The sequence below is a fragment of the Burkholderia territorii genome (assembly GCF_902833055.1).
GTDB classification, from domain to species: domain Bacteria; phylum Pseudomonadota; class Gammaproteobacteria; order Burkholderiales; family Burkholderiaceae; genus Burkholderia; species Burkholderia territorii.
Window position 1 is genome coordinate 1 of sequence record NZ_CADFEJ010000032.1, and the last position, 45,243, is coordinate 45,243.

Annotated in this window: 49 protein-coding genes, 4 tRNA genes and 1 pseudogene; 52 read left to right on the plus strand and 2 right to left on the minus strand. The window is 61.7% G+C overall.

Annotation, left to right across the window (positions count from 1 at the left end; genetic code table 11):
* The first annotated feature begins 1,563 nt into the window (after positions 1 to 1,563).
* From HW466_RS29595 to dsbD, 49 genes are all read left to right on the plus strand, one after another.
* Positions 1,564 to 1,649: transfer RNA gene (locus tag HW466_RS29595), tRNA-Tyr, on the plus strand.
* Between the two features lie 43 nt (positions 1,650 to 1,692).
* A tRNA-Gly gene (locus HW466_RS29600) sits at positions 1,693 to 1,766 on the plus strand.
* Between the two features lie 25 nt (positions 1,767 to 1,791).
* Positions 1,792 to 1,866: transfer RNA gene (locus tag HW466_RS29605), tRNA-Thr, on the plus strand.
* A 65-nt stretch (positions 1,867 to 1,931) separates the two neighbouring features.
* Positions 1,932 to 3,122 carry an elongation factor Tu gene (gene tuf / locus HW466_RS29610; RefSeq protein WP_034209732.1) on the plus strand — a complete coding sequence of 397 codons (1,191 nt, stop codon included), beginning with the start codon at positions 1,932 to 1,934 and terminating at the stop codon, positions 3,120 to 3,122.
* A 59-nt stretch (positions 3,123 to 3,181) separates the two neighbouring features.
* Positions 3,182 to 3,257 (plus strand) — tRNA-Trp (locus tag HW466_RS29615).
* A 42-nt stretch (positions 3,258 to 3,299) separates the two neighbouring features.
* A complete protein-coding gene (gene secE / locus HW466_RS29620; RefSeq protein ID WP_006482892.1) occupies positions 3,300 to 3,680 on the plus strand; it encodes a preprotein translocase subunit SecE in 381 nt (126 codons plus the stop codon).
* A 1-nt stretch (position 3,681) separates the two neighbouring features.
* Positions 3,682 to 4,239, plus strand: coding sequence for a transcription termination/antitermination protein NusG (gene nusG / locus HW466_RS29625; RefSeq protein ID WP_006400672.1), 558 nt, complete (start codon positions 3,682 to 3,684; stop codon positions 4,237 to 4,239).
* A 140-nt stretch (positions 4,240 to 4,379) separates the two neighbouring features.
* The gene (gene rplK / locus HW466_RS29630; protein WP_006400671.1) at positions 4,380 to 4,811 is read left to right on the plus strand and encodes a 50S ribosomal protein L11; all 432 of its coding nucleotides are present in this window, start codon (positions 4,380 to 4,382) and stop codon (positions 4,809 to 4,811) included.
* A complete protein-coding gene (rplA, locus tag HW466_RS29635) occupies positions 4,812 to 5,510 on the plus strand; it encodes a 50S ribosomal protein L1 (protein ID WP_040143027.1) in 699 nt (232 codons plus the stop codon).
* 308 nt (positions 5,511 to 5,818) lie between these two features.
* Entirely contained in the window at positions 5,819 to 6,316 is a 498-nt protein-coding gene (rplJ, locus tag HW466_RS29640) for a 50S ribosomal protein L10 (protein WP_059448627.1), read from the plus strand.
* Between the two features lie 63 nt (positions 6,317 to 6,379).
* Positions 6,380 to 6,754 carry a 50S ribosomal protein L7/L12 gene (gene rplL / locus HW466_RS29645; RefSeq protein ID WP_021161757.1) on the plus strand — a complete coding sequence of 125 codons (375 nt, stop codon included), beginning with the start codon at positions 6,380 to 6,382 and terminating at the stop codon, positions 6,752 to 6,754.
* 377 nt (positions 6,755 to 7,131) lie between these two features.
* Complete coding sequence (gene rpoB / locus HW466_RS29650) at positions 7,132 to 11,238, plus strand: DNA-directed RNA polymerase subunit beta (protein WP_059448626.1); 4,107 nt, start codon at positions 7,132 to 7,134, stop codon at positions 11,236 to 11,238.
* A gap of 21 nt (positions 11,239 to 11,259) precedes the next feature.
* A complete protein-coding gene (rpoC, locus tag HW466_RS29655; RefSeq protein ID WP_059448625.1) occupies positions 11,260 to 15,501 on the plus strand; it encodes a DNA-directed RNA polymerase subunit beta' in 4,242 nt (1,413 codons plus the stop codon).
* A 244-nt stretch (positions 15,502 to 15,745) separates the two neighbouring features.
* Positions 15,746 to 17,593, plus strand: coding sequence for a DNA helicase RecQ (recQ, locus tag HW466_RS29660; protein WP_174906012.1), 1,848 nt, complete (start codon positions 15,746 to 15,748; stop codon positions 17,591 to 17,593).
* Positions 17,594 to 17,830: 237 nt separating this feature from the next.
* Positions 17,831 to 18,211, plus strand: coding sequence for a 30S ribosomal protein S12 (gene rpsL / locus HW466_RS29665; protein WP_006400662.1), 381 nt, complete (start codon positions 17,831 to 17,833; stop codon positions 18,209 to 18,211).
* Positions 18,212 to 18,383: 172 nt separating this feature from the next.
* Entirely contained in the window at positions 18,384 to 18,854 is a 471-nt protein-coding gene (rpsG, locus tag HW466_RS29670) for a 30S ribosomal protein S7 (RefSeq protein ID WP_034209730.1), read from the plus strand.
* Positions 18,855 to 18,977: 123 nt separating this feature from the next.
* Positions 18,978 to 21,080 (plus strand): elongation factor G, encoded by a 2,103-nt coding sequence (fusA, locus tag HW466_RS29675; RefSeq protein ID WP_059448623.1) that lies wholly within the window; start codon positions 18,978 to 18,980, stop codon positions 21,078 to 21,080.
* Between the two features lie 41 nt (positions 21,081 to 21,121).
* Entirely contained in the window at positions 21,122 to 22,312 is a 1,191-nt protein-coding gene (gene tuf / locus HW466_RS29680; RefSeq protein WP_034209732.1) for an elongation factor Tu, read from the plus strand.
* Positions 22,313 to 22,597: 285 nt separating this feature from the next.
* A complete protein-coding gene (gene rpsJ, locus HW466_RS29685; RefSeq protein WP_004199280.1) occupies positions 22,598 to 22,909 on the plus strand; it encodes a 30S ribosomal protein S10 in 312 nt (103 codons plus the stop codon).
* A gap of 178 nt (positions 22,910 to 23,087) precedes the next feature.
* Positions 23,088 to 23,738 (plus strand): 50S ribosomal protein L3, encoded by a 651-nt coding sequence (gene rplC / locus HW466_RS29690; protein ID WP_006752926.1) that lies wholly within the window; start codon positions 23,088 to 23,090, stop codon positions 23,736 to 23,738.
* Entirely contained in the window at positions 23,738 to 24,358 is a 621-nt protein-coding gene (gene rplD / locus HW466_RS29695; RefSeq protein ID WP_040143046.1) for a 50S ribosomal protein L4, read from the plus strand. Before rplC ends, rplD begins: the two co-directional genes overlap by 1 nt.
* A complete protein-coding gene (gene rplW / locus HW466_RS29700; RefSeq protein ID WP_004199275.1) occupies positions 24,355 to 24,669 on the plus strand; it encodes a 50S ribosomal protein L23 in 315 nt (104 codons plus the stop codon). The genes rplD and rplW overlap by 4 nt, the downstream gene beginning before the upstream one ends.
* Positions 24,670 to 24,671: 2 nt before the next feature.
* Positions 24,672 to 25,499 carry a 50S ribosomal protein L2 gene (gene rplB, locus HW466_RS29705; protein WP_040143048.1) on the plus strand — a complete coding sequence of 276 codons (828 nt, stop codon included), beginning with the start codon at positions 24,672 to 24,674 and terminating at the stop codon, positions 25,497 to 25,499.
* Positions 25,500 to 25,509: 10 nt separating this feature from the next.
* Positions 25,510 to 25,785 carry a 30S ribosomal protein S19 gene (rpsS, locus tag HW466_RS29710; RefSeq protein WP_004199273.1) on the plus strand — a complete coding sequence of 92 codons (276 nt, stop codon included), beginning with the start codon at positions 25,510 to 25,512 and terminating at the stop codon, positions 25,783 to 25,785.
* Positions 25,786 to 25,797: 12 nt separating this feature from the next.
* A complete protein-coding gene (rplV, locus tag HW466_RS29715) occupies positions 25,798 to 26,127 on the plus strand; it encodes a 50S ribosomal protein L22 (protein ID WP_004199272.1) in 330 nt (109 codons plus the stop codon).
* An 11-nt stretch (positions 26,128 to 26,138) separates the two neighbouring features.
* Positions 26,139 to 26,939, plus strand: a complete 801-nt coding sequence (rpsC, locus tag HW466_RS29720; RefSeq protein ID WP_006482899.1) for a 30S ribosomal protein S3 — start codon at positions 26,139 to 26,141, stop codon at positions 26,937 to 26,939.
* Between the two features lie 2 nt (positions 26,940 to 26,941).
* Positions 26,942 to 27,358 (plus strand): 50S ribosomal protein L16, encoded by a 417-nt coding sequence (gene rplP, locus HW466_RS29725; protein ID WP_040143049.1) that lies wholly within the window; start codon positions 26,942 to 26,944, stop codon positions 27,356 to 27,358.
* Between the two features lie 9 nt (positions 27,359 to 27,367).
* A complete protein-coding gene (gene rpmC, locus HW466_RS29730; protein ID WP_006400652.1) occupies positions 27,368 to 27,562 on the plus strand; it encodes a 50S ribosomal protein L29 in 195 nt (64 codons plus the stop codon).
* Complete coding sequence (rpsQ, locus tag HW466_RS29735) at positions 27,559 to 27,831, plus strand: 30S ribosomal protein S17 (RefSeq protein ID WP_006752928.1); 273 nt, start codon at positions 27,559 to 27,561, stop codon at positions 27,829 to 27,831. The genes rpmC and rpsQ overlap by 4 nt, the downstream gene beginning before the upstream one ends.
* Before the next feature lie 309 nt (positions 27,832 to 28,140).
* Complete coding sequence (gene rplN / locus HW466_RS29740) at positions 28,141 to 28,509, plus strand: 50S ribosomal protein L14 (protein WP_006752929.1); 369 nt, start codon at positions 28,141 to 28,143, stop codon at positions 28,507 to 28,509.
* 9 nt (positions 28,510 to 28,518) lie between these two features.
* A complete protein-coding gene (rplX, locus tag HW466_RS29745; protein WP_006477187.1) occupies positions 28,519 to 28,827 on the plus strand; it encodes a 50S ribosomal protein L24 in 309 nt (102 codons plus the stop codon).
* A 16-nt stretch (positions 28,828 to 28,843) separates the two neighbouring features.
* Positions 28,844 to 29,383 carry a 50S ribosomal protein L5 gene (rplE, locus tag HW466_RS29750; RefSeq protein ID WP_006482882.1) on the plus strand — a complete coding sequence of 180 codons (540 nt, stop codon included), beginning with the start codon at positions 28,844 to 28,846 and terminating at the stop codon, positions 29,381 to 29,383.
* A 7-nt stretch (positions 29,384 to 29,390) separates the two neighbouring features.
* Positions 29,391 to 29,696 carry a 30S ribosomal protein S14 gene (gene rpsN / locus HW466_RS29755; protein WP_006482884.1) on the plus strand — a complete coding sequence of 102 codons (306 nt, stop codon included), beginning with the start codon at positions 29,391 to 29,393 and terminating at the stop codon, positions 29,694 to 29,696.
* Positions 29,697 to 29,710: 14 nt separating this feature from the next.
* A complete protein-coding gene (rpsH, locus tag HW466_RS29760) occupies positions 29,711 to 30,106 on the plus strand; it encodes a 30S ribosomal protein S8 (RefSeq protein WP_006477185.1) in 396 nt (131 codons plus the stop codon).
* Between the two features lie 18 nt (positions 30,107 to 30,124).
* A complete protein-coding gene (gene rplF, locus HW466_RS29765; RefSeq protein ID WP_006758786.1) occupies positions 30,125 to 30,655 on the plus strand; it encodes a 50S ribosomal protein L6 in 531 nt (176 codons plus the stop codon).
* Between the two features lie 12 nt (positions 30,656 to 30,667).
* Positions 30,668 to 31,033, plus strand: coding sequence for a 50S ribosomal protein L18 (rplR, locus tag HW466_RS29770; RefSeq protein WP_006477183.1), 366 nt, complete (start codon positions 30,668 to 30,670; stop codon positions 31,031 to 31,033).
* Between the two features lie 14 nt (positions 31,034 to 31,047).
* Positions 31,048 to 31,566 carry a 30S ribosomal protein S5 gene (gene rpsE / locus HW466_RS29775; protein WP_006752931.1) on the plus strand — a complete coding sequence of 173 codons (519 nt, stop codon included), beginning with the start codon at positions 31,048 to 31,050 and terminating at the stop codon, positions 31,564 to 31,566.
* A gap of 15 nt (positions 31,567 to 31,581) precedes the next feature.
* On the plus strand, positions 31,582 to 31,764 hold the full coding sequence (gene rpmD, locus HW466_RS29780; protein WP_006400644.1) for a 50S ribosomal protein L30: 183 nt from the start codon (positions 31,582 to 31,584) through the stop codon (positions 31,762 to 31,764).
* A gap of 26 nt (positions 31,765 to 31,790) precedes the next feature.
* A complete protein-coding gene (gene rplO / locus HW466_RS29785) occupies positions 31,791 to 32,225 on the plus strand; it encodes a 50S ribosomal protein L15 (RefSeq protein WP_006482880.1) in 435 nt (144 codons plus the stop codon).
* A 42-nt stretch (positions 32,226 to 32,267) separates the two neighbouring features.
* A complete protein-coding gene (gene secY, locus HW466_RS29790) occupies positions 32,268 to 33,617 on the plus strand; it encodes a preprotein translocase subunit SecY (protein ID WP_006400642.1) in 1,350 nt (449 codons plus the stop codon).
* Positions 33,618 to 33,626: 9 nt separating this feature from the next.
* Positions 33,627 to 33,845, plus strand: coding sequence for a translation initiation factor IF-1 (gene infA, locus HW466_RS29795; RefSeq protein ID WP_004521905.1), 219 nt, complete (start codon positions 33,627 to 33,629; stop codon positions 33,843 to 33,845).
* A gap of 20 nt (positions 33,846 to 33,865) precedes the next feature.
* On the plus strand, positions 33,866 to 33,982 hold the full coding sequence (gene rpmJ / locus HW466_RS29800; RefSeq protein ID WP_004199844.1) for a 50S ribosomal protein L36: 117 nt from the start codon (positions 33,866 to 33,868) through the stop codon (positions 33,980 to 33,982).
* Between the two features lie 38 nt (positions 33,983 to 34,020).
* Positions 34,021 to 34,386, plus strand: a complete 366-nt coding sequence (gene rpsM / locus HW466_RS29805) for a 30S ribosomal protein S13 (protein ID WP_039323572.1) — start codon at positions 34,021 to 34,023, stop codon at positions 34,384 to 34,386.
* 28 nt (positions 34,387 to 34,414) lie between these two features.
* On the plus strand, positions 34,415 to 34,816 hold the full coding sequence (rpsK, locus tag HW466_RS29810; RefSeq protein ID WP_004197937.1) for a 30S ribosomal protein S11: 402 nt from the start codon (positions 34,415 to 34,417) through the stop codon (positions 34,814 to 34,816).
* A 154-nt stretch (positions 34,817 to 34,970) separates the two neighbouring features.
* Positions 34,971 to 35,594: a 30S ribosomal protein S4 gene (rpsD, locus tag HW466_RS29815; RefSeq protein ID WP_059448622.1), complete on the plus strand. Its 624-nt coding sequence runs from the start codon at positions 34,971 to 34,973 to the stop codon at positions 35,592 to 35,594.
* Between the two features lie 124 nt (positions 35,595 to 35,718).
* Positions 35,719 to 36,696 carry a DNA-directed RNA polymerase subunit alpha gene (locus HW466_RS29820; RefSeq protein WP_006477176.1) on the plus strand — a complete coding sequence of 326 codons (978 nt, stop codon included), beginning with the start codon at positions 35,719 to 35,721 and terminating at the stop codon, positions 36,694 to 36,696.
* Between the two features lie 136 nt (positions 36,697 to 36,832).
* Positions 36,833 to 37,228: a 50S ribosomal protein L17 gene (rplQ, locus tag HW466_RS29825; protein ID WP_006477175.1), complete on the plus strand. Its 396-nt coding sequence runs from the start codon at positions 36,833 to 36,835 to the stop codon at positions 37,226 to 37,228.
* Positions 37,229 to 37,435: 207 nt separating this feature from the next.
* On the plus strand, positions 37,436 to 37,762 hold the full coding sequence (gene cutA, locus HW466_RS29830; RefSeq protein ID WP_060295636.1) for a divalent-cation tolerance protein CutA: 327 nt from the start codon (positions 37,436 to 37,438) through the stop codon (positions 37,760 to 37,762).
* Positions 37,755 to 39,602, plus strand: a complete 1,848-nt coding sequence (dsbD, locus tag HW466_RS29835) for a protein-disulfide reductase DsbD (protein ID WP_151003633.1) — start codon at positions 37,755 to 37,757, stop codon at positions 39,600 to 39,602. Before cutA ends, dsbD begins: the two co-directional genes overlap by 8 nt.
* Positions 39,603 to 39,714: 112 nt before the next feature.
* Here the strand turns inward: dsbD and hemB are convergent, their stop codons facing one another.
* Positions 39,715 to 40,713 (minus strand): porphobilinogen synthase, encoded by a 999-nt coding sequence (gene hemB, locus HW466_RS29840; RefSeq protein ID WP_059505746.1) that lies wholly within the window; start codon positions 40,711 to 40,713, stop codon positions 39,715 to 39,717.
* Between the two features lie 253 nt (positions 40,714 to 40,966).
* Complete coding sequence (yihA, locus tag HW466_RS29845; protein WP_151003631.1) at positions 40,967 to 41,626, minus strand: ribosome biogenesis GTP-binding protein YihA/YsxC; 660 nt, start codon at positions 41,624 to 41,626, stop codon at positions 40,967 to 40,969.
* Positions 41,627 to 41,844: 218 nt separating this feature from the next.
* On the opposite strand from yihA, the gene HW466_RS29850 reads away from it, so the two are divergent.
* The 3 genes and pseudogenes from HW466_RS29850 to HW466_RS29860 all read left to right on the plus strand — a co-directional run.
* Positions 41,845 to 42,498, plus strand: coding sequence for a c-type cytochrome (locus HW466_RS29850; RefSeq protein WP_059505751.1), 654 nt, complete (start codon positions 41,845 to 41,847; stop codon positions 42,496 to 42,498).
* 122 nt (positions 42,499 to 42,620) lie between these two features.
* On the plus strand, positions 42,621 to 44,837 hold the full coding sequence (locus HW466_RS29855) for a cytochrome c biogenesis protein ResB (protein WP_059543989.1): 2,217 nt from the start codon (positions 42,621 to 42,623) through the stop codon (positions 44,835 to 44,837).
* Between the two features lie 4 nt (positions 44,838 to 44,841).
* Positions 44,842 to 45,243: pseudogene (locus HW466_RS29860) on the plus strand (c-type cytochrome biogenesis protein CcsB); the annotation flags it as partial.

The window sequence follows — 45,243 nt, forward strand, 5'->3', positions numbered from 1 at the left end:
CGGGGGTTTTTGCATTTGGCGCGGCGCAAATGTGCGCGGAGGTAACCAAACCTCTCCGCGGGGCGCTCGAGCGGCGCACCCTGATCCCCGCTTCATCATCCCGAACCCATCCCCGCCTTCATCGCTGCAATTTCCGGCCACACAGACCGCTCGTACCGCTTCGACAAAAGCCTTCGTCAGGGCACTTTTTCGTTGAATGCCGGTGACTCTGTTCGAGGCGCCAGTTTGCCGGTGTTGACCGGCTGATCTGATCGGGAAATCCAAGGCGGCTCGACGCCACACGAGCGTGTCCAGTTGGCGCTCGAATGGCTGTCGAAAGTTCCGTAGTACCTTCCGCAGACGCCAGCCGCCGTGGTGTTGGAGGGGGGCGAGTTTGCCTGCTAGTCGCCTCAGAAGACCACTCCGTGGTCTCTATCGACCGCCACCTATCCGTCCTTGAACGCACGGGTATTGTCGGTGACTGAATGCGTTGTGGCCGCCAAACAGCGGCGACCCTTCCTGCCGCACGAAGGCTTGCCGCCGTCCGATCGATGCCGGTCGACCGTGATGCGCATGTGTCGCTGTCCAGTGCGGAATGCTCGCCGATACAAATCGGTGGAGCCAAAACCGGCCTCGGCCTCGATTCAACATGAGTATCACCAGGCCCGAGGGGCCGATGTTGAGGTGCCCGTGTCGAGCGTTAGTCTCGCTGGTGCTTAATCCGCAAGAGGCATCGCGAGGACATCGTTCAATGTCGACACAAGAACCGATCGTCGACGCCCGATGCTTCGCCGCCGCCTACATCGCGACAATGCCAGGGCGCGTTGAGGCTGCGGAAGCGGTCGCCTACGTATTGTGACGAACGCCTATCGACGCACCTCGTGATGCCAGCTGGCGAGACGATGAGGCCATCCGGGCCGGAGACCAAAGCTCGGCTCGCCTCGACGTCCCGGCGGCCACATCGCGTGCGCATCGCTGTCGCGGCGAACGTTCAGCGATGCAGCACCTATTGCGCCGACTCGTTGTGCAAGGCGATCAACACAAGAGTCTGGCCAGGCTCCTGCTGAGGATCCGCACCACGCATCTGATACCCGCGTTGTTCCTCGGACATTCAGCCCGTTCAGCGCGGATTCACGCTCGCTGTGGAGGAGGTGAGCGGCGGCGCTAAGTCGGTAATCCGGCGTCAGTGTGCCGGACGTCCTTGCCTCCGTCCCGGCTGCTCCCGCCTTGGCGACATACGGGCGCGTCGCCTCTGATCAATTCGTGCGACCCGGGCATGTGCCGCAGGCTCCATAAATACCGCTCGGCATGGAAATTGCGGATTTTTTGCGTCTACCCGCTTGGCATTATGCTCGGGAGGCCGTATGATGGCGGTCTTTCGTTTTCAGCAAAGATGCAAATCGACGCTGAAAGCGGGGGCTGACGAAGATGTGGATGCCGATAGGCAATCCTCCTGTACTTGCCTTAGCCGGGCGGGTGTGGGCGTCGGGTGAATCGCTCAGGTGCGCTGGAAGAGAATGAAAATAATCTTCGGGATGTGCTTGACAACAGTGCGATGCACCCCCATAATCGTCAGTTCTCTACGGAGGGGTGCCCGAGTGGCTAAAGGGGGCAGACTGTAAATCTGTTGGCTTACGCCTACGTTGGTTCGAATCCAACCTCCTCCACCAGAACATCAGCGCAGAGAGCGGTAAGGAATCGTTAGTGGCCCGTGCGGGTGTAGCTCAATGGTAGAGCAGAAGCCTTCCAAGCTTACGACGAGGGTTCGATTCCCTTCACCCGCTCCAGTCCGTGTAGTTGAAGCGTAATAGCGCCCATGTGGCTCAGTGGTAGAGCACTCCCTTGGTAAGGGAGAGGTCGGCAGTTCGATCCTGCCCATGGGCACCAGCAGTAAAAAGTCAGTGTCTGTTTGCGCGCGGCGCAACATGTGAAATTCCTTTCGGGAGTTGAAAATGGCCAAGGAAAAGTTTGAGCGGACCAAGCCGCACGTCAACGTTGGTACGATTGGTCACGTCGACCACGGCAAGACGACGCTGACGGCAGCGATCACGACGGTTCTGACGAAGAAGTTCGGCGGCGAAGCGAAGGCGTACGACCAGATCGACGCGGCACCGGAAGAAAAGGCGCGCGGCATCACGATCAACACGGCACACGTCGAGTACGAAACGGCAAACCGCCACTACGCACACGTCGACTGCCCGGGCCACGCTGACTACGTGAAGAACATGATCACGGGCGCGGCACAGATGGACGGCGCGATCCTGGTTTGCTCGGCAGCAGACGGCCCGATGCCGCAAACGCGTGAGCACATCCTGCTGGCGCGTCAGGTTGGCGTTCCGTACATCATCGTGTTCCTGAACAAGTGCGACATGGTGGACGACGCTGAACTGCTCGAGCTGGTCGAGATGGAAGTTCGCGAACTGCTGTCGAAGTACGACTTCCCGGGCGACGACACGCCGATCGTGAAGGGTTCCGCAAAGCTGGCGCTGGAAGGCGACACGGGCGAGCTGGGCGAAGTGGCGATCATGAACCTGGCAGACGCACTGGACACGTACATCCCGACGCCGGAGCGCGCGGTTGACGGCGCGTTCCTGATGCCGGTGGAAGACGTGTTCTCGATCTCGGGCCGCGGTACGGTGGTGACGGGTCGTGTCGAGCGCGGCATCATCAAGGTCGGCGAGGAAATCGAAATCGTCGGTATCAAGCCGACGGTGAAGACGACCTGCACGGGCGTTGAAATGTTCCGCAAGCTGCTGGACCAAGGTCAGGCAGGCGACAACGTGGGTATCCTGCTGCGCGGCACGAAGCGTGAAGACGTGGAGCGTGGCCAGGTTCTGGCGAAGCCGGGTTCGATCACGCCGCACACGCACTTCACGGCTGAAGTGTACGTGCTGAGCAAGGACGAAGGCGGCCGTCACACGCCGTTCTTCAACAACTACCGTCCGCAGTTCTACTTCCGTACGACGGACGTGACGGGCTCGATCGAGCTGCCGAAGGACAAGGAAATGGTGATGCCGGGCGACAACGTGTCGATCACGGTGAAGCTGATCGCTCCGATCGCGATGGAAGAAGGTCTGCGCTTCGCAATCCGCGAAGGTGGCCGTACCGTCGGCGCCGGCGTCGTCGCCAAGATCATCGAGTAAGCCAGTTATTCGTTGATCGACAGTTTTGGGGCTGGCGGCAGCCGGCCCCAACATGGTTTAGGGGTATAGCTCAACTGGCAGAGCGTCGGTCTCCAAAACCGAAGGTTGGGGGTTCGATTCCCTCTGCCCCTGCCAAAAATCGCCACGTGTCCCACGTGGCATTTGTTTTAAGGTGTTATGGCGAATCCATCCGTCGAAACTGTAAATACCTCCGGCGATAAGCTGATGCTGGCCCTGGGCGTATTGCTGGTCTTGGCCGGATTCGTGGGCTTCTTCTGGCTGGCCAACCAGCAGTGGTATGTCCGCGGTGCCGCATTGGCGGTAGGTATCATCGCCGGCGTGGCCGTCGGTCTGATGTCCGCACCTGGCAAGAGCCTCATCGCGTTTGCCAAGGATTCGTACAAGGAAGTCCGCAAGGTCGTTTGGCCCACCCGCAAGGAAGCAACGCAAACCACACTCGTCGTGTTCGGTTTCGTGCTCGTGATGGCGATTTTCCTCTGGTTGAGTGACAAATCGATCGAATGGGTGATTTTCTCGGCGATTCTGGGTTGGAAATGATATGAGCGATACTCCGGCATCCCCGAGCGGAAAGCGTTGGTACGTCGTGCACGCCTACTCCGGTATGGAGAAGAGCGTGCAGCGCGCGCTTCAGGAGCGCATCGAACGTGCTGGCATGCAGGATAAATTCGGTCAGATCCTGGTCCCGACCGAAGAAGTGGTCGAAGTCAAAGGCGGCCACAAGGCAGTAACCGAGCGTCGTTTCTTCCCCGGCTACGTGCTGGTGGAGATGGAGATGACGGACGAAACGTGGCACCTCGTGAAGAACACCGCGAAGGTCACGGGTTTCGTCGGCGGTGCGCGTAACCGCCCGACCCCGATTTCCCCGAAGGAAGTCGAAAAGATCATGTCGCAGATGCAGGAAGGCGTCGAGAAGCCGCGCCCGAAGACCCTGTTCGAAGTCGGCGAGATGGTGCGTGTCAAGGAAGGTCCGTTCACGGACTTCAACGGCACCGTCGAGGAGGTCAACTACGAAAAATCGCGCGTGCGTGTGTCGGTCACCATCTTTGGCCGCTCTACCCCGGTCGAACTCGAGTTCGGTCAGGTCGAAAAAGTTTGATCCCGATTCGGTGGGCAGCCTCGGCTGCCCACCTTCGCGCTTACGGCTCGCGTTATGGCCGTTGAGGAGCGTCAGTAGCCAGCGGCGAACGCGCGTTATCACTCACCGAACGCCGTCTGGCGTTCCAACGAGGTTTACAAATGGCAAAGAAGATTGTCGGCTTTATCAAGCTGCAGATTCCTGCAGGTAAAGCCAACCCGTCGCCGCCGGTCGGTCCGGCACTGGGCCAGCGCGGCCTGAACATCATGGAGTTCTGCAAGGCGTTCAACGCGCAGACTCAAGGCATGGAGCCGGGTCTGCCGGTGCCGGTGGTCATCACGGCATACGCTGACAAGAGCTTCACGTTCGTGATGAAGACGCCGCCGGCGACCGTCCTGATCAAGAAGGCGGCGAAGGTGGACAAGGGCTCGAGCAAGCCGCACACCGACAAGGTCGGTTCGATCACGCGCGCTCAAGCCGAAGAAATCGCGAAGACCAAGATGCCGGACCTTACGGCAGCTGATCTGGACGCAGCCGTTCGCACCATCGCTGGTAGCGCACGCTCGATGGGCATCACTGTGGAGGGCGTGTAAATGGCTAAGATCTCCAAGCGCCGTCAGGCATTTGCCGCCAAGGTCGACCGTCAGAAGCTGTACGCGATCGAAGACGCACTGGCACTCGTGAAGGAATGCGCGAGCGCGAAGTTCAACGAGTCGATCGACGTCGCAGTCCAGCTCGGCATCGATGCGAAGAAGTCGGACCAGGTCGTTCGTGGTTCGGTCGTTCTGCCGGCAGGTACGGGCAAGTCGGTTCGCGTTGCCGTGTTCGCACAAGGCGACAAGGCCGAGCAGGCTCGTGCAGCAGGCGCGGAAATCGTCGGTATGGAAGACCTGGCTGAGCAGATCAAGGCTGGCCAGATGGACTTCGACATCGTGATCGCTTCGCCGGACACGATGCGTATCGTCGGTACGCTCGGTCAGATCCTGGGCCCGCGCGGCCTGATGCCGAACCCGAAGGTCGGCACGGTCACGCCGGACGTCGCGACTGCAGTCAAGAACGCGAAGGCTGGTCAGGTGCAATTCCGTGTCGACAAGGCCGGTATCATCCACGCGACCATCGGCCGTGCATCGTTCGAAGCAGACGCACTGCGTTCGAACCTGTCGGCACTGATCGAAGCGCTGCAGAAGGCCAAGCCGGCAACGAGCAAGGGCGTCTACCTGCGCAAGATCGCACTGTCGAGCACGATGGGTGTCGGCGTGCGTGTCGACCAGGCTACGCTGGCAGCGCAGTAAGCAAGTATTCGGGCCGCTTCGTTCGCGAAGCGGTCTACATGGGCTTTGGGCGGTTGTTCGTGCAGCATGGCGGGCAACCGGTTATCAAAGACCGTTGGTGGGACGCAGCAGGCAGGCGATCCCTTAATTCAAGCCAACGCAGATGGCGAACCCGAAAAAGTTTTGCAGTGGTGAAGCCGCAGGTCGTGAAGCGATTCACGGCGTGAGGTGGAAATACTCCTAACGAGGTCGGACGCCGTTGTTGAACGAGGTACGTGAGGTTTCGGCCATGCCGGCCGCGCCGAACGTATCGTTTCTGGAGGCTAACCGTGCCGCTTAATAGAGAAGACAAGCAAGCCGTCGTCGCTGAGGTTGCCGCGCAAGTCGCGAAGGCCCAGACCGTTGTGCTGGCTGAGTATCGTGGAATTGCGGTTGGCGATCTGACCAAGCTGCGCGCGAAAGCGCGTGAGCAACAGGTTTACCTGCGCGTGTTGAAGAACACGCTGGCGCGTCGCGCTGTTGAAGGTACGCCTTTTGCTCCGCTGGCAGAGCAGATGACTGGCCCCCTGATCTACGGCATCTCGGAAGATGCAATTGCTGCTGCCAAGGTCGTCAACGACTTCAGCAAGAGCAATGACAAGTTGGTCATCAAGGCTGGTTCGTTCGATGGCAAGGTGATGGACAAGGCTGGCGTGCAAGCGCTGGCAAGCATCCCGAGCCGTGAAGAACTGCTCTCGAAGCTGCTGTTCGTTATGCAAGCGCCTGTTTCGGGCTTCGCGCGTGCTCTTGCCGCGCTGGCCGAGAAGAAGCAAGCGGAAGCTGCGTAATCGAGCGTGCATCAGCGTCACTGATCGCTGGCTGTATCCGAATTCAATTTAGGAGTATTTCAAATGGCAATCGCAAAAGAAGACATCCTGGCAGCAGTCGAAGGGATGACCGTTCTGGAACTGAACGAACTGGTCAAGGCGTTCGAAGAGAAGTTTGGCGTGTCGGCAGCTGCAGTGGCAGTCGCTGGCCCGGCAGGCGGCGGCGCTGCTGCTGCAGCAGAAGAGAAGACCGAATTCACGGTCGTTCTGGCTGAAGCAGGCAGCAACAAGGTTGCAGTCATCAAGGCAGTTCGCGAACTGACGGGCCTGGGCCTGAAGGAAGCGAAGGACGTCGTTGACGGCGCACCGAAGGCTGTCAAGGAAGGCGTCGACAAGGCTGCTGCTGAAGAAGCCAAGAAGAAGCTGGAAGAAGCTGGCGCGAAGGTCGAAGTCAAGTAAGTTTCGACGCGCTGTGCGAAGGCTGGCGGTATTTTCACCGCCGGCCTTTTTGTGCTTTGTGGGGACGTTATTCTGGCACTCATTCGGAAGCCCGAATAACCGGCCCCAGAGGCCAAAGAAAACCGCCTGATCGTAATCAATGGTCACGACTGGCGTTTCTCTTTGTCTTCTGAAGCGACTGCAGAAGGCAAGTTTGGTCGGGTAGCGGGCAACACAGGCATCCGCTGCCGTCAGCCAGCGGTTGGTAGCGGCCAACCACCAAGCTTCTCGGCTCGTTCAAGCCATCGGGCGGCCATCGGGTCTCAGTCGGTGAACACTCGGGTTCGAAACGTCCAGGTATCCCGCCTCGACAGCACCCGCCGTGATTCGGAGATCGTATGCAATATTCCTTCACCGAGAAGAAGCGCATTCGCAAGAGTTTCGCGAAGCGCCCCATCGTTCACCAAGTTCCGTTCTTGCTGGCCACCCAGCTTGAATCATTCAGCACGTTTCTGCAAGCCGATGTGCCTGGTACGCAACGCAAGCCTGAAGGTTTGCAAGCCGCATTCACATCGGTATTTCCCATTGTTTCGCACAACGGCTTCGCGCGCCTCGAGTTCGTGAGCTATGCGTTGTCCGCGCCGGCATTCAACATCAAGGAATGCCAGCAGCGTGGCCTGACGTACTGCTCCGCGCTGCGCGCGAAGGTCCGCCTCGTCATCCTCGACAAGGAATCGCCGAACAAGCCGGTTGTCAAGGAAGTGAAGGAGCAGGAAGTGTACATGGGCGAAATTCCGCTCATGACGCCGACGGGCTCGTTCGTCATCAACGGCACCGAGCGTGTCATCGTCTCGCAGCTGCACCGTTCGCCGGGCGTGTTCTTCGAACACGACAAGGGCAAGACGCACAGCTCGGGCAAGCTGCTGTTCTCGGCACGGATCATTCCGTACCGCGGCTCGTGGCTCGACTTCGAATTCGATCCGAAGGACATCCTGTACTTCCGCGTCGACCGTCGCCGCAAGATGCCGGTCACGATCCTGCTGAAGGCCATCGGCCTCACGCCGGAACAGATCCTCGCGAACTTCTTCGTGTTCGACAACTTCACGCTGATGGACGAAGGCGCGCAACTCGAGTTCGTGCCCGAGCGCCTGCGTGGTGAAGTCGCGCGTTTCGACATCACGGATCGCGACGGCAAGGTCATCGTCCAGAAGGACAAGCGGATCAACGCGAAGCACATTCGCGACCTCGAAGCCGCGAAGACCAAGTTCATCTCGGTGCCGGAAGACTATCTGCTCGGCCGCGTGCTGGCGAAGAACGTCGTCGACGGCGACACCGGCGAAGTGATCGCGACCGCGAACGACGAAATCACCGAAAGCGTGCTCGAGAAGCTGCGCGAAGCGGGCATCAAGGAAATCCAGACGCTCTACACGAACGATCTGGACCAGGGCCCGTACATCTCGTCGACGCTGCGTGTCGACGAAACGACCGACAAGACGGCCGCGCGCATCGCGATCTACCGCATGATGCGTCCGGGCGAGCCGCCGACCGAAGAAGCGGTCGAGGCGCTGTTCAACCGTCTGTTCTACAGCGAAGAAGCGTACGACCTGTCGAAGGTCGGCCGCATGAAGTTCAACCGCCGCGTCGGCCGTGACGAGATCGTCGGCCCGATGACGCTGCAGGACGACGACATCCTCGCGACGATCAAGATCCTCGTCGAGCTGCGCAACGGCAAGGGCGAAGTGGACGACATCGACCACCTCGGCAACCGTCGCGTGCGTTGCGTCGGCGAACTGGCGGAAAACCAGTTCCGCGCAGGTCTCGTGCGTGTCGAGCGCGCGGTCAAGGAACGCCTCGGCCAGGCCGAAAGCGAAAACCTGATGCCGCACGACCTGATCAACTCGAAGCCGATTTCGTCGGCGATCCGCGAGTTCTTCGGTTCGTCGCAGCTGTCGCAGTTCATGGACCAGACCAACCCGCTGTCGGAAATCACGCACAAGCGCCGCGTTTCCGCACTGGGCCCGGGCGGTCTGACGCGCGAACGCGCAGGCTTCGAAGTTCGTGACGTGCACCCGACCCACTATGGCCGCGTGTGCCCGATCGAAACGCCGGAAGGTCCGAACATCGGTCTGATCAACTCGCTCGCGCTGTACGCGCACCTGAACGAGTACGGCTTCCTCGAGACGCCGTACCGCAAGGTCGTGGACGGCAAGGTGACCGACCAGATCGACTACCTGTCGGCGATCGAGGAAGGCCGCTACATGATCGCCCAGGCGAACGCCGCGATCGACGAAGACGGCCGACTGATCGACGAACTCGTGTCGTCGCGTGAAGCCGGCGAAACGATGATGGTCACGCCGGACCGCATCCAGTACATGGACGTCGCGCCGTCGCAGATCGTGTCGGTCGCAGCTTCGCTGATCCCGTTCCTCGAGCACGACGACGCGAACCGTGCACTGATGGGCTCGAACATGCAGCGTCAGGCCGTGCCGTGTCTGCGTCCGGAAAAGCCGGTCGTCGGTACGGGCATCGAGCGCACCTGCGCGGTCGACTCGGGCACGACGGTTCAGGCGTTCCGCGGCGGCGTCGTCGACTATGTCGACGCAGGCCGTATCGTGATCCGCGTGAACGACGACGAAGCGGTCGCAGGTGAAGTCGGTGTCGACATCTACAACCTGATCAAGTACACGCGTTCGAACCAGAACACGAACATCAACCAGCGTCCGATCGTGAAGATGGGCGACAAGGTCTCGCGCGGCGACGTGCTGGCCGACGGCGCATCGACGGACCTGGGCGAGCTCGCGCTCGGCCAGAACATGCTGATCGCGTTCATGCCGTGGAACGGCTACAACTTCGAGGACTCGATCCTGATCTCGGAGAAGGTCGTGGCCGACGATCGCTACACGTCGATCCACATCGAAGAGCTGAACGTCGTTGCACGCGACACGAAGCTCGGGCCGGAAGAAATCACGCGCGACATCTCGAACCTGGCGGAAGTCCAGCTCGGCCGTCTCGACGAATCGGGCATCGTGTACATCGGTGCGGAAGTCGAAGCGGGCGACGTGCTGGTCGGCAAGGTCACGCCGAAGGGCGAGACCCAGCTGACGCCGGAAGAGAAGCTGCTGCGCGCGATCTTCGGCGAGAAGGCTTCGGACGTGAAGGACACGTCGCTGCGCGTGCCGTCGGGCATGAGCGGCACCGTGATCGACGTCCAGGTGTTCACGCGTGAAGGCATCCAGCGCGACAAGCGTGCGCAACAGATCATCGACGACGAACTGAAGCGCTACCGTCTCGACCTGAACGACCAGCTGCGCATCGTGGAAGGCGACGCGTTCCAGCGTCTGGCACGCATGCTCGTGGGCAAGGTCGCGAACGGCGGTCCGAAGAAGCTCGCGAAGGGCACGAAGATCGACCAGGCTTACCTGGAAGACCTCGACCACTACCACTGGTTCGACATCCGCCTCGCGGACGACGAAGCAGCGGCATCGCTCGAAGCGATCAAGAACTCGATCGAGGAAAAGCGTCACCAGTTCGATCTGGCGTTCGAAGAGAAGCGCAAGAAGCTCACGCAAGGCGACGAACTGCCGCCGGGCGTGCTGAAGATGGTCAAGGTGTACCTTGCGGTGAAGCGCCGCCTGCAGCCTGGCGACAAGATGGCAGGCCGTCACGGTAACAAGGGTGTCGTGTCGAAGATCGTCCCGATCGAAGACATGCCGTACATGGCCGACGGCCGTCCGGCAGACGTCGTGCTGAACCCGCTCGGCGTGCCGTCGCGGATGAACGTGGGTCAGGTTCTGGAAGTGCACCTCGGCTGGGCCGCGAAGGGCCTCGGCTGGCGTATCGGCGAAATGCTGCAGCGCCAGGCGAAGATCGAGGAACTGCGCGTGTTCCTGACGAAGATCTACAACGAGTCGGGCCGCCAGGAAGATCTGGAAAGCTTCACCGACGACGAGATCCTCGAACTCGCGAAGAACCTGCGCGAAGGCGTGCCGTTCGCGACGCCGGTGTTCGACGGTGCGACCGAGGAAGAAATGGGCAAGATGCTCGACCTCGCGTTCCCGGACGACATCGCGCAGCAGCTCGACATGAACCCGTCGAAGAACCAGGTCCGCCTGTACGACGGCCGCACGGGCGAGCCGTTCGAACGTCGCGTGACGCTCGGCTACATGCACTACCTGAAGCTGCACCACCTGGTCGACGACAAGATGCACGCGCGTTCGACCGGCCCGTACTCGCTCGTCACGCAGCAGCCGCTGGGTGGTAAGGCGCAGTTCGGTGGTCAGCGTTTCGGTGAAATGGAAGTGTGGGCACTCGAAGCGTACGGCGCGTCCTACGTGCTGCAGGAAATGCTGACGGTGAAGTCGGACGACGTGACCGGCCGGACGAAGGTGTACGAAAACCTCGTCAAGGGCGATCACGTGATCGATGCAGGCATGCCGGAATCCTTCAACGTGCTCGTGAAGGAAATCCGCTCGCTCGGTATCGACATCGATCTCGACCGCAATTAATCGGACTACGGAGAGAAGGCAATGAAAGCTCTGCTCGATCTATTCAAGCAAGTCCAACAGGAAGAAGTTTTCGACGCGATCAAGATCGGTCTGGCCTCGCCGGACAAGATCCGTTCGTGGTCGTTCGGTGAAGTGAAGAAGCCGGAGACCATCAACTACCGTACGTTCAAGCCGGAACGCGATGGTCTGTTCTGCGCGAAGATCTTCGGGCCGATCAAGGACTACGAGTGCCTGTGCGGCAAGTACAAGCGTCTGAAGCACCGCGGCGTGATCTGCGAGAAGTGCGGCGTCGAAGTGACGCTGGCGAAGGTGCGTCGCGAACGGATGGGCCACATCGAGCTGGCCTCGCCGGTCGCGCACATCTGGTTCCTGAAGTCGCTGCCGTCGCGTCTGGGCATGGTGCTCGACATGACGCTGCGCGACATCGAACGCGTGCTGTACTTCGAAGCGTACGTGGTGATCGAACCGGGCATGACGCCGCTGAAGGCGCGGCAGATCATGACCGAAGAGGATTACTACAACAAGGTCGAGGAATACGGCGACGAATTCCGTGCCGAGATGGGCGCGGAAGGCGTGCGTGAACTGCTGCGCGCGATCAACATCGACGAGCAGGTCGAGACGCTGCGCACCGAGCTGAAGAACACCGGCTCGGAAGCGAAGATCAAGAAGTACGCGAAGCGCCTGAAGGTCCTCGAGGCATTCCAGCGCTCGGGCATCAAGCCCGAGTGGATGATCCTCGAAGTGCTGCCGGTGCTGCCGCCGGAACTGCGTCCGCTTGTGCCGCTGGACGGCGGCCGTTTCGCGACGTCGGACCTGAACGACCTGTATCGCCGTGTGATCAACCGTAACAACCGGTTGAAGCGTCTGCTCGAGCTGAAGGCGCCTGAAATCATCGTCCGCAACGAAAAGCGGATGCTGCAGGAAGCCGTCGACTCGCTGCTCGACAACGGTCGTCGCGGCAAGGCGATGACGGGCGCGAACAAGCGTCCGCTGAAGTCGCTCGCCGACATGATCAAGGGCAAGGGCGGTCGTTTCCGTCAGAACCTGCTGGGCAAGCGCGTCGACTACTCGGGCCGTTCGGTCATCGTGGTCGGCCCGACGCTGAAGCTGCACCAGTGCGGTCTGCCGAAGCTGATGGCGCTGGAACTGTTCAAGCCGTTCATCTTCAACAAGCTGGAAGTGATGGGCGTCGCGACGACCATCAAGGCTGCGAAGAAGGAAGTCGAGAACCAGACGCCGGTGGTGTGGGACATCCTCGAAGAGGTGATCCGCGAGCACCCGGTGATGCTGAACCGTGCGCCGACGCTGCACCGTCTCGGTATCCAGGCGTTCGAGCCGGTGCTGATCGAAGGCAAGGCGATCCAGCTGCACCCGCTCGTCTGCGCGGCATTCAACGCCGACTTCGACGGTGACCAGATGGCCGTTCACGTGCCGCTGTCGCTCGAAGCGCAGATGGAAGCGCGCACGCTGATGCTGGCGTCGAACAACGTGCTGTTCCCGGCCAACGGCGATCCGTCGATCGTGCCGTCGCAGGATATCGTGCTGGGTCTGTACTACGCGACCCGCGAAGCGATCAACGGCAAGGGCGAAGGCCTGACGTTCACCGGCGTGTCGGAAGTGATCCGCGCGTACGAGAACAAGGAAGTCGAGCTGGCATCGCGCGTCAACGTGCGGATCACCGAAATGGTCCGCAACGAAGACACGTCGGAAGGCGCGCCGGAATTCGTGCCGAAGATCACGCTGTACGCGACGACCGTCGGTCGCGCGATCCTGTCGGAGATCCTGCCGCACGGCCTGCCGTTCTCGGTGCTGAACAAGCCGCTGAAGAAGAAGGAAATCTCGCGCCTGATCAACACCGCGTTCCGCAAGTGCGGTCTGCGTGCGACGGTCGTGTTCGCCGATCAGCTGATGCAGTCGGGTTTCCGCCTGGCGACGCGTGCCGGCATTTCGATCTGCGTGGACGACATGCTCGTGCCGCCGCAGAAGGAAACGATCGTCGGCGACGCCGCGAAGAAGGTGAAGGAGTACGACCGCCAGTACATGTCGGGTCTCGTCACCGCGCAGGAACGCTACAACAACGTGGTCGACATCTGGTCGGCAACGTCGGAAGCGGTCGGCAAGGCGATGATGGAGCAGCTGTCGACGGAGCCGGTGATCGACCGCGACGGCAACGAGACGCGCCAGGAGTCGTTCAACTCGATCTACATGATGGCCGACTCGGGCGCCCGGGGTTCGGCGGTGCAGATTCGTCAGCTGGCCGGTATGCGAGGCCTGATGGCGAAGCCGGACGGCTCGATTATCGAGACGCCGATTACCGCGAACTTCCGCGAAGGCCTGAACGTGTTGCAGTACTTCATCTCGACCCACGGCGCACGTAAGGGTCTGGCTGATACGGCACTGAAGACGGCAAACTCGGGTTACCTGACGCGTCGTCTGGTCGACGTCACGCAGGATCTGGTGGTAGTCGAGGACGATTGCGGCACGTCGAACGGCGTGGCGATGAAGGCGCTGGTCGAAGGCGGTGAAGTCGTCGAGGCACTGCGCGACCGTATCCTCGGCCGCGTCGCGGTCGCGGACGTCGTGAACCCGGAAACGCAGGAAACGCTGTACGAATCGGGCACGCTGCTCGACGAAACGGCGGTCGAGGAAATCGAACGCCTCGGCATCGACGAAGTGCGCGTGCGCACGCCGCTGACCTGCGAAACGCGTTACGGTCTGTGCGCGGCCTGCTACGGCCGTGACCTTGGCCGCGGCTCGCTCGTGAACGTCGGCGAAGCAGTCGGCGTGATCGCTGCACAGTCGATCGGTGAACCGGGCACGCAGCTGACGATGCGTACGTTCCACATCGGTGGTGCGGCATCGCGTGCGGCAGTGGCGTCGTCGGTCGAAGCGAAGAGCAACGGTATCGTGCGCTTCACGGCGACGATGCGTTACGTCACCAACGCGAAGGGCGAGCAGATCGTCATTTCGCGTTCGGGCGAGGCGCTGATCACCGACGACATCGGCCGCGAGCGCGAACGTCACAAGATCCCGTACGGCGCGACGCTGCTGCAGCTCGACGGCGCGGCGATCAAGGCCGGCACGCAGCTGGCGACGTGGGATCCGATGACGCGTCCGATCATCACCGAGTACGGTGGTACGGTGAAGTTCGAGAACGTCGAGGAAGGCGTGACCGTCGCGAAGCAGATCGACGACGTGACCGGCCTGTCGACGCTGGTCGTGATCGACGTGAAGCGTCGCGGTTCGCAAGCTTCGAAGAGCGTGCGTCCGCAGGTGAAGCTGCTCGACGCGAACGGCGACGAAGTGAAGATCCCGGGCACGGAACACGCGGTGCAGATCGGCTTCCAGGTCGGCGCACTGATCACCGTGAAGGACGGCCAGCAGGTGCAGGTGGGTGAAGTGCTCGCCCGTATCCCGACCGAAGCGCAGAAGACGCGTGACATTACCGGCGGTCTGCCGCGGGTGGCGGAACTGTTCGAAGCGCGTTCGCCGAAGGATGCCGGCATTCTCGCGGAAGTCACCGGCACGACGTCGTTCGGCAAGGACACGAAGGGCAAGCAGCGTCTCGTCATCACGGACCTCGAAGGCAATCAGCACGAGTTCCTGATCGCGAAGGAAAAGCAGGTGCTGGTCCACGATGCTCAGGTCGTCAACAAGGGCGAAATGATCGTGGACGGCCCGGCCGATCCGCACGACATCCTGCGTCTGCAGGGTATCGAGGCGCTGTCGCGCTACATCGTCGACGAAGTGCAGGACGTGTATCGTCTGCAGGGCGTGAAGATCAACGACAAGCACATCGAGGTGATCGTTCGCCAGATGCTGCGTCGTGTGCAGATCACCGACAACGGTGATACGCGCTTCATCCCGGGCGAACAGGTCGAGCGTTCCGACATGCTGGACGAGAACGACCGCATGATCGCCGAAGGCAAGCGCCCGGCGTCGTACGACAACGTGCTCCTCGGTATCACGAAGGCGTCGCTGTCGACCGACTCGTTCATCTCGGCGGCATCGTTCCAGGAAACGACCCGCGTGCTGACCGAAGCGGCGATCATGGGCAAGCGCGACGATCTGCGCGGCCTGAAGGAAAACGTGATCGTCGGCCGTCTGATTCCGGCCGGTACGGGTCTCGCGTTCCACAAGGCACGCAAGGCGAAGGAGATGTCCGACCGCGAGCGTTTCGACCAGATCGCAGCGGAAGAGGCATTCGACTTCGGCACGCCGAGCGCGCCCGCGGAAGAGCCGCAACACCCGGCAGCCGAATAAGCGCGGGGCGGCGCGAGCCGCCTTGTGCTGCGTATTCGCTGTCATCGAAACCGCCCGGTTCGCCGGGCGGTTTTTTTTGTCCGTCGTTCACGTGCATGACGGGCTTGCCGCACGCTTGCGCAGACCCGTCATGCGCGCGCGCGAACCCTGTCCGATTGGCCAACGTTGCACGATTCGCCGCGCGCTACGCGAGCGGGTTGTTAAAATCGCGGTCATCGTTCTGCCGTCCTCGTTCTCATCATTCATGTCCCGCGCCCTCGAAATCCTCGACGAAGTCTTCGGTTACTCCGCATTTCGCGGCCAGCAGGGCGAGATCGTCGAACACGTCGCCGGCGGCGGCGATTGCCTCGTGCTGATGCCGACGGGCGGCGGCAAGTCGCTGTGCTACCAGATTCCGGCGCTGCTGCGGCGCGAAGCCGGGCACGGCGCCGGCATCGTGGTGTCGCCGCTGATCGCGCTGATGCAGGACCAGGTCGCCGCGCTCAGCGAGGTCGGCGTGCGCGCGGCCTATCTGAACTCGACGCTGTCGGGCGCCGAGGCCGCGGCGACCGAGCGCGCGCTGCGCGAGGGCGAGATCGACCTGCTGTACGTCGCGCCCGAACGGCTGATGACCGGGCGCTTCCTCGAGCTGCTCGAGCGCGCGAAGATCGGTCTGTTCGCGATCGACGAGGCGCATTGCGTGTCGCAATGGGGGCACGACTTCCGTCCCGAATACATCCAGCTGTCGGTGCTGCACGAGCGTTTCCCGTCGGTGCCGCGCATCGCGCTCACGGCCACCGCCGACGCGATCACGCGCGACGAGATCATCCATCGTCTCGCGCTCGACGACGCGCGAGTGTTCATCTCGAGCTTCGACCGGCCGAACATCCGTTACCGGATCGTCGAGAAGGACAACGCACGCGCGCAGCTGCTCGACTTCATCCGCGCGGAGCACACGAACGCGGACGGCACGACCGACGCGGGCGTCGTCTACTGCCTGTCGCGCCGCAAGGTCGAGGAAACGGCCGAATGGCTGAAGGCGCAGGGCGTGCGCGCGCTGCCGTACCACGCGGGGATGGAGTTCGAGGTGCGGCAGAAGCACCAGGAGATGTTCCAGCGCGAGGAAGGCATCGTGATGTGCGCGACCATCGCGTTCGGCATGGGCATCGACAAGCCGGACGTGCGCTTCGTCGCGCACCTTGATTTGCCGAAGAGCGTGGAAGGCTACTACCAGGAAACCGGCCGGGCGGGCCGCGACGGGATGCCGGCGAACGCATGGATGGCGTACGGGCTCGGCGACGTCGTCCAGCAGCGCAAGATGATCGACGAATCCGACGCGGACGATGCGCACAAGCGAGTGCAGACGTCGAAGCTCGATGCGCTGCTCGGGCTGTGCGAGACGATCTCGTGCCGGCGTGTGCGGCTTCTGAACTACTTCGGCGAGGCGAGCCAGCCGTGCGGCAACTGCGACACGTGCCTCGAGCCGCCCGATTCGTGGGACGCGACGCGGGAGGCGCAGATGGCGCTGTCCTGCGTATTCCGCGCGCAGCGAGCCAGCGGTTTCAATTTCGGGTCGAGTCATCTGATCGAAATCCTGCGCGGCGGCCGCACCGAGAAGGTGCTGCAGCGCGGCCACGATCAGCTCAGCACGTTCGGGATCGGCGCGTCGCTGTCGGAGCCCGAGTGGCGCGCGATTTTCCGGCAGCTCGTCGCGTATGGATACCTGGCGGTCGACCATGGCGGCTTCGGCGCGCTGATGCTGACCGAGGCCGCGAAGCCGGTGCTGAAGAACGAGGAGAAGGTCACGCTGCGCCGCTACGTGAAGCCGCAGCGCACGCGCCAGTCGTCGAGCCGCAGCGGCACGCGGGTCGACCCGACGGCCGGCATGGGCGCGCGCGAGCGCGCACGCTGGGACGCGCTGCGCGCGTGGCGCGCGGAAACCGCGAAATCCGACGGCGTGCCGGCCTACGTGATCTTCCACGATGCGACGCTGGCCGAAATCGCGCGCAACGCGCCGGAGACGATCGACGACCTGCGCCATATCCCCGGCATGGGCGTACGCAAGCTCGAACGCTTCGGCGACGAGATCATCGACGTCGTCGAATCGGCATGACACAGCCGTTCCGACCCTTCCGGTAAACCGCCCGCGCGGCTGGCGGATCACGCAAGCCGTTGACTTAGTTGGCATTTCCGGAATATCATGCTGGGTTCCGGTATTCGGTGGGCCGAGTCGCGTCGAAGTTTGTTCGCAGGTTCGTGCCCGTATCGCCGGTTCGGAAGTCAACTGTGCGTCGATTCTCGCTTTGCCCGAAATCGATGTGCAGATTTTGTTCAATTTCAGGAATAAACAATGCCAACCATCAACCAACTGGTTCGCAAAGGCCGTCAGTCGGAAACGACGAAGAGCAAGAGCCCGGCCCTGCAGGACTGCCCCCAGCGTCGCGGCGTGTGCACCCGTGTGTACACGACGACGCCGAAGAAGCCGAACTCGGCACTCCGTAAGGTTGCCAAGGTTCGTCTGACGAACGGCTTCGAAGTGATTTCGTACATCGGCGGTGAAGGCCACAACCTGCAGGAACACTCGGTTGTGCTGATCCGCGGCGGCCGTGTGAAGGACTTGCCGGGTGTGCGTTACCACATGGTTCGCGGCTCGCTGGATACCCAGGGCGTCAAGGACCGTAAGCAAGCGCGCTCGAAGTACGGCGCGAAGCGTGCAAAGGCTGCCAAGTAAGCAGTTTTTGATCAGGGATCGCCGCAAGGCGGTCAAGGCGGGAGTGCCGGATTGCCGGTGCTGTCGAGTAAGTGGTCACCCGGCCAAGCTGGTTAGTCGTGAAGATGTGATCGGGTTTGTTGGTGGCCGCGGAGCTGGTTGCAGCTCCAACTGAACAGGTAAAGGAAGAATCATGCCGCGTCGTCGCGAAGTCCCCAAGCGGGAAGTGTTGCCGGATCCGAAGTTCGGCAACGTTGATGTAGCCAAGTTCATGAACATGCTGATGCTGTCCGGCAAGAAGTCGGTCGCAGAACGCATCGTTTATGGCGCATTCGAACAAATCCAGACCAAGGGTGGCAAGGACCCGCTGGAAGTGTTCACCGTTGCGCTCAACAACGTGAAGCCGGTGGTCGAAGTGAAGAGCCGTCGCGTTGGTGGTGCCAACTATCAGGTTCCGGTCGAAGTGCGCCCGTCGCGTCGTATGGCATTGGCGATGCGCTGGCTGCGTGAGGCTGCGAAGAAGCGCAGCGAGAAGTCGATGGCTCTGCGTCTGGCAGGCGAACTCACCGAAGCGGCCGAAGGCCGTGGCGGCGCGATGAAGAAGCGCGATGAAGTTCACCGCATGGCAGAAGCCAACCGCGCGTTCTCGCATTTCCGTTTCTAAGCGCCTGGCTGGGCTGTTTGCGGAAATAAATTCCGGGCGGGTGCGCTTTTCAGGCGCCTCGCCCGTTTGTGTTGAAGCATGATGCAGCAGGGCTGCATCGTGTTATCCCAGTAGAGGATCAAAGTGGCTCGCAAGACTCCTATCGAGCGCTACCGCAATATCGGTATTAGCGCTCACATCGACGCCGGCAAGACGACGACGACCGAGCGCATTCTGTTTTACACCGGTGTGAACCACAAGATCGGTGAAGTCCACGACGGCGCAGCAACGATGGACTGGATGGAGCAGGAACAAGAGCGTGGCATCACGATCACGTCCGCTGCTACCACGGCCTTCTGGAAGGGCATGGGCGGCAACTATCCGGAACACCGCATCAACATCATCGACACCCCGGGCCACGTCGACTTCACGATCGAAGTGGAACGCTCGATGCGCGTGCTCGACGGCGCGTGCATGGTGTACTGCGCAGTGGGCGGCGTGCAGCCGCAGTCGGAAACGGTGTGGCGCCAGGCTAACAAGTACAAGGTGCCCCGTCTCGCGTTCGTCAACAAGATGGACCGTACCGGCGCGAACTTCTTCAAGGTCTACGACCAGCTCCGTCTGCGCCTGAAGGCGAACCCGGTTCCGGTCGTGGTGCCGATCGGCTCGGAAGAAAACTTCAAGGGCGTGGTCGACCTGATCAAGATGAAGGCGATCATTTGGGACGAAGCGTCGCAAGGCACGAAGTTCGACTACGTCGACATCCCGGCCGAGCTCGCGGACACCTGCAAGGAATGGCGCGAAAAGATGGTCGAAGCGGCTGCTGAAGCCAGCGAAGACCTGATGAACAAGTACCTGGAAGAAGGCGATCTGCCGGAAGCCGACATCGTCAAGGCGCTGCGCGACCGTACGATCGCGTGCGAAATCCAGCCGATGCTGTGCGGTACCGCGTTCAAGAACAAGGGCGTGCAGCGCATGCTCGACGCCGTGATCGACTTCCTGCCGTCGCCGGTCGACATCCCGCCGGTCAAGGGCGAGCTCGAAGATGGCGCAGAAGCCGAGCGCAAGGCGTCGGACGACGAGAAGTTCTCGTCGCTCGCGTTCAAGATCATGACCGACCCGTTCGTCGGCCAGCTGATCTTCTTCCGTGTGTACTCGGGCGTCGTCAACTCGGGCGACACGCTGCTGAACTCGACCAAGGGCAAGAAGGAACGCCTCGGTCGTATTCTGCAGATGCACGCGAACCAGCGTGAAGAAATCAAGGAAGTCCGTGCAGGCGACATCGCTGCTGCGGTCGGCCTGAAGGAAGCGACCACGGGCGACACGCTGTGCGATCCGGCACACCCGATCGTGCTCGAGCGCATGGTGTTCCCGGAGCCGGTGATTTCGCAGGCTGTCGAGCCGAAGACCAAGGCTGACCAGGAAAAGATGGGCCTCGCGCTGAACCGCCTGGCGCAGGAAGACCCGTCGTTCCGCGTGCAGACCGACGAAGAGTCGGGCCAGACCATCATTTCGGGCATGGGCGAGCTCCACCTCGAAATTCTGGTCGACCGGATGAAGCGTGAATTCGGCGTGGAAGCGACCGTCGGCAAGCCGCAGGTTGCATACCGCGAAACGATCCGTTCGACGGCGAAGGACGTCGACGGCAAGTTCGTCAAGCAGTCGGGTGGTCGCGGCCAGTACGGTCACGCGGTCATCACGCTCGAGCCGAACGAGCAGGGCAAGGGCTACGAGTTCTTCGACGAGATCAAGGGTGGTGTGATTCCGCGTGAATACATCCCGGCGGTCGACAAGGGTATCCAGGACACGCTGAAGTCGGGCGTGCTGGCTGGCTTCCCGGTCGTCGACGTGAAGGTTCACCTGACGTTCGGTTCGTACCACGACGTCGACTCGAACGAAAACGCGTTCCGCATGGCCGGTTCGATGGCGTTCAAGGAAGCGATGCGCAAGGCGAACCCGGTCGTCCTCGAGCCGATGATGGCTGTCGAAGTCGAGACGCCGGAAGACTACATGGGCAACGTGATGGGCGACCTGTCGGGCCGTCGCGGCATCGTCCAGGGCATGGAAGACATGGTCGGCGGCGGCAAGATCGTTCGCGCCGAAGTGCCGCTGTCGGAAATGTTCGGTTACTCGACGTCGCTGCGTTCGCTGACGCAAGGTCGTGCAACGTACACGATGGAGTTCAAGCACTACGCTGAAGCTCCGCGCAACGTTGCTGAAGCGATCATCAGCGCGAAGTCGAAGTAAATCTGTAGCTACCAACCGATATTTTTTGAAAGAAGAGAATCATGGCAAAAGAAAAGTTTGAGCGGACCAAGCCGCACGTCAACGTTGGTACGATTGGTCACGTCGACCACGGCAAGACGACGCTGACGGCAGCGATCACGACGGTTCTGACGAAGAAGTTCGGCGGCGAAGCGAAGGCGTACGACCAGATCGACGCGGCACCGGAAGAAAAGGCGCGCGGCATCACGATCAACACGGCACACGTCGAGTACGAAACGGCAAACCGCCACTACGCACACGTCGACTGCCCGGGCCACGCTGACTACGTGAAGAACATGATCACGGGCGCGGCACAGATGGACGGCGCGATCCTGGTTTGCTCGGCAGCAGACGGCCCGATGCCGCAAACGCGTGAGCACATCCTGCTGGCGCGTCAGGTTGGCGTTCCGTACATCATCGTGTTCCTGAACAAGTGCGACATGGTGGACGACGCTGAACTGCTCGAGCTGGTCGAGATGGAAGTTCGCGAACTGCTGTCGAAGTACGACTTCCCGGGCGACGACACGCCGATCGTGAAGGGTTCCGCAAAGCTGGCGCTGGAAGGCGACACGGGCGAGCTGGGCGAAGTGGCGATCATGAACCTGGCAGACGCACTGGACACGTACATCCCGACGCCGGAGCGCGCGGTTGACGGCGCGTTCCTGATGCCGGTGGAAGACGTGTTCTCGATCTCGGGCCGCGGTACGGTGGTGACGGGTCGTGTCGAGCGCGGCATCATCAAGGTCGGCGAGGAAATCGAAATCGTCGGTATCAAGCCGACGGTGAAGACGACCTGCACGGGCGTTGAAATGTTCCGCAAGCTGCTGGACCAAGGTCAGGCAGGCGACAACGTGGGTATCCTGCTGCGCGGCACGAAGCGTGAAGACGTGGAGCGTGGCCAGGTTCTGGCGAAGCCGGGTTCGATCACGCCGCACACGCACTTCACGGCTGAAGTGTACGTGCTGAGCAAGGACGAAGGCGGCCGTCACACGCCGTTCTTCAACAACTACCGTCCGCAGTTCTACTTCCGTACGACGGACGTGACGGGCTCGATCGAGCTGCCGAAGGACAAGGAAATGGTGATGCCGGGCGACAACGTGTCGATCACGGTGAAGCTGATCGCTCCGATCGCGATGGAAGAAGGTCTGCGCTTCGCAATCCGCGAAGGTGGCCGTACCGTCGGCGCCGGCGTCGTCGCCAAGATCATCGAGTAACATCGACGATCCGCGGGCTCCTCCGGGGTCCGCGATTCCACGGTAAGTAGTCGTACCGTCGAAACCGGGTGTCCAGTTTGATCTGGCACCCGGTTTTTCTTTGTGGCGTGCGCGTTGCTGCATTGACAAACACCCGCCACCACTCCGATTTTTCGTGTAGAATCGCGGGCTTAGCAGTGGAAGTACCGTTCGGAAGCTGGTGCCTCGCTCCCCGCAGGCAACAGGTTTCGCGTTCTTTTAGTGTCCGGCGATGCAACATCGCCTCGCTCTTTTCAAGGAATCGTCATGCAGCAACAGAAAATCCGCATTCGCCTGAAGGCTTTCGACTATCGTCTGATCGATCAATCGGCTGCCGAAATCGTCGATACCGCGAAGCGGACTGGCGCAATCGTCCGTGGCCCGGTGCCGCTGCCGACGCGCATCCAGCGTTTTGACATCCTGCGTTCGCCGCACGTCAACAAGACGTCGCGCGATCAGCTCGAAATCCGTACCCACCAGCGCCTGATGGACATCGTCGATCCGACCGACAAGACGGTTGACGCGCTGATGAAGCTCGACCTGCCGGCTGGCGTCGACGTGGAAATCAAGCTGCAGTAAGGCTTTCGGCGCCGTCCGGCTTGTCGGGTGGCGCTAAGTCTTTGTATTGCTTGCGGAAATCGAGAAGTCGGGCTATACTGCTTGGCTTTTCGCGTATTCGCGTAAAAAAGTTGGGCCTTGCGTGCCCGGCATTTTGTAAATCAGCCCCGACCAATCGCAGTCGGGAATGGAGAAAATGATGAGCCTTGGACTCGTAGGTCGCAAGGTTGGCATGACCCGTATCTTCACGGCTGAAGGGGATTCGATTCCCGTCACCGTGCTGGACGTGTCGGACAACCGCGTGACGCAGATCAAGACTGTTGAAACCGACGGCTACACGGCCGTGCAGGTTGCATTCGGCTCCCGCCGCGCATCGCGCGTGACGAAGCCGCTGGCAGGTCATCTCGCCAAAGCCGGTGTCGAAGCCGGTGAAATCCTCAAGGAATTCCGCATTGACGCGGCCAAGGCAGCCGAGCTGTCGAATGGCGCCGTGGTCGGTGCAGATCTTTTCGAAGTGGGCCAGAAGGTCGACGTGCAAGGCGTGTCGATCGGTAAGGGCTACGCTGGTACGATCAAGCGTTACAACTTCTCCTCCGGCCGTGCCACCCACGGTAACTCGCGCTCGCACAACGTGCCGGGCTCGATCGGTATGGCGCAGGATCCGGGTCGCGTTTTCCCGGGCAAGCGCATGACGGGTCACCTCGGTGACGTTACGGTGACGGTGCAGAACCTCGAAATCGCACGTATCGACGCAGAGCGCAAGCTGCTGCTCGTCAAGGGTGCGATTCCGGGCGCGAAGGGCGGCAAGGTTTTCGTGACGCCGGCCGTCAAGACCAAGGGGGCGAAATAATGGAACTCAAGCTCCTGAACGAAAATGGTCAGGAAGGTGCAGTGGTCAACGCGTCGGACGTCGTGTTCGGTCGTGACTACAACGAAGCGCTGATCCACCAGGTCGTCGTCGCGTACCAGGCGAATGCTCGCCAGGGTAACCGCGCACAGAAGGACCGCGAGCAAGTCAAGCACACCACCAAGAAGCCGTGGCGTCAGAAGGGTACGGGCCGTGCTCGTGCCGGTATGTCGTCGAGCCCGCTGTGGCGTGGCGGTGGTCGCATCTTCCCGAACTCGCCGGAAGAAAACTTCTCGCACAAGGTCAACAAGAAGATGCATCGCGCAGGTCTCTGCTCGATCTTCTCGCAGCTGGCCCGTGAAGGCCGTCTGTCGGTCGTCGAAGACATCGTCCTCGAAGCACCGAAGACCAAGCTGCTGGCCGACAAATTCAAGACCATGGGTCTCGACTCCGTTCTGATCATCACGGACACGGTCGACGAGAACCTGTACCTGGCTTCGCGCAACCTGCCGCACGTGGCGATTGTCGAGCCGCGCTACGCTGACCCGCTGTCGCTGATCTACTTCAAGAAAGTGCTGGTCACGAAGGCTGCGGTCGCCCAGATCGAGGAGTTGCTGTCATGAGCGAGATTCGCAAGAACGATCATCGTTTGATGCAGGTCCTGCTCGCACCGGTGATTTCCGAGAAGGCGACGCTGGTTGCCGACAAGAACGAGCAAGTCGTGTTCGAAGTCGCACCGGATGCCACGAAGCAGGAAGTGAAGGCGGCTGTCGAGCTGCTGTTCAAGGTTGAAGTTGATTCGGTCAACGTGCTGGTTCAGAAGGGCAAGCAAAAGCGCTTCGGCCGTTCGATGGGCCGCCGCAAGGACGTGAAGAAGGCGTACGTTTGCCTGAAGCCCGGCCAGGAAATCAACTTTGAAGCGGAGGCCAAGTAATCATGGCAATCGTGAAAGTTAAACCGACTTCGCCGGGTCGCCGCGCGATGGTCAAGGTGGTCAACAAGAATCTGCACCAGGGCAAGCCGTACGCGGCACTGCTCGACTCGCAGAGCTCGACCGCCGGCCGTAACAACAACGGTCGCATCACCACCCGTCACAAGGGCGGTGGTCACAAGCATCACTATCGTATCGTCGATTTCCGTCGCACGAAGGATGGCATCCCGGCAAAGGTCGAGCGTCTCGAGTACGACCCGAACCGCAGCGCGAACATCGCGCTGGTGCTCTACGCAGACGGCGAGCGTCGCTACATCATCGCCCCGAAGGGCCTGACCGTCGGCCAACAGCTGATGTCGGGTTCGGAAGCGCCGATCCGTGCAGGCAACACGCTGCCGATCCGCAACATTCCGGTCGGTACGACGATCCACTGCATCGAGATGCTGCCGGGCAAGGGCGCGCAAATGGCGCGTTCGGCTGGCACGTCGGCCATGCTGCTCGCACGTGAAGGCGTCTACGCGCAGGTTCGTCTGCGTTCGGGCGAAATCCGCCGCGTGCACATCGAGTGCCGTGCAACGATCGGTGAAGTCGGCAACGAAGAGCATAGCCTGCGCCAGATCGGCAAGGCTGGCGCGAACCGCTGGCGCGGTATCCGCCCGACGGTGCGTGGCGTTGCGATGAACCCGGTTGATCACCCGCACGGTGGTGGTGAGGGCAAGACGGCTGCAGGTCGCGATCCGGTGAGCCCGTGGGGTACGCCGGCCAAGGGTTACCGCACCCGCAGCAACAAGCGCACGACGACGATGATCGTCCAGCGCCGTCACAAGCGTTAAGGAGTAGGCAATGGCACGTTCTGTAAAAAAAGGTCCGTTCTGCGACGCCCATTTGCTGAAGAAAGTTGAGGCGGCTGCAGCTTCGCGCGACAAAAAGCCGATCAAGACCTGGTCGCGTCGCTCGACGATTCTGCCGGATTTCATCGGCCTGACGATCGCTGTTCACAACGGCCGTCAACACGTTCCGGTGTACATCTCGGAAAACATGGTCGGCCACAAGCTTGGCGAGTTCGCACTGACCCGTACGTTCAAGGGTCACGCAGCCGACAAGAAGGCCAAGAAATAAGGGGCAATCAAGATGGAAGTGAAAGCAATTCATCGCGGTGCCCGCATCTCGGCGCAAAAAACGCGCCTTGTGGCTGACCAGATCCGCGGTTTGCCGGTCGACAAGGCGCTGAACGTTCTGACGTTCTCGCCGAAGAAGGCGGCTGGCATCGTGAAGAAGGTTGTGCTGTCGGCAATCGCGAATGCGGAGCACAACGAAGGCGCTGATATCGACGAGCTCAAGATCAAGAGCATCTACGTCGACAAGGCTGCATCGCTCAAGCGTTTCACCGCGCGCGCCAAGGGCCGCGGTAACCGCATCGAGAAGCAATCCTGTCACATCACTGTGACGGTCGGGAATTAAGGAGCCATACGATGGGACAGAAAATTCATCCGACTGGCTTCCGCCTGGCTGTCAGCCGCAATTGGGCTTCGCGTTGGTACGCGAACAACAACAATTTCGCGGCGATGCTGCAGGAAGACATCGGTGTTCGTGAGTACCTGAAGAAGAAGCTGAAGAACGCTTCGGTCGGTCGGGTCGTCATCGAGCGTCCGGCAAAGAACGCGCGCATCACGATTTACAGCTCGCGTCCGGGCGTCGTCATCGGCAAGAAGGGCGAGGATATCGAACAGCTGAAGACGGAACTGCAACGCCGCATGGGCGTGCCGGTTCACGTCAACATCGAAGAAATCCGCAAGCCGGAAACCGATGCGCAACTGATCGCTGACTCGATCACGCAACAGCTCGAGCGCCGGATCATGTTCCGTCGCGCGATGAAGCGTGCGATGCAGAACGCGATGCGTCTGGGTGCCCAGGGCATCAAGATCATGAGCGCAGGCCGTCTGAACGGTATCGAAATCGCACGTACGGAGTGGTATCGCGAAGGTCGCGTGCCCCTTCACACGCTGCGTGCCGACATCGACTACGCGACCTCGGAAGCGAAGACGACCTACGGGATCATCGGTGTCAAGGTGTGGGTGTACAAGGGCGACACGCTCGGCCGCAATGACGCGCCGGTGGTCGAAGAAGTAGCCGAAGACAAGCGTCCGCGTCGCAATGCGCGTCCGGGCGACCGTCGTCCGCGCCGTGACGGCGAAGGCGGCGCTCCGGGTGCTCGTCGTGGCGCACCGCGCCGTGGCGCCGGCAAGCCGGAAGACGGCAAGACTGGAGAATAACGATGCTGCAACCGAAACGCAGGAAGTATCGCAAAGAGCAGAAGGGTCGTAACACCGGCAAGGCGACGCGCGGCAACGCCGTGTCGTTCGGTGAATTCGGCCTGAAGGCGATCGGTCGCGGTCGTTTGACCGCACGTCAAATCGAAGCGGCGCGTCGTGCAATGACGCGTCACATCAAGCGTGGCGGCCGTATCTGGATCCGTATCTTCCCGGACAAGCCGATTTCGCAAAAGCCGGCAGAAGTGCGTATGGGTAACGGTAAGGGTAACCCGGAGTACTACGTCGCCGAAATCCAGCCGGGCAAGATGCTCTATGAAATGGACGGCGTATCCGAAGAACTGGCACGCGAAGCGTTCCGTCTGGCCGCAGCGAAGCTGCCGCTGAAGACGACGTTCATCGTGCGCCAGCTCGGCGCCTAAGGAGAAAACATGAAGGCTTCCGAACTTCTCCAGAAAGACCAGGCCGCGCTCAACAAGGAGCTGGCGGACCTGCTGAAGGCGCAATTCGGCCTGCGCATGCAACTCGCGACCCAGCAGCTCACGAACACGAGCCAGCTGAAGAAGGTTCGTCGCGACATCGCACGTGTGCGGACCGTCATGACTCAGAAGGCGAACCAGAAATGAACGATAGCGTGAAAACCTCGCTGAAGCGGACGCTGGTCGGTCGGGTCGTCAGCAACAAGATGGACAAGACCGTCACCGTGCTGATCGAGCACCGCGTCAAGCACCCGATCTACGGCAAGTATGTCGTGCGCTCGAAGAAGTACCACGCGCATGATGAAGCGAACACCTGCAACGAAGGCGATCTCGTCGAAATCCAGGAAACTCGTCCTGTTTCGAAGACGAAGGCCTGGACGGTGTCGCGCCTCGTCGAAGCAGCTCGCGTCATCTAAGCGGGCAGAGCAGTAGGCAGTAACAGGCACTTCTCCACGAAGTGCTTGAAATCGCAAAGTTTTTGCTTGCGTGACCGGGATTATTTGTTATAATCCCGGTCTTCCCTCTTTATGGGAGCCCCGTCGCGGGCGAAGTTGGTGGGGGAAGCGGACTGGCGCCAGCCTGTCCGAAAGATTCACCGAATTGCGATGGCGGGTTTCGTTTGCCGTCGCTGCTGTTCCAACCCAAGCAGCCGATTGGCTGACGGGACCAAGACTGACCGAATGCATCATGGTGGTGCATCCGGATTAAGTTGGGAAAGACAAACCATGATCCAGACCGAATCTCGGCTCGAAGTAGCCGACAACACGGGTGCGCGTGAAGTCATGTGCATCAAGGTGCTCGGCGGCTCGAAGCGTCGTTATGCCGGCATTGGCGACATCATCAAGGTGACCGTCAAAGAAGCAACGCCGCGCGGGCGCGTGAAGAAAGGCGAAATCTACAACGCCGTGGTGGTCCGCACCGCCAAGGGCGTTCGCCGTCAAGACGGCTCGCTGATCAAGTTCGACGGCAACGCCGCTGTGCTTTTGAACAACAAGCTTGAGCCGATCGGCACCCGTATCTTCGGGCCGGTGACGCGTGAGCTGCGTAGCGAACGATTCATGAAGATCGTTTCGCTGGCGCCGGAAGTGCTGTAAGGAGTCGCGATGAACAAGATTCGCAAAGGTGACGAAGTTATCGTCGTCACTGGCAAGGACAAGGGCAAGCGCGGCGTCGTGCTGGCTGTCGGTGCAGAACATGTGACGGTTGAAGGTATCAACCTCGTCAAGAAGCATGTGAAGCCGAACCCGATGAAGGGTACGACGGGCGGCGTGGAAGCGAAGACGATGCCCCTGCATATTTCGAACGTCGCACTGGTCGACGCGAATGGCAAGGCGTCGCGTGTTGGCATCAAGGTCGAGGAAGGCAAGAAGGTTCGCTTCCTGAAGACGACCGGTGCCGTACTGAGCGCCTGACGCAGCGGAGTAAAAAATGGCTCGTTTTCAAGAGTTTTACAAAGAAAAGGTTGTGCCCGGCCTGATCGAGAAGTTCGGTTACAAGTCGGTCATGGAAGTGCCGCGCATCACCAAGATCACGCTGAACATGGGTCTTGGCGAAGCGATCGCTGACAAGAAGATCATCGAGAACGCCGTTGGCGACCTCACGAAGATCGCTGGTCAGAAGCCGGTCGTCACGAAGGCACGCAAGGCAATCGCAGGCTTCAAGATCCGCCAGGGCTACCCGATCGGCGCGATGGTGACGCTGCGCGGCCGTGCGATGTACGAATTCCTCGACCGTTTCGTGACCGTTGCCCTGCCCCGCGTGCGTGACTTCCGCGGTGTGTCGGGCCGTGCTTTCGATGGCCGCGGCAACTACAACATCGGTGTGAAAGAGCAGATCATTTTCCCCGAAATCGACTACGACAAGATCGACGCACTGCGTGGGCTGAACATCAGCATCACGACGACTGCGAAGACCGACGACGAAGCAAAGGCTCTGCTCGCCAGCTTCAAGTTCCCGTTCAGAAACTGAGGTTACCGTGGCTAAACTGGCACTGATCGAACGTGAAAAGAAGCGCGCCCGCCTGGTCGCGAAGTTCGCAGCAAAGCGCGAAGCGCTGAAGGCGATCGTCGAAGACCAAAGCAAGTCGGAAGAAGAGCGCTACGAAGCACGCCTTGAGCTGCAGCAACTGCCCCGCAACGCAAACCCGACCCGCCAGCGTAACCGCTGCGCGATCACGGGCCGTCCGCGTGGCACGTTCCGTAAATTCGGCCTCGCGCGTAACAAGATTCGTGAAATCGCATTCCGTGGCGAGATTCCTGGCCTGACCAAGGCGAGCTGGTAATAGGAGAAACGTAAATGAGCATGAGTGATCCTATCGCCGATATGCTGACTCGCATCCGCAACGCGCAGATGGTCGAGAAGGTATCGGTCGCGATGCCCTCGTCGAAGGTCAAGGTTGCAATCGCGCAAGTCCTGAAGGACGAAGGTTATATCGACGATTTCGCCGTCAAGGCGGAAGGTGCGAAGTCCGAACTGAATATCGCGCTGAAGTACTACGCAGGTCGCCCGGTCATCGAACGCCTCGAGCGCGTGTCGAAGCCTGGTCTGCGCGTGTACCGCGGCCGTAACGACATTCCGCAGGTCATGAATGGCCTGGGCGTGGCAATCGTGTCGACGCCGAAGGGCGTGATGACCGACCGCAAGGCGCGCGCTACCGGCGTCGGCGGCGAAGTCATCTGCTACGTCGCTTAAAGCCGAGGAGAGAGAAACATGTCTCGAGTAGGTAAGAGCCCGATCGCGCTGCAAGGCGCGGAAGTCAAGCTGGCCGACGGTGCGATCACCGTCAAGGGCCCGCTGGGCACCATCACGCAAGCGATCAATCCGCTCGTGAACGTGGCGAACAACGACGGCACGCTGAATCTGTCGCCGGTCGACGAAAGCCGCGAAGCAAACGCACTGTCGGGCACGATGCGCGCGATCATCGCGAATGCCGTGCACGGCGTGACCAAGGGTTTCGAGCGCAAGCTGACGCTGGTTGGCGTCGGTTATCGTGCGCAAGCGCAAGGCGACAAGCTGAACCTGTCGCTGGGTTTCTCGCACCCGGTGGTGCACCAGATGCCGGAAGGCGTCAAGGCTGAAACCCCGACGCAAACCGAAATCGTGATCAAGGGGATCAACAAGCAACAAGTCGGTCAAGTGGCTGCGGAAGTCCGCGGTTACCGTCCGCCGGAGCCGTACAAGGGCAAGGGCGTGCGCTATTCCGACGAGGTTGTGATCCTCAAAGAAACGAAGAAGAAGTAAGGGTGCGCAATCATGGATAAGACTCAATCTCGCCTGCGCCGCGCTCGCCAGACGCGTATCAAGATCGCTGAGCTGCAGGTCGCGCGTCTCGCCGTGCATCGCACGAACACGCACATCTACGCTCAAGTGTTCTCGCCCTGCGGCACCAAGGTGCTCGCCAGCGCGTCGACGCTCGAAGCAGAAGTGCGCGCTGAACTGGCCGACAAGTCGGGCAAGGGCGGCAACGTTAATGCCGCGACGCTGATCGGCAAGCGTATTGCCGAGAAGGCAAAGGCTGCCGGCATCGAATCCGTCGCCTTCGACCGCTCGGGCTTCCGCTACCATGGCCGCGTCAAGGCGCTGGCTGAGGCAGCTCGCGAAGCTGGGCTCAAGTTCTAAGGAAGGAATTCGTCATGGCAAAGATGCAAGCGAAAGTTCAGGCTGACGAGCGCGACGACGGCCTTCGCGAAAAGATGATTTCGGTCAACCGCGTGACCAAGGTCGTGAAGGGTGGCCGTATTCTCGGCTTCGCCGCACTGACCGTGGTCGGCGACGGTGATGGCCGCATCGGTATGGGCAAGGGCAAGGCGAAGGAAGTGCCGGTCGCTGTCCAGAAGGCAATGGAACAAGCTCGCCGCAACATGTTCAAGGTGCCGCTCAAGAACGGCACGCTGCAGCACGAAGTGCACGGCAAGCATGGCGCATCCGCTGTCCTCCTCGCTCCGGCGAAGGCAGGTACGGGCGTGATCGCCGGCGGCCCGATGCGCGCAGTGTTCGACGTGATGGGCGTTCAGAACGTCGTGGCAAAGAGCCACGGTTCGACGAACCCGTACAACCTCGTTCGCGCCACGCTGGACGGTCTGCGCAAGCAGTCGACCCCGGCAGACATCGCGGCGAAGCGCGGCAAGTCCGTCGAAGATATTTTGGGCTAAGCCCGGGTGGTCACCATGTCTGAAAAAACTGTCAAGGTTCAGCTCGTCAAGAGCCTGATCGGGACCCGCGAATCGCACCGTGCGACCGTGCGTGGCCTGGGCCTGCGCCGACTCAACTCGGTTAGCGAGCTGCAGGATACGCCGGCGGTCCGCGGCATGATCAACAAGGTCTCGTACCTCGTTAAGGTCATCGCGTAAGCGGCCCTACGGATCAAGGAGTTGATATGGAATTGAATAACCTGAAGCCGGCCGCTGGTGCAAAGCATGCCAAGCGTCGCGTCGGCCGCGGCATCGGTTCGGGCCTCGGCAAGACGGCTGGCCGTGGTCACAAGGGTCAGAAATCGCGTTCGGGCGGCTTCCACAAAGTCGGTTTCGAAGGCGGTCAGATGCCGCTGCAACGTCGTCTGCCGAAGCGCGGCTTCACGTCGCTGACGAAGGAATTCGTCGGTGAAGTGCGCCTGGGCGACCTCGAGAAGCTGCCGGTCGACGAGATCGATCTGCTCGCACTGAAGCAAGCCGGCCTGGTCGGCGAGCTGACGAAGAGCGCGAAGATCATCGCGACGGGCGAACTGAAGCGCAAGATCGTCGTGAAGGGCCTGGGCGCCACCAAGGGTGCGCGCGCTGCGATCGAAGCGGCTGGCGGTTCGTTCGCCGAGTGACACGCGTAGCGCGTCGTTACTTGCATTCATCGGAGAAGGTACTTGGCTAACAGCCCGAGTCTTGCAAAACCCGGTCGAAGCACGGCGAAATTCGGCGATCTGCGTCGGCGAGCGATGTTCCTGCTCCTGGCGCTGATCGTCTATCGCATCGGCGCGCACATCCCCGTGCCGGGCATCGATCCGGATCAACTGGCGAAGCTGTTCCAGAGTCAGGCGGGCGGCATCCTGGGCATGTTCAACATGTTCTCGGGTGGCGCGCTTTCCCGCTTCACGATCTTTGCGCTGGGGATCATGCCGTACATCTCGGCGTCGATCATCATGCAGCTGCTGGCGATCGTCTCGCCGCAGCTCGAGGCGCTGAAGAAGGAAGGGCAGGCAGGGCAACGGAAGATCACGCAGTACACGCGGTATTTCACCGTGGTGCTCGCGACCTTCCAGGCGTTCGGTATCGCGGCTGCGCTGGAAAACCAGCCGGGCCTCGTGATCGACCCCGGCATGCTGTTCCGGCTGACGACGGTCGTGACGCTGGTTACCGGCACGATGTTCCTGATGTGGCTGGGTGAGCAGATCACCGAGCGTGGTCTGGGCAACGGCATCTCGATCATCATCTTCGGCGGGATCGCAGCAGGGTTCCCGAATGCCGTCGGTGGGCTGTTCGAGCTGGTGCGTACGGGTTCGATGAGCATCATTTCGGCGATCATCATCGTCGTTCTGATTGCCGCGGTGACTTACCTGGTCGTGTTCATCGAACGCGGTCAGCGCAAGATCCTCGTGAACTACGCGAAGCGCCAGGTCGGCAACAAGATCTACGGTGGCCAGTCGTCGCATTTGCCGCTGAAGCTGAACATGTCGGGCGTGATTCCGCCGATCTTCGCATCGTCGATCATCCTGTTCCCGGCCACGATTCTCGGCTGGTTCAGCACAGGTCAGCCGTCGGGAAGCTGGATCTCCAACACGTTGCATAACGTCGCGGAGGCGCTGAAGCCGGGCCAGCCGGTGTATGTGCTGCTGTACACGCTGGCGATCGTGTTTTTCTGCTTCTTCTACACCGCACTGGTGTTCAACAGCAGGGAAACCGCGGACAACCTGAAGAAGAGCGGTGCGTTTGTTCCGGGCATTCGTCCGGGCGATCAGACCGCGCGATATATCGACCGCATCCTCACGCGTCTGACGCTGGCCGGTGCGATCTACATCGTCTTCGTGTGTCTGCTGCCGGAATTCCTGGTGCTGCGCTGGAACGTGCCGTTTTATTTTGGTGGAACGTCGCTGCTGATCATTGTCGTCGTCACGATGGACTTCATGGCGCAGGTGCAGTCGTACGTTATGTCGCAACAGTATGAGTCGCTGCTCAAGAAGGCAAACTTCAAGGGCGGCAACATCCCAATGCGTTAATTAAGGACTATGGCCAAAGACGATGTAATCCAGATGCAGGGTGAGGTGATCGAAAACCTCCCGAATGCGACCTTCCGCGTGAAGCTGGAAAACGGCCATGTCGTGTTGGGGCATATCTCCGGGAAGATGCGGATGCACTACATCCGCATCCTGCCGGGCGACAAGGTGACGGTTGAATTGACGCCTTACGATCTGTCTCGTGCGCGGATCGTGTTCCGGGCGAAGTGATTTGAAAAAAGGGTATTATCATGAAAGTGATGGCATCGGTTAAGCGCATTTGCCGCAATTGCAAGATCATCAAGCGCAAAGGCGTCGTTCGCGTGATCTGCAGCTCGGATCCGCGCCACAAGCAGCGCCAAGGCTGACCGCGCGTTTGTTTGCGCTTTTTGTTTGAGGAAAAACAATGGCTCGTATCGCAGGGGTTAACATCCCGAATCACCAGCATACCGAGATCGGCCTGACGGCAATCTTCGGTATCGGCCGCACGCGCTCGCGCAGCATCTGCACGGCAGCTGGCGTGGAATTCTCGAAGAAGGTCAAGGACCTGACCGACGCAGACCTCGAAAAGCTGCGTGAAGAAGTGGGCAAGTTCATCGTCGAAGGCGATCTGCGCCGTGAAGTGACGATGAACATCAAGCGCCTGATGGACCTCGGTTGCTACCGTGGTGTTCGTCATCGCAAGGGCCTGCCGATGCGCGGTCAGCGTACGCGTACGAACGCACGTACCCGCAAGGGTCCGCGTCGTGCAGCGCAAGCGCTGAAGAAGTAAGCGGAACTGACAGTTACAGGAAAACGTAATGGCTAAGGCTTCGAACACCGCGGCGCAACGCGTTCGCAAGAAGGTTAAGAAGAACGTCGCTGAAGGCGTGGTTCACGTTCACGCGTCGTTCAACAACACGATCATCACGATCACCGATCGCCAGGGCAATGCACTGGCATGGGCGACGTCGGGCGGCCAGGGCTTCAAGGGCTCGCGCAAGTCGACGCCGTTCGCTGCTCAGGTTGCTGCTGAGTCGGCCGGTCGTGTGGCGATGGAATACGGCGTGAAGAATCTGGAAGTGCGGATCAAGGGCCCGGGCCCGGGTCGTGAGTCGGCAGTGCGCGCACTGCATGGCCTCGGCATCAAGATCACCGCGATTTCGGATGTCACCCCGATTCCGCACAACGGCTGCCGTCCGCCGAAGCGCCGTCGTATCTAAGAATGTGCTGGCACGTCCGTGCTGGCGCATTGCCTGTCGCCGCGCAGCGTCGACGGGCGTTGCTTTTTTGATTGACTAAGCCCACCGTTCGCCCCAAAGGGCGCGAACTAGCGCGGATTTCGATCCGCGTGACTGATTGATAAAGGAATGCAAAGTGGCACGTTATATCGGCCCTAAGGCCAAGCTGTCCCGCCGTGAAGGCACCGACCTGTTCCTGAAGAGCGCGCGCCGCTCGCTCGCCGACAAGTGCAAGCTCGACAGCAAGCCGGGTCAGCACGGCCGTACCTCGGGCGCACGTACGTCCGACTATGGTACGCAGCTGCGCGAAAAGCAAAAGGTCAAGCGTATCTACGGCGTCCTGGAGCGTCAGTTCCGCCGCTACTTCGCCGAAGCCGACCGCCGCAAGGGCAACACGGGTGAAAACCTGCTGCAACTGCTCGAGTCGCGTCTCGACAACGTCGTGTATCGCATGGGCTTCGGCTCGACCCGCGCTGAAGCGCGTCAGCTGGTGAGCCACAAGTCGATCACCGTGAACGGCGTCGTCGCGAACGTGCCGTCGCAGCAAGTGAAGGCGGGTGACGTCATCGCGATCCGCGAAAAGGCGAAGAAGCAGGCGCGTATCGTCGAAGCGCTGTCGCTGGCCGAGCAAGGCGGCATGCCGAGCTGGGTTGCAGTCGATGCGAAGAAGTTCGAAGGCACGTTCAAGCAAATGCCGGAACGCGCCGACATCGCAGGCGACATCAACGAAAGCCTGATCGTCGAATTGTATTCGCGTTAATCCGATTGACGGCCGAGGTACCCCGATTGCGTTATGCAAGGAGGGGCCTCGGCTGTTTATTTTCTGGTTGTTACCGGTCAGCCTTATCGGTGTAACGAGCCGAGGGTATTGAAAAGGAAAGCCCATGCAAACCAGTTTGCTGAAACCCAAGATCATCGCCGTGGAATCGCTTGGCGAGAACCACGCGAGGGTGGTCATGGAACCGTTCGAACGCGGTTACGGCCACACCTTGGGCAATGCGCTTCGCCGCGTGCTGCTGTCGTCGATGGTTGGCTACGCGCCGACCGAAGTCACGATCGCGGGCGTGGTGCACGAGTATTCGACGCTCGATGGCGTGCAAGAGGACGTCGTCAACCTGCTGCTGAACCTGAAGGGTGTGGTGTTCAAGCTGCACAACCGTGACGAAGTGACGGTGACCCTGCGCAAGGAAGGCGAAGGCGTCGTCACGGCCGGCGATATCGAGCTGGCGCACGATTGCGAAGTCATCAACCCGAATCACGTGATCGCACACCTGTCGAAGGGTGGCAAGCTCGACGTTCAGATCAAGATCGAAAAGGGTCGCGGCTACGTGCCGGGCAACGTCCGTCGCTACGGCGAAGACACGGCCAAGATCATCGGCCGCATCGTTCTCGACGCATCGTTCTCGCCGGTTCGCCGCGTGAGCTATGCAGTTGAAAGCGCTCGTGTCGAGCAGCGTACCGACCTCGACAAGCTCGTGATGAACATCGAGACGAGCGGCGTGATCACCCCGGAAGAGGCGATCCGTCAATCGGCCCGCATCCTGGTCGACCAGCTGTCCGTGTTCGCGGCTCTGGAAGGCACGGAAACGGCCGCAGAGGCACCGTCGCGCGCACCGCAGATCGATCCGATCCTGCTGCGTCCGGTGGACGATCTCGAGCTGACGGTTCGTTCGGCGAACTGCCTGAAGGCCGAGAACATCTACTACATCGGCGACCTGATCCAGCGCACGGAAAACGAGCTGCTGAAGACGCCGAACCTCGGTCGCAAGTCGCTCAACGAGATCAAGGAAGTGCTCGCTTCGCGCGGTCTCACGCTGGGCATGAAGCTCGAAAACTGGCCGCCGGCTGGTCTCGACAAGTAAGCCCGAGTGTTGCTGTAGTTGGCAAAGATGCGGATTTTCCTTTAAAATCCGCATCTTGCTTTTTTCGTTACCGGCCCGTGCACCTCAGCGGTGCGATAGAAGAGCTGGATCAAAACTTTGAATCAAGGAAACTGAAATGCGCCATCGTCATGGTCTGCGGAAACTGAACCGCACGAGCAGCCACCGTCTGGCTATGCTCCGTAACATGTCCAACTCGCTGATCGAGCACGAAGTCATCAAGACGACGCTGCCGAAGGCGAAGGAACTCCGTAAAGTCGTCGAGCCGCTGATCACGCTCGGCAAGAAGCCGTCGCTGGCAAACCGTCGCTTGGCGTTCAACCGCCTGCGCGATCGTGACTCGGTGGCGAAGCTGTTCGACGTGCTCGGTCCGCGTTTCGCGAACCGTCCGGGCGGCTACCTGCGCGTGCTGAAGTTCGGCTTCCGCGTGGGCGACAACGCACCGATGGCACTGGTCGAACTGCTCGATCGTCCGGAAGTCGACGAAACGGAAAACGTGCAAGAAGCCGAGTAAGCTTCTGGTACGCAGCAGCATCTGAAGAGGGCCGAGCAATAGCTTGGCCCTTTTTGTTTTTGTCGCGCTTCGGGCTGCGATCGATTGTCGCAGCCGGGCGCCGGCAGTGTCGCGCGGGCTGCGCTACGATACGGAACTGTCGGCGGGGGCCTTGGATGGGCGATTCGTGGCGCCGCAAGCCGATAAAAACCAGCCAGGAGGGCACGTATGGTGGTGGTATTGATGCTCACGACGGTGCCGGACGCGGCGACGGCCGCGGCGCTCGCCGACGGCGCGCTCGATGCGCGGCTTGCCGCGTGCGTGTCCGAACTCGGTGCGATCAAGTCGCGCTACCACTGGCAGGGCAAGGTCGAAACGACCGACGAGATCCAGTTGCTGTTCAAGACGAGCCCCGTGCGCTCGCTCGAACTGGAGCGATTTATTCTCGCGCATCATCCGTACGAGACGCCGGAAGTCGTCTCGTGGCAGGCGACGGCTTCGGCCGCGTACGGCCAGTGGGTGACGAACGAAACTCAACGTCTATTTCATGTTTAACGGTATGGCGCTTTCCGTACGCGTGCGCACGCTGCGGGTCCTCGCAGTCCTGTTGTCGTTCATGTTGGTGCTGGGCGGCCTGTCGGCCGCGCGCGCGGCGGACGATTTTCTCGATCCGTCGGTCGCATTCAAGTTCAGCGCGAGCGAAGCGCCGGGGCAGGTCGACGTCCGCTTCAAGGTCGCCAATGGCTATTACCTGTACCGAGAGCGGTTCGCGTTCGCGGTGAAGGGCGGGCAGGCGACGCTCGGCGATCCCCAGTTTCCGGCCGGTCATGTCAAGTTCGACCAGACGTTCCAGAAGGAAGTCGAGACCTATCGCGACGAGGTTGTGATTCATGTGCCGGTCAAGCAGGCCGCGGGGCCGTTCGAGCTTGCCGTAACGTCGCAGGGATGCGCCGACGAAGGGATCTGCTATCCGCCCGCGGAGCATGTCGTGAAGGTCGACGGCGCGGCGCTGGGCGCGGCTGCGCCGGCCGGCGGCGCACCGGCCGCGGATACCTGGTTCGACAGGGTCACGAGCGCGGATTTCGCGCAGTCGCTGCTCGAGGGGCACGGCTTCTTCACGATCGTCGCGCTGTATTTCGTCGCGGGCGTCGTGCTGAGTCTGCTGCCCTGTTCGTATCCGATGATTCCGATCGTGTCAGCGATCATCATCGGGCAGGGTACGCGGGCGACGCATGCGCGCGGCTTTGCGCTGTCGCTGACGTACGTGGTCGGCATGGCGCTCGTCTATACGGTGCTGGGCATCGCGGCGGCGCTGGTCGGCCAGAGCCTCGGCGCGTGGCTGCAGAATCCGTGGGTGCTCGGCGCGTTCGGCGTGTTGCTCACGGCATTCGCGGTGTCGCTGATTTCCGGCAAGGACATCGCATTGCCCGAGCGCTGGCAGAACGGTGCGGCCGAAGCGTCGCGCGCGCGGCAGGGCGGTCACTTCGTCGCGGTCGCCGCGATGGGCGCGTTGTCGGCGCTGGTCGTCGGTGCATGCATGACGGCACCGTTGTTCGCGGTGCTCGCGTTCATCGCGCACACCGGCAATGCGTGGCTCGGCGGCGCCGCGCTGTTCGCGATGGGGCTCGGGCTCGGCGTGCCGCTGCTCGTCGTCGGCATCGGTGCCGGCACGGTGCTGCCGCGCGCGGGCGCATGGATGGATGGCGTGAAGGTGTTCTTCGGCATCGTGCTGCTCGCCGCCGCGCTGTGGATCGTGTGGCCGGTACTCGCGGGCGGGCTCAAGATGGTGCTCGCCGCGTTGTGGCTGCTCGTCGCGGCTGCGGCGCTCGGCCTGTTCACGCCGCATGCAGGCGCCGCGTCGATCTGGCGCCGTCTCGGTCGCGGCCTCGGAGCGGCGCTCGCGATCTGGGCAGCCACGCTGCTCGTCGGGCTCGCGGCGGGCTCCAACGACCCCGTGAAGCCGCTCGCCGTACTCGCGGCGCGCACGGTTGCGTCGGGCGATGCATCGGCAGCGAGCGCGGCTTCGACACAGGCGGGCCCCGCTTTCGCGTCGGTGCGTTCCAGTGGTGAACTCGATGCGCTGCTGAAGACATCGAGCCGGCCGGTGATGCTCGACTTCTACGCGGACTGGTGCGTGAGCTGCAAGGAAATGGAGCATCTGACGTTCACCGATTCGCGCGTGCAGGCGCGGCTCGCGCAGCTTCACCTGGTGCGCGCGGATGTCACCGCGAACAATCCGGACGACCAGGCGCTGCTCAAGCGCTTCAACCTCTTCGGGCCGCCGGGCATCATCTTCTTCGATCGCAACGGCAACGAAATCGGCCGCGTGGTCGGCTATCAGGCGGCCGACACGTTCCTGCGCAGCCTCGATCGCGCGGCGGTGCCGACGGTGTAACGCGCGCCCGCGCAACTGCGCGCTCGCTGCACCTTGCGGACGAGCAAATGCAAAACGGCGGGACACCGATGAAGTGTCCCGCCGTTTTCGTTGACGCTCGCCGTCGTGCGGCTCAGCGCTGCGCTTTCAGCAGACGGGCAGCATCGAGCGCGAAGTAGGTGAGGACACCGTCGGCGCCTGCGCGCTTGAATGCGAGCAGCGATTCGAGCACGACCTTGTCGTGGTCGAGCCAGCCGTTCATCGCGGCGGCCTTAAGCATCGCGTATTCGCCGCTCACCTGGTACACGTAGGTCGGGAACCGGAACTCGTCCTTCACGCGGCGCACGATGTCGAGATACGGCATGCCGGGTTTGACCATCACCATGTCGGCGCCTTCGTCGATATCGAGGCGCACTTCGCGCAACGCTTCGTCGCTGTTCGCCGGATCCATCTGGTAGGTCATCTTGTTGCCCTTGCCCAGATTGGATGCGGAGCCGACCGCATCGCGGAACGGACCGTAGAACGCCGACGCGAACTTGGCCGAGTACGCCATGATGCGCGTGTGGATATGGCCGTCGCTTTCCAGCATTTCGCGGACCGCGCCGATGCGGCCGTCCATCATGTCCGACGGTGCGACGATGTCGACGCCGGCTTCCGCCTGCGCGCGCGCCTGGTCGACCAGGATCTCGATCGTCTCGTCGTTGATCACGTAGCCGTTTTCGTCGAGCACGCCATCCTGGCCGTGGCTCGTGTACGGATCGAGCGCCACGTCGGTCAGCACGCCGAGTTCGGGGAAGCGCTTCTTCAGTTCGCGCACGGCGCGCGGGATCACGCCTTCCGGATTGGCCGCTTCGCGACCGTCAGGCGTCTTAAGCGACGGCTCGATCGCCGGGAACAGCGACAGCACGGGCACGCCGAGTTCGACGCATTGCTCGGCGACGTGCATCAGCAGATCGACCGATACGCGCTCGACGCCGGGCATCGACGGGACGGCCTGGCGTTCGTTGGTGCCATCGACAACGAACACCGGATAGATCAGGTCGTCGGTGGTCAGGCGGTTTTCGCGCATCAGGCGGCGGGAGAAGTCGTCGCGGCGCATCCGGCGCGGACGATGAAGCGGATGGAAGCTCATGGCGATTTGGCAGAAATCAGGGCAAGAAGAACCTTACGGAACCCTTAGGTCATTTTCGAGATCGTTGGTATATGATAGCGATCGAGCGGCACGCGTCGCGTGCAACTCCCCGCTTCTCCTCCCTGAGCGGGTGCCTGTCGTTATTCGATTAGGCTGTTTGACCCGCCGTTCGACGGCGGGTTTTTTTATGAGCCGGCCGAATCGACAGATACCGCCAGGTGCGCACGGCCGATCCGGGCCGCGCGTTGCCCGCTCATTGTGCTACAGGCTCGCCATTTTCGTCGGCGGCGGACGGCCGCACCCAGCTCTCGATCAGTTCATGAGCCTCGTCGAGCCCCGTGCGCTTCAGCGCCGAGAACAGCTGGACCGTCAGCTTGCCCTTCACGCCCTGGTCGCGATACGCGTCGAGGCCTTTCTGCGTGTTGCGCAGCGCGTTGATGCTTTCCTGGCGCGTCAATTTGTCGCACTTCGTCAGCAGCGTATGGATCGGCTTGCCGGTCGGCGCGAACCACTCGATCATCCGGCGATCGAGGTCGGTCAGCGGGCGGCGCGAATCCATCATCAGGATCAGCCCGCACAGCTGCGAACGCGTCGCGAGATAGGACGACAGCAGCATTTCCCAGTGGGCCTTCGCGGCCCCCGGCACTTCCGCGTAGCCGTAGCCGGGCAGATCGACGAGGTTCGCGACGGGCTCGGCGGCCGGGCCGACGGAGAAGTAGTTGATGTGCTGGGTGCGGCCGGGCGTCTTCGACGCGAAGGCGAGCCGTTTCTGATTGCACAGCACGTTGATCGCCGTCGATTTGCCGGCATTCGAGCGGCCCGCGAACGCGATTTCCGGCTGAACCGTCGGCGGCAGGTCGCGCAGATGGTTGACGGTCGTGTAGAAGCGGGCTTGATGGAGCAAAAAGGCCATGGGGAAAACCGGAGGGACGGGGCGGCGTGAGCCGCTTGGTGGAGGCGGGGTAGCCCCGATAGGCGCGGGAGCTTTCAGCGCGATATTGTACAATACGCCGGTTTTGCCGACGGGCTGCAGGCGCCTGCCTCGCGCTTTTATGCAGCTTCTGCGGTAGACTGGTCGACGTCGTTTTTTGCAGAACCTCAAATTCCCACAAGACGAAACAGGGTGTGCGAATGAATCGACTGTGCAAGTCTCTGATGGTGCTTCAGGTTGCAGCAGGGTTCGTAGGTTTCGTAGCGGAGGCAAACGCGGCAGATGCGGCAAAGCCGGATCTCGATCGCGGCAAGGCGATTGCCGGGCAAGTTTGCGCGTCGTGCCACGGTGCCGACGGCAACAGTGCATCGGGCAGTTTCCCGAAGCTCGCCGGCCAGCATCCCGAATATCTGGTCAAGCAGTTGAACGACTTCAAGACCCAGCCGGGCGCGAAGGGGCCGGCGCGGACCAATCCGGTGATGGTCGGGTTCGCGAGCGCGTTGAGCGCGGACGACATGCGCAACGTCGCCGCGTATTACGGGTCGCAGACGACCAAGCTCGGCACCGCGCGCGATGCGGCGACCGTGCCGATCGGCCAGAAGATCTATCGCGGCGGCATCGCGGAAAAGGGAGTGCCCGCCTGCGCGAGCTGCCACGGGCCGACGGGACAGGGAATTCCGGTCCAGTACCCGCGTCTGTCGGGGCAGTGGGCCGATTACACGGTTGCCCAGTTGACCGCGTTCCAGCAAGGTGCCGGCGCGCGCAACAACAACGAGGCGATGCATCAGATCGCATCGCGTCTGTCGGACAACGAGATCAAGGCCGTCGCGGATTACATCGCGGGCCTGCGTTGAACGGACGGTCGCGAATGGAATGACCGGGCGCCCGAAGGGCGGCCGGAGTCAGAACAAGAAAAGGGTGGGGCGCCGCGTGATTGCGGCCGCCTTGCCCTTTTTTGTTGTCAGTCGGAGTTTGAATGAGCGTTACCACGTCGGGGTTGCAGTCGAAGTCGGGTCAAAGTGCGTCCAGGCGCGCGGTCGAGCTGCTGAGCTCGATGCGCTTCGCGATCGCGCTGCTGGTGGTGTTGTCGATCGCGAGCATCGTCGGCACGGTTCTGACGCAAGACGACCCGTATCCGAACTACGTGAACCAGTTCGGGCCGTTCTGGGCCGACATCTTCCGGTCGCTCGGCCTGTACAACGTGTACAGCGCGTGGTGGTTCATGCTGATCCTGATCTTCCTCGTCGTGTCGATCTCGCTGTGCGTGATCCGCAACGCGCCGAAGATGCTTGCGGATGCGAAGAGCTGGAAGGACAAGGTCCGCGAAGGCAGCCTGCGCGCGTTCCACCACAAGGCCGAATACTCGGTGTCCGGCACGCGCGCGAGCGTTGCGGCCACGCTCGCCACGTTCGTCACCAAGGCAGGCTACAAGCACGTCGTGCGTGAATCCGAAGGTGCGACGCTGATCTCCGCGAAACGCGGCGCGCTGACGAAGTGGGGCTACATCTCCGCGCACCTTGCGATCGTCGTGATCTGCATCGGCGGCCTGCTGGACAGCAACCTGCCGATCAAATTCCAGATGTGGATGTTCGGCAAGAGCCCGGTCAACACCAGCGCGACGATCAGCGAGATCTCGCCCGACCATCGGTTGTCGGCGTCGAACCCCACGTTCCGCGGCTATGCGTGGGTGCCGGAAGGCCAGTTCGTGTCGACCGCGATCCTGAACCAGCCGAGCGGCTCGCTGATCCAGGACCTGCCGTTCTCGATCCAGCTCAACAAATTCATCGTCGACTACTACACGACCGGGATGCCGAAGCTGTTCGCGAGCGACATCGTCGTGATCGATCGCGAGACGGGCCAGAAGATTCCGGCGCGCGTCGAGGTCAACAAGCCGTTCACGTACAAGGGCGTGTCGATCTATCAGTCGAGCTTCCAGGACGGCGGCTCGCAGATGGAGATGACCGCCTACCCGATGACGGGCGGGAACGCGAAGACCTTCGCGGTGAAGGGCACGATCGGCAGCACGGCGCCGCTGCAGATGCCCGGCAGTGACGGCGACACGATCGAATTCTCCGACTTCCGCGCGATCAACGTGGAGAACATGGCGGACGCGAACGGCAAGCCGGACGTGCGCGGCGTCGCGAAGACGGAATCGCTCAAGGAAGCATTCGACGAGCGGCTCGGTTCGGGCGCGAAGACGTCGAAGCCGATGCAGCTCCACAACATCGGCCCGTCGGTGCAATACAAGATTCGCGGCAAGGACGGCCAGGCACGCGAATTTAACAACTACATGCTGCCCGTCGACATGGGCGGCACGCGCGTGTTCCTCGCCGGCGTGCGCGCGAGCCCGAACGACCCGTTCCGCTACATGCGGATTCCGGCCGACAGCCAGGATTCGATCGGCGAATGGATGCGCCTGCGCGCCGCGCTCGAGGACCCGGCCGTGCGCGCCGACGCCGCCGCACGTTTCGCGCAGCGTTCGCTGCCGACGACCGAAGCGTCGCTGCGCGGCCGCCTGCAGGACAGCGCGTTCAAGGTGCTGACCCTCTTCGCGGCGAGCGACGACAGCATCGGCCGCGGCGCCGACGGCCAGCCGGTCGGCGGCTTCCAGGCAGTGGCGACGTTCATCGACCGCTCGGTGCCGAAGGCCGAGCAGGAAAAGGCGGCGAGCCTGCTGCTGCGCATGCTCGAAGGTTCGATGTGGGAGGTGTGGCAGATCGCGCGCGAGCGCGCCGGCGAGCCGGCCGCGCAGCAGGGCACCGACACGATCCGCTTCGTGCAGAACGCGATCAACGCGTTATCCGACAGCTTCTTGTACGGATCGCCGGTCTATTTGCAGCTCGACTCGTTCAAGCAGGTGCAAGCTTCGGTATTTCAGCTGACGCGCGCACCCGGCAAGAATCTGGTGTATCTTGGCAGCCTGCTGTTGGTCGCCGGCATCTTCTCGATGTTCTACGTGCGCGAGCGGCGGCTCTGGTTCTGGCTCAAGGACGCCGGTTCGGGCGTCGATGTGGTGATGGCGATGTCCACGGCCCGCAAGACCTTCGATTTCGAGAAAGAATTCGTGCAGACGCGCGACGCGGCCGGCGCCGCCTTGCGCGCCACGCCGCGCGACGCCGCACCGGCCGGTGCGGCAGCGACTGTCCGTCCGCCAGCCGGCGACGGTTCCGATTCCGAGAATTCCACCCGGTAACATCATGGATCTCACTCAAGCTTCCTCTTCCCGTTCGGGGCCGGTCCAGGCCCCGAATCCGGCGCCGTTGTTCGACGACCGCCCGTTCCTCGCGCGCCTGTCGATCGTCGACTGGATCTTCGCTTTGGCACTCGTGGTCGGCGCGGGCTATGCGTTCGTGCATTACAACGAACACATGAATTACTACGACAAGGCGGTGATGATCGGCACCGTGCCGGCGCTTGTCGCACTGGGCTGGCGCTGGAAGCCCGCGCGGCTGATGATGGCGTCGATCGCGGTGTTGTCGCTGCTGTCGATCCAGATCTACCAGGGCGATCTCGCGCGCGCCGATTCGGCGTTCTTCCTCAAGTATTTCCTGTCGAGCCAGTCCGCGATCCTGTGGATGAGCGCGCTGTTCGTGCTCGCG

Bases quoted from the DNA above. Each gene is read 5' to 3' on its own strand.
- rplO (WP_006482880.1), top strand. From the start codon at position 31,791: ATGGAATTGAATAACCTGAAGCCGGCCGCTGGTGCAAAGCATGCCAAG.
- rplP (WP_040143049.1), top strand. From the start codon at position 26,942: ATGCTGCAACCGAAACGCAGGAAGTATCGCAAAGAGCAGAAGGGTCGT.
- rplR (WP_006477183.1), top strand. From the start codon at position 30,668: ATGGATAAGACTCAATCTCGCCTGCGCCGCGCTCGCCAGACGCGTATC.
- infA (WP_004521905.1), top strand. From the start codon at position 33,627: ATGGCCAAAGACGATGTAATCCAGATGCAGGGTGAGGTGATCGAAAAC.
- secE (WP_006482892.1), top strand. From the start codon at position 3,300: ATGGCGAATCCATCCGTCGAAACTGTAAATACCTCCGGCGATAAGCTG.
- hemB (WP_059505746.1), bottom strand. From the start codon at position 40,713: ATGAGCTTCCATCCGCTTCATCGTCCGCGCCGGATGCGCCGCGACGAC.
- rplC (WP_006752926.1), top strand. From the start codon at position 23,088: ATGAGCCTTGGACTCGTAGGTCGCAAGGTTGGCATGACCCGTATCTTC.
- rpmJ (WP_004199844.1), top strand. From the start codon at position 33,866: ATGAAAGTGATGGCATCGGTTAAGCGCATTTGCCGCAATTGCAAGATC.
- recQ (WP_174906012.1), top strand. From the start codon at position 15,746: ATGTCCCGCGCCCTCGAAATCCTCGACGAAGTCTTCGGTTACTCCGCA.
- rplQ (WP_006477175.1), top strand. From the start codon at position 36,833: ATGCGCCATCGTCATGGTCTGCGGAAACTGAACCGCACGAGCAGCCAC.
- rplE (WP_006482882.1), top strand. From the start codon at position 28,844: ATGGCTCGTTTTCAAGAGTTTTACAAAGAAAAGGTTGTGCCCGGCCTG.
- rplK (WP_006400671.1), top strand. From the start codon at position 4,380: ATGGCAAAGAAGATTGTCGGCTTTATCAAGCTGCAGATTCCTGCAGGT.
- rpsG (WP_034209730.1), top strand. From the start codon at position 18,384: ATGCCGCGTCGTCGCGAAGTCCCCAAGCGGGAAGTGTTGCCGGATCCG.
- HW466_RS29820 (WP_006477176.1), top strand. From the start codon at position 35,719: ATGCAAACCAGTTTGCTGAAACCCAAGATCATCGCCGTGGAATCGCTT.
- cutA (WP_060295636.1), top strand. From the start codon at position 37,436: ATGGTGGTGGTATTGATGCTCACGACGGTGCCGGACGCGGCGACGGCC.
- rplB (WP_040143048.1), top strand. From the start codon at position 24,672: ATGGCAATCGTGAAAGTTAAACCGACTTCGCCGGGTCGCCGCGCGATG.
- rpsQ (WP_006752928.1), top strand. From the start codon at position 27,559: ATGAACGATAGCGTGAAAACCTCGCTGAAGCGGACGCTGGTCGGTCGG.
- rplD (WP_040143046.1), top strand. From the start codon at position 23,738: ATGGAACTCAAGCTCCTGAACGAAAATGGTCAGGAAGGTGCAGTGGTC.
- rpoB (WP_059448626.1), top strand. From the start codon at position 7,132: ATGCAATATTCCTTCACCGAGAAGAAGCGCATTCGCAAGAGTTTCGCG.
- rplV (WP_004199272.1), top strand. From the start codon at position 25,798: ATGGAAGTGAAAGCAATTCATCGCGGTGCCCGCATCTCGGCGCAAAAA.
- rpoC (WP_059448625.1), top strand. From the start codon at position 11,260: ATGAAAGCTCTGCTCGATCTATTCAAGCAAGTCCAACAGGAAGAAGTT.
- rplN (WP_006752929.1), top strand. From the start codon at position 28,141: ATGATCCAGACCGAATCTCGGCTCGAAGTAGCCGACAACACGGGTGCG.
- rpmC (WP_006400652.1), top strand. From the start codon at position 27,368: ATGAAGGCTTCCGAACTTCTCCAGAAAGACCAGGCCGCGCTCAACAAG.
- rplW (WP_004199275.1), top strand. From the start codon at position 24,355: ATGAGCGAGATTCGCAAGAACGATCATCGTTTGATGCAGGTCCTGCTC.
- rpsM (WP_039323572.1), top strand. From the start codon at position 34,021: ATGGCTCGTATCGCAGGGGTTAACATCCCGAATCACCAGCATACCGAG.
- rpsJ (WP_004199280.1), top strand. From the start codon at position 22,598: ATGCAGCAACAGAAAATCCGCATTCGCCTGAAGGCTTTCGACTATCGT.
- rpsS (WP_004199273.1), top strand. From the start codon at position 25,510: ATGGCACGTTCTGTAAAAAAAGGTCCGTTCTGCGACGCCCATTTGCTG.
- rpsK (WP_004197937.1), top strand. From the start codon at position 34,415: ATGGCTAAGGCTTCGAACACCGCGGCGCAACGCGTTCGCAAGAAGGTT.
- rpsE (WP_006752931.1), top strand. From the start codon at position 31,048: ATGGCAAAGATGCAAGCGAAAGTTCAGGCTGACGAGCGCGACGACGGC.
- yihA (WP_151003631.1), bottom strand. From the start codon at position 41,626: ATGGCCTTTTTGCTCCATCAAGCCCGCTTCTACACGACCGTCAACCAT.
- HW466_RS29855 (WP_059543989.1), top strand. From the start codon at position 42,621: ATGAGCGTTACCACGTCGGGGTTGCAGTCGAAGTCGGGTCAAAGTGCG.
- tuf (WP_034209732.1), top strand. From the start codon at position 21,122: ATGGCAAAAGAAAAGTTTGAGCGGACCAAGCCGCACGTCAACGTTGGT.
- rpsH (WP_006477185.1), top strand. From the start codon at position 29,711: ATGAGCATGAGTGATCCTATCGCCGATATGCTGACTCGCATCCGCAAC.
- rplF (WP_006758786.1), top strand. From the start codon at position 30,125: ATGTCTCGAGTAGGTAAGAGCCCGATCGCGCTGCAAGGCGCGGAAGTC.
- rpsC (WP_006482899.1), top strand. From the start codon at position 26,139: ATGGGACAGAAAATTCATCCGACTGGCTTCCGCCTGGCTGTCAGCCGC.
- rpsL (WP_006400662.1), top strand. From the start codon at position 17,831: ATGCCAACCATCAACCAACTGGTTCGCAAAGGCCGTCAGTCGGAAACG.
- dsbD (WP_151003633.1), top strand. From the start codon at position 37,755: ATGTTTAACGGTATGGCGCTTTCCGTACGCGTGCGCACGCTGCGGGTC.
- rpmD (WP_006400644.1), top strand. From the start codon at position 31,582: ATGTCTGAAAAAACTGTCAAGGTTCAGCTCGTCAAGAGCCTGATCGGG.
- HW466_RS29850 (WP_059505751.1), top strand. From the start codon at position 41,845: ATGAATCGACTGTGCAAGTCTCTGATGGTGCTTCAGGTTGCAGCAGGG.
- nusG (WP_006400672.1), top strand. From the start codon at position 3,682: ATGAGCGATACTCCGGCATCCCCGAGCGGAAAGCGTTGGTACGTCGTG.
- tuf (WP_034209732.1), top strand. From the start codon at position 1,932: ATGGCCAAGGAAAAGTTTGAGCGGACCAAGCCGCACGTCAACGTTGGT.
- rplL (WP_021161757.1), top strand. From the start codon at position 6,380: ATGGCAATCGCAAAAGAAGACATCCTGGCAGCAGTCGAAGGGATGACC.
- rplA (WP_040143027.1), top strand. From the start codon at position 4,812: ATGGCTAAGATCTCCAAGCGCCGTCAGGCATTTGCCGCCAAGGTCGAC.
- rplX (WP_006477187.1), top strand. From the start codon at position 28,519: ATGAACAAGATTCGCAAAGGTGACGAAGTTATCGTCGTCACTGGCAAG.